Raw genomic sequence first — 53,750 nt, 5'->3', positions numbered from 1 at the left:
TCTATCATCACCGGTGAGCCGCTTACTTCCGCGGCGCACGCTGTGAGGAGTACACCGGCATGGAAGCGATCCGCAACGTCCTGGTCACCGACGTCACCGGTGCCCCCAGCACCCGCCACCGTCTGGTGGCGTCGACGGATTGGGACGAGGTGCAGCACTGGTGCAAGCAGGTCTACATGCCGTATGACGCGGCGCCGGTCGGGCTCGTGCGGCAGCCCGACTCGGTGCTCGACGCCATCCGCATCGGGCACTTCACGCTCAGCCGCTTCAGCTACGGCGTGCCAGTGCACCTGACCGGTTTTGCCGCGGAGGCCGGCACCGGCCTGGTCCTCACGACCCTGCGTGGCGCCATTCGGCACTGGTCGAGCGGGCGGGAGTATGCGGACACGGGGGTTGGCGAAGCCTTCCTCGTGGACAACTCGCGCACCCACTACTGGCTCGATGCCGATCCGCATCATCTGCAGGTCAACCTGACCTTCCAGCATGATGCGATGGCCGCGCTCCACGAACGCTGGTTCGGCGCGCCGGCTGATGAGCGGATGTGGGCCCGCAAGTTCCGCTTCGGCGGTGCGCAGTCCAGCTGGATCAGCCTGTTGTCCTACGTGTGCCGCTGCATCACCGAGATGCCGGACGCGGTGGAGCAGGGTCCGCTGGGGCGACACCTGGAGGAGATGATCGGGCTGCACCTGTTGACGTTGTGGCGACAGCAGCTGGAGAGCCCTCAGGAGCCGACTGTGCACCGACTGGTGCCTCGCCATGTGCTGCTGGCCGAACAGCACATGCGAGACCATGCTCAGCACGCGCCCACCTTGAGCGAACTGGCGCGGAGTGCCGGCGTCAGCGTGCGCACCCTCAATGCCGCGTTTCGGGAGTTCAGGGGCTGCACGCCGATGCAGTGCCTGCGCGACATCCGCCTGAACGGCGTGCGCGCAGAGCTGCTGGTGGCCTCTCCACAGACCAAGGTTCGAGACGTGGCCGAAGCCTGGGGCTACGCCAACCTCGGCATGTTTGCCGCCAGCTACCGCAACCGGTTCGGCGAATCGCCCTCGACGACGCTTTCTCGGCGCTGAACGCATTCGGGGCGATGTCTGTGAGACGGAGCAGTTCGGCGGTAGAAGGTCGACGAGCCGACGGCAGGTCCCCGGGCAGGTAACTGCCGAGTGGCCGTTGTTCGGCAACCAGCCGGCCGTCCGCTCGTGGCCGAGCGCGGTCTTGCGGCGTGAGTGACTGACCGGCCGCTCCCGCTGCCCAACAGCCCTTCAGGCAATTCCGTCATAGGGCGCATGTCCTGAGTGTCGGGGGCCTCAAACCCTCACCCCATCCCCAGCACCTTGCGCTGCTCCGCCCAGTCCAGCGGCAAGGGCAGGGCCTGCATCAACCGGGTGGCCGTCACATCGACGGGATGATCACCCGCCGCGATGGCCTGCGTGATGTCGGGCGCCAGCAGGGCCAGGTGCATCAGTCGAGTCACATACCCCGGGCTGACGTTCTCGCTCTTGGCGATGTCGCCGATGCCGTGGCCCAGCCTGGTCAGACGCTCCAGCCAGTCGCGTGCCTTGTTGATCAACTGGATCATGGTCTGATCGGGCTCTGGTGGCCGGTTGGCATTGGCGCCACCGATGACCAGTCGCACCGCCATGCCGCAGCGTTTTCTCTCTGCTTCGATTTCAATCTGAGCAGTCTCGGGACCAACCCCTGCCTTGACCATATCAGCGCCCACCAGGTCGATGGTGATCCGAACTGCCGTCGGTCCGACCTCCACTGACTCCACAGAGCGCCCCAGCGTTTCCCGGGCGTGCTGTTCCTGCTCGCTCTTGGCCAGTGCCTGTGCCAGCTTCTGCCCGGCCGAGATAGCGTCTTCCGCCGCCTTGGCATCGCTCCAGCCCACCGCGTCCACCACCCGCTGGGCATCCGCCGCCCAGTTCCTCAGTGCCTGGACCACCAGTTGCTCGATCTCGTTGGCAGGTAGCCGGACGGGATCACCGGGATCGTCCGCCGGTGTCACGTAGTAGCGGTAGCGCTTGTTGCCCTTGCGCGCATGCGAAGGAATCAGGCGCCGCCCTTTCTCGTCAAACAGCTTGCCGCTGAGCAGACTGGGGTGGGCCGCATGGGCCTGGCTCTTGTGCCCACTGCGCTGGGCTTCGAGCTTCGCCTGCACGGCATCCCACAGACTCTTCTCGATCAGCGGCGGATGCTGCCCAGGATGCATCTCTCCCTTGTGCACCATCTGACCGATGTAGACCGGGTTGCTCAGGATCCGGTACAGGTGCCCGCGGCTGAACGGCTTGTTGCCGCCGAAGCCCGGCCGCTTGTGCTCCCGCTCTGGCGTGAGCCAGCCGCGCTTCTGCAGCTCCTCACCCAGCTCGGTCACGCTGCCGAGCTTCAAGTACAGCTCGTAGATCTCCCGCACCCGGGGTGCCTGTTCCACATCGGCCTCCAGCGTCCGGCCCTTGGCCCGGTAGCCCACGGGTGGAATGCCCCCCATCCACAGCCCCTTGCGCTTGGACGCCGCGATCTTGTCCCGGATGCGTTCACCGGTCACCTCGCGCTCGAACTGCGCGAACGAGAGCAACACGTTCAGGGTCAGCCGGCCCATCGAGGTCGTGGTGTTGAACTGCTGGGTGACCGACACAAAGGACACGCCCTTGGCATCGAACAGGTCCACCAGCTTGGCGAAGTCGGCCAGGGACCGGGTCAGGCGGTCCACCTTGTAGACCACGATCACATTGACCTTGCCCGCTTCGATGTCCTGGATCAGGCGGCGCAGGGCCGGGCGCTCCACGTTGCCGCCCGAGAAACCACCGTCGTCGTAGGCCGTGGGGATCAGGTTCCAGCCCAGACCCTTCTGGCTGAGCACGAAGGCCTCGCAGGCTTCGCGCTGCGCGTGCAACGAATTGAAGTCCTGCTCCAGCCCTTCCTCGGAGGACTTGCGCGTGTAGATTGCACAAGCCAACGAGGGCAGGGCAGGCGCCCCAGACGATCCAACCGGTTTCGTAGCCATCAGCGCCGCACCCCGAAGAACACCGGCCCGGACCAGTGGGTGCCGGTGATGGCCTTGGCCACCGCACTCAGGCTCTTGTAGGTCTTGTCCTGGTGGGCAAAGCCCTGGGGCAGGACCAGCACCTCGTGGGTGACACCCTGCCACTCCCGCAGAAGACGGGTGCCCGGCGCCAGCACCGGTGCTGAGGCGGTGCTGCGCAGCACACGTTTGAGGCGCGCCGCACCCTTGGGTCCACACCAGTCGTTGTCCAGCATCTGGTCCTGCGCATGCCAGGACAGGACCCGGCGGATCAGGTTCACCTGCACATGGGCCGGGGGCTCCCGATCGAACAGGGACTGCCAGCGCTCGACCAGCGTGGCCCGGTCCGCCTGAAGAATCTGCTCCACCACGCTCATGCTTCCGCCGCCTCCACGATCCGGTACGCATGCTGCAGCGTTGCGCCTGGCTCCAACGTCATGTGGCGCAAGGATTGCTCCCAAACGAGTTGGTTCCTTTGCAACGCAGTGCAGGTTTTGTGCTCCGCGTAGTCGCGCAGCCTAGGCCATGGCGGACCAGAGGTATCGGTGCGCCGCAATGCCAATGCCGACACCTCTTTCACGCAACCATCGTGCAGTATTTGGATCTCCGCACCTTGCTTCGCCACATGCCGCTCAAGGCGGCGCAGTTGGTTACGTTGCAGGCGCAACTCTTCACAACGACTCTGCAGGATGTTGTGCTGCACTTGCAAATCTTTGCGCTCCGCCTCGGCCATGGCCTCGATGCTCAGGTGCGTGCGGTACATGTTGCGCAGCCGCCCTAAGGGGCTGGTGCTGGTGCGCAATTGCGCATGCAACTGTGCACGCAGTTGCGCCATGAGCGGTTGCAAACGGGCATACAGGGCCGGTTGATGCTCCGCCATGCTGGCCCAACTCTTGCCAATTTCCAAAGGAAAGTACCAGTCTGGGTTTTGTGCTGCGGGCGACAAGCCCCCAAAACTGGCAATTTGCCCAATCAGGCGGGTACGCAGATGGTGGGCGGCCAAGTCAGGGGTGTTGCGAATGAGTTCCTGCACGCTGTTATCACTGGTGGCAAAGGTGGTCATCCTCTGGTGGCGCCTCATCGGATGAGATGTCTTCTTCCTCCCGGAGCACCACCTCGATCAGCCCTTGGTCGAGCTGCTGGCGGCGCCACTGCCAGCTGACCAGAAAGCGTTGCCACAGATGGGGTGGGCCCTCATCGCCAACCTCCTTCTTCTGGCGCACCACCCGCGCTTGCGGGAAAAACGACTGGTCGATGGACAGCAGCTGGCCTTGGCTGAGCGAGAAGTACGCCAGGTGGGGCCATTGGCCGGTGCGCTGACGGACGATCTCGCCATAGAGCACCAGCTGCAGGTGCCGGTTGTTCGCGAGCTTGTCGGCGTACGTGGTACTGCCCCATTTCATGTCGATGATCGCTTGCTGACCATCCTCGCGCGTGACCAGCAGGTCGCTCGATCCCCCGATGGCCCCGCCGGTGAAGTGACCTTCGAGCTTTTCCTCGGAGGTGATGTACACGACCTTGGCTGCGCGCCATTGCTGGCGCAACTGCTGCAAGGCGACCTTGAGCCTGCGCCTGAATGAGGCCAGCTCCTCCTGGCGCCCGGGCATCAGCAGCACCGCACCTTCCTGAGCGACGAGGGCGTCGAACTCGGGGTCAAACCACTGCCCGAAATCTGGATCGGAGAGTGTGAGCGCGTCCGGCCGCTGCACATAGCGCTCCACGAGGTGGTGGGACAGGTTGCCATACAGAAGCACCCCATCACTGACATCCAGGATACTGCTGGGGCTGAGCTTGGCCGGGTACTTCAGCACCCAGAGGAAAGGGTTGAACAAGAAGGACTCGAGGCTGGAGAACGACTCTTTTTCGCGCCTGGGAACAGAAACCTCGGCCGGCAAGGTCCACCAACGCCGCCGGCCAGGCAAAGGCTGGTGAGCCACCGGCTGCAGCGTGTGGTCGGTCAGCGCCGCTTCCATCGACTGGATGCTCGACCCGTGCCCCTTCTCGAACAGGGATTCGAGCCGCAGCCAGACCGGGTGGACTTCCTCGCCCTGCGGCGGAAGGACCAGCACAAGGCGCTGGCGGGCCGCCAGGATGGGGCTCAACCAGTGCCGCGCTTCACGCGCCAGCAGATCGCTCGTCTCGGGCAGATGCACCCCGGCCTGGCGCAAGTCGCCCAACTCGGTTCGAGACCAGGGATGGGCGCGGACCAGGCTGGGGGCCTTCATCTGCCACCACAGCACCTGATCGACCGCCTCGGTGGCCGCCCCTGGGTGGGTGACGGTGCGGCACGAGCCGACCTGGGCAACCAGCAGCGGGTTGGTGCCGCCTTGCGCCGTGGCCTGGGACAGCAGCGTTTGCAGCGACTGGGCACCGATGTGAGTCTCGCCTTGCAACGCCAGCGCCTGCAGGGCACGCTGCAGGGTGAGTGTCTGGGACAGCCCGCTGTTGAATGCCATCTGGCGGGCGGGGTCTGGGTCCCTCAGCCGTCCCTGCAGATACTGCGAGAGGGCATGCAGCCGGTCTGTCAGCAACCGAAGGGGCGCTCCCTGCACCGGGTCGTGGCGCTCATGTTCCACCCAGATGCGGATGCGCTCCCGCACATTGGCCCAGTCAAGCCCGTCCTTCTCGCAGTCGGCTTCGATCTGCTTCATTGTCCTGTCCCATGCCGGCCCCTGGCCGATGCCAGGGGACTGCGCCAGCATCTCCGAGAGCCGGATGCGAGCCACCCGGGGCACCGGGCAGATGGGATGGGTGAGGAATTGCAGCAAGCCGTAGAGGTCCAGTGGTGCCCACATCTGGCCAAGCACTAGCGGCAACACTTGCAGCGCCGGACGCAAGGCGCTGGGTTCCTTGAAACCCTGACGGGGCAAGTGGGCCGCCACAAGCATCTCGTCCAGCACCCCCACGTCCGTGGTGCACATCAGGGTCTCTTGAGGATCAAGGGTCAAGGCGGCGGCCAGGCTTTGCGCAGCCAGCCATCCGGTCTCCGCTTGGAGCACCTGTACCGTTCCGTCGTCGCGCCAGCGCAGCGGCGATACCGATCCGTTGGCCGCATTCGTGGCTGTGTCTTCGCGCAGCAAGGCTCGTTGCAGTTCACCCAGCAAGGTGTCTGATGCTGCGGCACCAGTTGCTTTGGGGGGCTCAATCGGTGACAGGTGGCGAAGAACCCTTTGCCAGGCAAGCGGCCACCACGAAAGCGGTTCGTGCAAGCTCAGTCGCGTGACGCGGGCCGGTAGTCGGGTGAGAGCGGCGTCCACCAGGGCCAGCCGCTCGCCAATGCCGGGTGCCAGCTTGCCGCAGGTCTGCGCCTCCACATCGGCCATATCGCGCAGGCGCCGGGAGGCTGAGCGAGCCAGCCCTGCAACGTCGTTGGGCATCCAGCCATGCAGATGCCATTGGTCACGCCATTCCAGCAAGGTGGAGGTCGTCCCCAGCTCGTCGACGGCAAAGCTCTGGTGGTAGAAGCGCTCGGGGTGATCGAGCTTCTTGAGCAGCTCTCGATACTGCAGGACCCGGTCGGCGCCGCTGGGTTCCTGGCGCAACAAACCCAGATGAGTCTCCAGGACGTTCAGCAGGCCTAGCGGGCCGGTGGTAAGTGCGTCGAGTTCGTTGACGTGGGCATGGCCCCGCTGGCCATCCAGAAGCAATCCGACCTGAAGATGCATGTCCCTGCCTGTGAAGTCTGTTCTTATTCCTTGGTGCACACGGCCCCAAGACCTTGTTTTTCACCCTACCGTGCAAGCGTTGGTGACAACAGTATCAATCTGAATCGGACCACTGGCACTCTACCTCGTGTGGGATCGTCTCGCTGTCGTATGAAATACGCACGCTGCGGCCAAAAACCGGAGCGAAAGAGAAGTGAACATTCAGCGTGGGACACAAGATGCGGTCACCTGACTGGGCCAAGGCCTGCGCCTTGGCCTCGAAATAGCGGTTAATCGCTGCAAGCTGCTCGGCGCTGAGCTGGAAGTCTTGGTGGGTGAGGGGCATGGTGGCTGAGGACGACGGTCGGGCCATCCCGTTGGGGTTCTTGCGGTTGTCAGGTCGCCGCACAGGGGCAGGCCCGGCGGGTCAGCAGCGTGCGCAGTTCCTGAGTCCTGCAGTGCAGGGCAGAGTGAGGCGGGATCGGTGCACTCAAAGGCGCTGGTGATGCGTGCAAATGGAATGCATGGGCCATGTCAGGCATCCTTTTCCTGGACGACGGCGTTCAGCGATGCGAGAAGGGCCGTCAGGCTGGATTGACGTTGCTCCTCCAGCAGACATCCTTCCCAGAACCAGTGATCAAAGGTCCTCATGAGCGCATCGCGAAGCGGCACCCCTTCAGACAAGTGATGCGCGATGTCTTGCGCTTGGCTCAGGTATTCGTCCTCCATGCCTTCGTTGGCGTTGCAGCAGGTGTTCATGGGGTCGTTCTGGTAGAGCTGCTGCGAGATGCGATGAATCAACTGTTGGTCGGCAGATGAGGGCATGACGTTTCTCCTTGGCGGGGTGATGGATGGCATTCCTTTTTGGCGTGTAGTCCCTGGATTCAACGCGGTGTGACAGCACCCAAGAAGGAAGTATGAGCATTGCTGCGACGAAATGTGTCGCGGTCAAATCCTATACTGCGGCAGACAGATCGTTGAACACATGCCTGCCCAGACCACCCGCCGAACCCTTTCCCGCCAGTGGGAGTTGTTGAAGCTGTTGCCTTCCCGCGGTGTGGGCAAGACGGCTGCCGAGCTCACACAGGCGCTCAACGCACAGGGTTTCGCGGTGAGCAAGCGGCAGATCGAGCGTGACCTGTGGGACCTGTACGAGGTCTTCCATCTGGAATGCAATGGCGCCAGTGCACCGTATGGATGGAAGTGGCCGCGAGGCGCCAGCGTGGACCTGCCGACCATGGGAGTGGCTGAGGCCTTGTCGTTGTGCCTGATGCAGGACGCCATCAGCCCCATGGTGCCGGCAGCGATGCTGGAGGTTCTGCAACCCAGGTTCTCTCTGGCCCGGCAGAAGATGACAGCGCTGGCTGCTGACCAGCATGTGGCCAGCTGGCTGCAAAAGGTCCGTAATGTGTTGCCCACGCAGCCCATGCTGCCAGCCACCATACGGGGCGAGGTCCAGGAGGCCGTTCATGAGGCGCTGCTGATGGACCGGCAGGTCAGGGTCAGCTACGTCTCCATAGAGGGGCGAGAGCCAATGGACATGCGCTTGCACCCTCTGGGCTTGGTCAACCGGGGCCACGTGTCCTACCTGATTGCCACCGCCTGGGACTATGAAGACGTCCGTCTCTATGCCCTGCATCGAATAGCACAGGCTGAAGCCATGGACGAGCCAGTTCACCGGCCAGAGGGCTTTGACATTGATGCGTTCATCTCGCGCGGCGCGCTGCACTTCGGGGGGGAGCAGACGATCGATTTGCGCCTTCACATCAACGACTACCTGGTTCGGGTGCTCTCAGAGACGCCCCTGGCACCGCATCAGCACATCGATGGCCATGTGCTGACCGCCACGGTGCAGGACACCTGGCAGCTGCGGTGGTGGATCCTCAGTCAGGGCGACGGTGTGGAAGTGCTGGAGCCGCAAGAGCTGCGACTGGAAGTGGCTCAAACACTGCGGCGGGCAAGCGCCAGATATGACGCTCAGTCAAATACAGGAGAGAAAGGAGCTCACCATGTCCAACCACCTTCAAAGTGACGATGCATCTAGCGATGGAGTCAAACCTTCGGCGTCAATCAGTGCGGAGTTTTCGAGTGATGTCATCGAGCGCGCCGACGAGATGCTCGCTTTTGATGAGGCCTACCCGATCTCGTTGCTTCAAAGAAAGCTGCGAATTGGCTACAACACAGCCCAACGCCTACTGAATCTGGTGAAGGAACAGAGATCTCTCCTGTCTCAAGACCTTCCCAGGGTGCTCAAAAAGGCTTGGCACCACGCCATGGACCGCTACTCGGCGGGCAAGGTCAACTCGGAGAGAACCTTGCACGCGATCTTGTACTCGCAGCTGGTGGCGGCCTTGCCGGACTGCACCGTGTTGTGCGAGCCGCAGCTGTCCATCGATCAACATGGGGTGTTTGTTCCTGATGTGGTGGTCATCAACGACCAGAACCAGATCGTGGTGGTCCTTGAAATCAAGTTCGTGCCGCACGCGTATCCAGTGTTCGAGGCCGACATCGCCAAACTTCGTGCCATAGCCCTTGATGGTGAAAGATCTTCCTTCGATTTGTTGCTGCAGCCTAAGACAGGGAAGTTCATGGACGTGAAGACAACGATCAGTCCTGAATGTCTGTTTGTTTTTGCGGTGGTGGGGCGCTGGGATGCGAAGGCCGTGGACGTCGAAATAGTGACTAAAGCCTTCTACGGTGGCGATCAGGATGCACTGGTCGGGAGGTTCCTTGGGCTTGCGCGTCCGACAGGATCAACTGCCTGAGGTTGGGGCCAGATATTTGGGTTTTGAGGAGCGTCTGCAGGGAGGAGGGCAAGTGTCGCTCGGTAAACAGGTGCAAGAATCAAACTTGTAGGGTCTGGTGCATCAGCAGCTTTTCCACCCGGTCGCTCAGCACGATCTCAAGGTGCAAAGTGGCCCGGGTCATGCCCACAAAAAGCATGCGGCGGTGCAGGTCGGTCCATGTCTCTTCATCGATTTCGGTCAGCACGATGGCTGGTGCTGACTGGCCCTTGAAGCGGCGCAATGTCTCCAGACGCAGGTCACCCTCGGTGTAGATCGGGCGCTGATGCTGGTCGTATTGACCAGTGAACCGTGTCACCTTCCACTTGCCTAGCTGGTCCGATTTCAGCAGTTGAGAGCGCTCCAGTCCGCGCCAGGTCAGGACGGCGATCTGGTTGATCGAGAAGCCTTTGTCGAGGCAGGATTGGATGGCATCGGCAGTCCTGGTGTTCATCGCGTCCGGTGAGTCGAACTTCCAAGTCCGAAACGAAGGCAGTTCACCTTCCTGTGGAGAGCGCGAAGCAATGGGAGGCTGAACCAGTTTCAGGTGGTTGATGACGTCCACCAGGCGCCTGGGGCTCCGGTGGTTGTCGCGGCAGGTCACCACCACCGCGTCGGAAATGTCCAGTTCGGCTCGGTCGAGGTATAGGCATTGGTCGGGGTCATCGAGAAGATAGAGGCCTTCGGGGCCTTGGCCTTGTGTGCCACTGTTTTCTGGGGACTCCAGCGCGCGAACCCGTCGGACCAGGATTTGAAGCCAGTCTTCCGTGAAATCCTGCAACTCGTCGACGATCAGCAGGTCCAGATCAGCCGTCGCTGATTCCATGTGATCCCGATACTGGTCGATGGCACGCTGCAGATCGGCGGCCGAGACCTCTGATCTCCTGTCTTCAGTTGAGGAAGTGGAGCGATGCTCTGAACTGTGTTGCCAGCTCAGCTGGTGAAACGTCAGTACCTCGCAGCGCGCGGGAGCAATGTCACGCATGGCCATGATCGGGGCATGGTCTGAGAAGTTGTTTTCTCGGTTCCGCGAGGCCATCGAGTTCACGGCCCTACAGCGAGGCGTAGAGCGGTGGTCGGCAAATGGAACTGCGGTCGTCACTTTGGAGTCGCCTGTTGAGGTATGAGCTCACACGGGTATGTTGAGCGCTCCACTCGATGAGAAGCTGGGGGCGATCGGTGCAGCTGAATCCCGGACAGTCATCGTTTGCCATCCTGTCGATGTCGGAGATCCACCTTCAAGCGTTCGGTGGCAAGGCGGTGATGAAAGACTACAACCGCAGCGGACCTGACCACCCCACTGCAACAAGGTCCAGCGCCCCTTACCTACTGAGGACTCAGAAGATCAAATGGAAGCATGCCGACCACCGGCCTGCGCTGATTGAATTGACCTGAAGCTTTGTCAAAAGCCTCACTGCCAAAAAGCGGCGTTAGAGAATGGCCCGCGGCAAAGGCCAGAAAAGCGGCAGCAAGAGAAACCACAGAGAAACAGCCACCGCCCGCAACCCCGCGAAAACACTGGGTCCAGAAAGACAAAAGGCCCCCACTTGCGTGGGAGCCTTGTCTTACTGGCGGTGGACGCAGTCCGCAGCGAACCTGTATCGCCCCTGCAGTCGTGTCAGCCGCTCTTTCTCTTGCTCAGAAATTTGGTGTGTGAGCGCTGGGCCTTGCTGGCCAACACCCCATTAAAGAATAAATACGCGCGCGCGAAAAAGGGATTCCGCCTTCGGACCCTGCAAGCCCCCCACCCTCCTGCCCGACCTGCCCGACCCGCCCGGCCCTGCCTCCGTCGGCTTGGAGCTCATGGCCGCCGGCCGCCCACCAACTCCCGGGCCTTCCGAAGCTGCGCGTTCTCCATGGCAGCTTCAAGTGTTGCGATGTCGGTGTTCGTCATGCGCACCGGATACTGCTCGGCCTTCGCCTTCCACCGGCTGATGACCTCGACCATCCTCTTGAGGAGCGTGCGCGCCTCGTCATGGGGTAGCTCGAAGGCCGCCGAACGTCTGAGCAGCTGATCCACATCCCATCGCAGGCCCGGCTCCAGGCTGGTGGACGGGGCCGATTGGTTTTCGGGCTCCATGATGGCAGCGCGCACGCACCGCTGGCGTGCTGACCATCAACTCCTATCATGCGCAAGATGGGTTGGCCGGACGCATACGTTGGAACTCGCTTTTCGAGACGATATTCGAAATGCCATTGCGCATGCCGACTACATCCTTGACCCTGAAGGGCTGCGACTGAGGCGCAGAAATGGAGGGCCAGTGGCGCTTGTGTCCAACGCCGAGATCACCGGCGCACTTCAGATTGCAATGTGCTTCTTTGAGCTGCTGCAGGTCTTTCAGAAGTCAATTGCAGAATCTTTTCGCCCCGCTCGAACCGTTGTGGGAAGGTTTAGCAACAACCCGCCAATGCCTTGGACCATCCAGTGGGCTGACGATGGTAGGTTCACTCTATCCTGCAACTCGCCCGGTCCTCAGACCGATGCCGCTTATCAACGGCAGGCGCTCATCAATGATCGATTGGGTGGGAGGATGGTGACTGCATATGTGGGGCCTGGAAAGAATGCGGCCCCGACACTTCTGAAGGAGATTTCCGAAACAGGTTTTGAGGTGTCGATAGTCGACCTTGCGACAGAGGACCAGTTCGCCCCTCTGCTTTCGGAAATTGGGGAACACGGTCTCTGGGCCACAGAGCCCAGCGCGGAAAGCGCCAGAAGCGGGTTGCTCATGGTGACTCCCTTTGGCTTTCGCAGTATTTCAAGCGGTGACGATTTCAAGGCTTGGCTGCCAAGGGTTGACGAAGTCGACTTCGACTGACCCTTCTAAGTGATCCACCATGTGTTTGTGAGTGCTACAGGTTTCGCATCGCAGCCGTCTTGTTGCCTTCGAGGCAAGATAGATCGCAAGACGCTGACCGCTTTTGTGCCTATTGCTATCGCGTTAGATTGGTATCGAAAAACGCTCCCAGCAGGACGAGTAGTCGATTCCGGTGCAAGTATCTGGGGGGCCGTACGGATAGCCCGCCCCACCATCCGCCCCATGTTCAACAACCCACCGAGGTTTCACATGGTCAGCGGTTCCCGTTCTCCCCTCATCGTGATGCGCGACACCCGCGCCTGGCAGCTCCAGGTCTGGGTCTCGTTCGGGCTGGCAGTCTTTCTCTGCGCCACCGGCCTGGCCTACCTGCCGGGCCAGGCGCTGGACCGGGCGTTCATGGTGATGGGCTATGTGTTCTGCCTGTCGACTGTGTTCGTGCTGGCCAAGGCCGTGCGCGACCAGCAGAAGGCCCAGCGGACCGGTGAGGCCGAGACGCCGATGTGGCGCTTCGTGGTCTGGGGCGGTTTTGCCGTGGCGATGGGGCTGACGCTCTGGGGCCTGCTGCGCATGCAGATCGACGAGACCTACAAGGCCTACCTGGGCGTGAGCTGGCTCTACCTGGTGACCTCGGCGTTCACGCTGGCCAAGACGCTGCGCGACCGCCACGAGGCCGACCTGATCGAAACCCGCCGTGTCACGGCCGCTGCCGAGGAGCAATGAGATGAGCCGCGTTTTCTTCAAACAGTTGCTGCTGGCCGCCAGCCTGAGCGCGGCCCTGGTGAGCGCCCCGGCGCGGGCGCAGAGCGAGGCCTCGCTGGTGCTGTCGGCCCTGCCGGTGGCGTCGGTGGTGGGTGCCGGGGCGGCGGTCGCGGGCAGTGCGGTGGCCGGTGCGGCGGCGGTGAGTGCCGTGCCGGCGGCGCTGGCCGTCAGTGGCGCGGTGCTGGTGGTGAAGGCGGTCGAGGTGTCGGCGCGCGGCACGGTGATCGTGCTGGAGCGGGCGTCCGATGGCGCTCGGGCCAGTGTGGAGTTGAGCGGGCGCGCGGCCTCGGGCGTGGTGGCCGGCGTGGGCACCGCGGTGGCGGTGAGCGTGATCGGCGCCGGCGTGGTGCTGTCGGCGGCGGGCGAGGTGCTGTGCTTCATACCGAACGAGCTGGGGCGCGCGCTGCTGCACAACGAGCGGCTCACGTACTGAGGGGCGACCATGAAAAAGACACGGAATGTCGCTCCCCGCGCGCTGACCCTTGCCGTCCTGCTGCTCGGCGCTACCGCCGCCCATGCCGGCCGCTCCTGCGAGCAGCGCCCGCTGACGCCGCAGACGCTGACCCAGGGCCTGGAACTGGCGCAGCGCACGGCGCAGGCGCTGGACGCGGAGTTCGCGCGCAGCGGGGCGCGGGTGGTGGTGCTGGGCCGGGCGGGACAGGACCTCTCGAAGTACCAGCTGCGCTATTCGCACTTGGGCTGGGCTTACAAGACGGCCGAGGGCCCGTGGCGCGTGCTGCACAAGCTCAACCAGTGTGGCACGGCCAACGGCTCGATCTACCGCCAGGGCCTGGGCGAGTTCTTCCTGGACGACCTCTGGCGCCACGAGGCGGTGTGGTCGGTGCCGGCACCGCACCTGCAGGCACCGCTGTACGCGCTGTTGAACGACCGCGGCCGCAGCCTGCGTCTGCACGAGCGCGACTACAACATGGTGGCCTACGCCTGGGGCACGCGCTACCAGCAGTCCAACCAGTGGGCGATTGAGACGATGGCCATCGCCGCCGAGCCCGGCGTCACGACCCGCGCGCAGGCGCAGGCCTGGCTGGGTTTCAAGGGCTACCAGCCGAGCACGCTGCGCCTGGGGCCGCTGACGCGGTTGGGTGCGAGTGCCGGCTCGGCCCACATCCGCTTCGACGACCACCCGAACGACAAGCGCTTCTCCGACCGCATCGAGACCGTCACGGTCGACTCCGTGCTCGACTGGCTGGCGCGCAGCGGCCTGGGCTCGGCCCCGCAGCGGATCGCGCTGTGAGCGGGTTCACAATCGCCGTCAACACAAAACCATCGAGGGAAACACCATGAGCAAATCCTTGCGCCTGTCCGAGAAATGGTTCCGCCGCGGCCTCTGGCTGGTGGCTTTCCTGTTCGCCTGGTTCCTCACCGGCCTGGGCAGCACCATCGTCGGCGATCTGCCGCAGGTGGAGCAGACGCGCTCGCTGGAAGACTTCATGGACCCGCAGCGCACGCCTGTGCTCAAGGAGTCCATCAAGACCGCCGAGAAGGCCGCCGAAGAGGCGCAGGCCGCGCTGGAGCAGGCGCAGCTGAAGCTGCAGACCGCGCGCGCCGACAACCGCGCCGCGCGCGAGACCTTCGACAACTGGCTGGCCACGCGCAGCGTGACGCAGCGCGCCGAGCAGGACGAGGAGGTGCTGCAGCGCACGCGCGAGCTCGATGGCCTGCGCAAGATCGAACGCGACGCGCTGGCGGCGGTGGAGAAACAGCAGCAGGTGGCGCTGGACGCGCGCCAGGCGCAGCAGCGCGCGCAGGCCGAACTGAGCAGCCTGGAAGACGCGGCGCGGGACACCTACATGGAGGAACAGCGCGCGCAGGAGCTGCGCGTGTTCGGCTACCGGCTGGCGCTCACGCTGCCGCTGCTCGTGGTGGCCGGCTGGCTGTTCAAGAAGCACCGCAAGGGATCGTCCTGGCCGTTTGTCTGGGGCTTCATCTTCTTCGCGCTGTTCGCGTTCTTCGTCGAGCTGGTGCCCTACCTGCCGAGCTACGGCGGCTATGTGCGCTACATCGTGGGCATCCTGCTCACGGTGATCGGCGGGCGCTACGCCATCGCTGCGCTGCAGCGCTACCTGGAGCGGCAGAAGGCGGTCGAGGCGCTGCCGGACACGCAGCGCCGCAAGGAGATGGACTACGACCTGGCGCAGGCGCGGCTGGCCAAGAACGTCTGCCCGGGTTGTGAGCGCGCGGTCGACCTCAAGGACGGCAAGACCGACTTCTGCCCGCACTGCGGCCTGTGCCTGTTCGACCGCTGCGGCCACTGCAGCACGCGCAAGAGCGCCTTCGCGCGCTACTGCTTTGCCTGCGGCACCGAGGCCCGCCGGGGCGACGCGCCGGATGCCGGTCTCACGCCCGCTCCCGCAGCAGCGGCCGCAGCGCCCACAGGCCCAGCGCCGGACCCAGCGCCAGCCCTGTCAGCAGCCAGCCCAGCGGCACCGTCCGCGTGACTTCGACGAACAGCAGGATGCTGGCGATGCTGATGGCAAAACCGATGCTGTTGGTCAGCGTCAGCACGCTGCCCACCGCCTGCGGCGGCGCGTTGCGCGCGGTCAGTGTGGAGAACTGCGGCGAGTCGCCCGAGACGGTGATGCCCCAGACCAGCAGCCAGCCGTAGAACAGCGCATCGGGCGCTCCGATCAGCACCGGCGCGAGCACGCAGCACAGACCGCTGATGGCGAGCTGCACGCCTGCCACGCGGGCGCTGCCGAAGCGCGGAGCCAGCCAGCCGCCACCCACGCAGCCCAGCACGCCGGCGCCCAGCATGGCGAAGGCGGTCCACGACAGCGCGGTGCCTTGCAGCCGCGTTGCGAGGATCAGCGGCATCAGCACCCACAGCGTGTACAGCTCCCACATGTGGCCGAAATAGCCGAGCACCGAGCTGCGCACGCGGGCGTCGGTGACGATGGTGGCGAGCGCGCGCCACTGCAGTGTGGTCACGCGCGCCACCGCGCCGGGCGGATCGGGCAGCAGCGTGTAGAGCGACACCCCACCCGCGGCCGCCAGCGTCGCCACGCCCAGCATCAGCGTGGGCCAGGGCAGCGTGTCGCCGATGGCGCGCAGCGCGTGGGCGCTGGCCGAGCCGAGCACCAGCGCGCCGATCAGCAGGCCCAGCGCCGGTCCGAGGCCGCGCGTGTACCACTGCGCGGCGATCTTCATGCCCACCGGGTAGATGCCTGCGAGGAAGAAGCCGGTGGCAAAGCGCCAGGCCAGCAGCGCGCCGAAGTCCGAGACCATGGCCCACGCGCCGACGGTGCAGCCCGCGCCGGCCAGCGCGCAGACCAGGAACACGCGGCGCGGCGGAAAGCGGTCGGCAATCGCCAGCAGCGCGAACACCAGGGTGCCGGCGATGAAGCCGGCCTGCAGCGCCGATGTCAGGGTGCCGACGGCGGTGGCGGGCCAGCCGAAGGCGCGCTGCAGGTCGGGCATGACCGCATTGACCGCGAACCAGAGCGAGGTGCCGGCGAATTGCGCCAGCACCAGCACGGGCAGGACGTGACGGGGAACGAAGGACTGGGTATTCATGGGTGATGCCGCCGGTGCCGGTTCACGGTTCTTCACCGGAAGACAGTGGTTTCTTGACAGTGGTCACGGAGGATCGCCGCACAAGCATGTGCTTGGGCCTGAAGGATCCACATGGATATCTCCTCTGTTGTTCGTTCGTTGCGCCGCCCGGCCGGTTGGCTGGGCGCCGTTGCCGCCGTGTCCACACTCGCCGCCTGCTACGTGATGCCCATTGATCCGCGCACCGGGCAAGCGGTGCCGCCACCCCAGGCGGCCGCCGCGGTGGCGTCCGCGTTGCCCCTTAGCTTCCAGGCCCGACTCTATCCGGCCAACGAGCTGGCCAGCGGTCACGGGGTCATCAGCGCGACCGTCACCAACGATCTGCAGGGCCGTGGCACCTTTTCCACGGTGATCGGCGGTGAGTCGTTCTCGGGCGAGGCCACCCGCAAGGCTGGCTCCAGCCGCGAAGGGCTGGCGAACGGTGCCGGTAACCGTGGCGGCTACATCACCTGCGCCTACACCATGAACTCGGCCACGCTGGGCTCAGGCACCTGCCGCCTGTCCAGCGGCGCACTCTTCAGCATGCATATTGGTTCGTGAGCCCCCACGCTCCACCGCTTCGCGGGTCGCTGCCCCCCGAGGGGGCTGATCCGCCTTGGGGCGGCCCGGCGGCGGCTCGCCACTGACCGCCTGGAGGCGCTCAGTCGGCCAGGCCGACGGCCATCTCATCGGACGGCATGGGCGCTGTCTTGAGGTGGCCGACGTATTGCAGCGCCTGCTCGGTGCGCACCGAGGGCACGTCGCCCTCGCGCATGTGCAGCAGGTCGGCCGGGCTGATCAGGCGCGGGTCGGCGGTGGTCAGCGGCAGCCTGGCGTGGCGGTAGGCTTCGAGCACGAACTGCGAGCAGAAGAAGCGGTCGTTCTTGACGGCGCCGAGCTGGATCGCCGCCAGCCCGCGGATGCAGTAATCGCGCACCAGGCCGGGAATCAGCGGCAGTTCGCAGTACTGCCGTCCGATGCTGAAGGGCGCCTGCAGCACGATGCCGGCGGTGTTGTACTTCTTGCCGGCGTGCTGCCGGGCGAAGGCGTTGAGCGCCGCGATGTGCTCGTCCCCGACGCCCGGATGGCGCAAGGCGACGATGGTCGACTCGCCGTCCATGTACTCCTGGGTGCTGCGCAGGCGCACGCCCGCGCCGACCGCCTCGACGAACTGGCCATCGCCCAGATAGAGGGCGGCGTGGCTGACCGGCGCCACGGTGATCAGGCGCACGCCCATCGAGACGATGCTGTGGGTCGAGCTGAGCACGATGTCGCCCGCGCGCAGGTCGTCGGGCGTGATCTGCAGGCCGCCGTTGCTGGGTGTGAGCGCCAGCCGCTGCTGCACGCGCAGCGCGGGCTGGCCTTCGTCGGGCGCCAGGTCGACGTGGGTGGCGCAGCCGGCCAGGACCAGGGCCAGCGCAGTGGAGAGGACCCGAAGCAGAAGGTGCGTCATGGATGGCGACGGGTCAGACGCCGCGCGCGCGGTCGGACTTGAACTGCTGGCGGAAGGCCTCGAAGCGGCCGGCGTCCAGCGAGGCGCGCACCTCCTGCATCAGGTTCAGGTAGTAGTGCAGGTTGTGGATGGTGGAGAGCATGGGGCCCAGCATCTCGCCGCAGCGGTCGAGGTGGTGCAGGTAGGCGCGGCTGAAGCCGTCGCGCCCGCCGTCGGCCCAGCTCACGCCGGCCTTGCCGGCGCAGGCGTAGCAGGTGCAGGTCGCGTCCAGCGGCTGGTGGTCGGTCTTGTGGCGCGCGTTGCGGATCTTCAGGTCGCCATGCCGCGTGAACAGCGTGCCGTTGCGCGCGTTGCGCGTGGGCATGACGCAGTCGAACATGTCGACGCCGCAGGCCACGCCTTCGACCAGGTCCTCCGGCGTGCCCACGCCCATCAGGTAGCGCGGCTTGTTCGCCGGCAGGCGGTGCGGCGTGTGCGCCATGATCTGCAGCATCTGCTCCTTGGGCTCGCCCACGCTGACGCCACCGATGGCGTAGCCGGGGAAGTCCATCTCCACCAGCGCCTCCAGCGACTCCTGGCGCAGGTGCTCGAACATGCCGCCCTGCACGATGCCGAACAGCGCGTTGGGGTTCTCCAGCCGCGCGAATTCGTCTTTGGAGCGCACGGCCCAGCGGCGGCTCATCTCCATGCTCTTGCGGGCTTCGGCCTCGGTGGTCAGGTGGCCGTTGGTCTCATACGGCGTGCATTCGTCCAGCTGCATGACGATGTCGCTGTTGAGCCCGGTCTGGATCTGCATGCTGACCTCGGGCGACATGAACAGCTTGTCGCCGTTCACGGGCGAGGCGAAGTGCACGCCTTCTTCGGTGATCTTGCGCATGGCGCCCAGCGACCAGACCTGGAAGCCGCCCGAGTCGGTGAGGATGGGCTTGTGCCACTTCTCGAAGGCGTGCAGGCCGCCGAAGCTCTTCATCACCTCCTGGCCCGGGCGCATCCAGAGATGGAAGGTGTTGCCCAGGATGATCTGGGCGCCCATGTCTTCCAGGCTCGCGGGCGTGACACCCTTGACGGTGCCGTAGGTGCCCACGGGCATGAAGATGGGGGTCTCGACCACGCCGTGGTTGAGGGTGAGGCGGCCACGGCGCGCGTGGCCCTCGGTCTTGAGAACGTCGAACTGGAGCATCCGCCGATTGTCGCCGAGCGCTCCGGGCGACCTGCCGCCGGGCCGCCCAAGGCAGGTCAGCCCCCTTGGGGGGGCAGCGACCCGCGCAGCGGCGGAGCGTGGGGGCTGCTTTTTACTTCTTCACGTCAAGGGCCAGGATCCAGGACACCAGCTGGGCCGCGTCGACTTCCGAGATCGCCACCTTGTTGGGCGGCATCGACAGGCCGGACACCTTGTCCTTCCAGTGGCTCTCGTAGGGGCTGGAGCCGGCCATCACGGTGGCGGTCAGCTGCTGCTGGGCGCCTTTGACGCTCTTGTACTTGGCGGCGACATCGCGCCAGGCCGGGCCGATGGGCGCCATGCCGTTCGGGCCCTTGGCTCCGGGCTCGATGTTGTGGCAGGTCATGCAGCCGGCGCCGGTGGCGAGCTTGAGGGCGGCCTGGTCTTCGGCCGGGCCGGCCCAGGCGGTGGCGGCCAGCAGGGTGGCCGAGAGGGCGATCAGGGTGCGTTTCATGGGAGGACTCCGTGGGTTTCTGGGGGGAACGTCCTCAGGCTATCAGCGCTCCCGGGCCGCGGATTGATCCTTGTCAAGGCGCCGGGGCTCCGTCTCAGGATGAGACGGGCGGTGGCTGCGGCGCCACAGGTGTTGCTGTCTCAGGAACCGCCGCTGCTTCGCGTCTCGGGCGCCACCACCAGCACGGTGCGGTTGCGGTCCTCGACGATCCACAGCCAGCCCCGGTGATCGACCGTGGCACCGGCCGGGTTGCCCTGCGGGCGGATGCCGGGCATGACCCGCCAGCCGGAGACGATGTTCTCGCGCGCGCCGGTCGGGCGGCCGTCGGGGCCGAGGCGCCAGGCCACGATGCGGTGGCCCTGGGCGCGGTAGCCGTGCCAGACCGCCAGCAGCCGTCCGCTCCACGGGTGTTCGGGCTGGCCGGCGGCCGCGGGTGGCACGGCCAGCAGCTGCAGCGGCGCCACATGGGCCGGCCAGGCCTGGAACGGTGGGCGGTGGGCCTGTCGGCGGGCGCACTGCGCGCGCTGCTCGTAGCCGCGCGCCACCACGCTGCGGCCCTGCGCATCGCTGACGCAGTAGGGCCAGCCGTGGTGCGCGCCGCGTTCGAGTTCGTTGAGCTCCTCGGCCGGGGCTTTGGCGTCGCTGTAGTCGACCGAGTTCTCTGCCTGCCAGATGCGTTCGGTCCTGCCCGCCGCGTCCTGGGTGAGCGCCAGGCCCAGCGAGTTGCGCAGGCCGGTGGCAAAGGGCTTCGGTGTCTGCGGTTTCAGGTCCGGGCCGACCAGGGTGGTTTCGTACACCGCGGCCCGGGGAAGGGGTCCCGCGGTTTCCGGGCAGGGCAGGGGCTGCTGCTGGTGCTCGTCCCGGCAGGCGTCGCTGGCCGACCCCATATTGATATAGAGGCGCCCCTTGCGGCCGAAGGCCAGCTCCTTGAGCGGGTGCGCGCCGTCGGCGGGCAGGTCCTTGAGCAGGTCTTCGCGGGCGAACACGGCGGTGGGCGTGCGCCAGACCGTGCCGGCCTCGCCCACATAGACCTTGCCATCGGGGCCGCGCGCGAGCCCGTGCGGGCGGTCCAGCCCTCGGGCCAGCACCGTCACCCGGTCCGCGTCGCCCGGCTGTCCGTCCACCCGCAGCTCCAGCAGGCGCCCGCGGCGGGGCTCCCAGTTGCCCATGTCGGTGATCCAGAAGCGGCCGGGGGACACCTCGACCAGGCGGCGCGGCATCTGCAGGCCGTCGCGCGCGTCGGCCACCAGGCCCACGCACCAGCCCTTGGGTGCGGTCAGTGCAATGCGGGGATAGCCGGCGCAGCGGCCCTGGGTGGCGTAGCGGGAGGCCTCGGGCTCCGCCCGTCCCGCGACGGGCAGGGCGATGAGGCCAGCCAGCGCCAGCGGGAGGCAGCGACGTCGTGTCATCGGGCCATTGTGAACCGCGTGGCGGCTCGCCCAGCCCACGCCCAGGTCAGTGAGCCGGTGTGGAGGATTCGGCCGAGGGCTCGACTGTGACCGCCGCCGACTCGGTGCGTTCGTCCGAACTGGACCAGCCCCAGGCCAGCAGCAGGGCCAGGCTCACGGACAGCAGCAGGGCGATACCCAGGCGGAACAGCATTTCGATCACGGACAGACTTTCGGCGGCGGGAAGGTGGGCGGTATTGTGCCCGTGCGACCGGGTCCTGCAGTCGGGCGTGTTCACGGCTGCTGCACAAAAGTCACATCCGAAGGCCGGGCTGTAGCACTTTTGTAGCGAAGCCTGTGACCACTGGATACCTTGTCGCCGCTTCAGGGGCTGTCCACGGCCCCGGCGGCGGTGCCGAAGTGCTGCGCCACCAGGCCGCGCAGCCACTGGTGGCCAGCGTCGCGGTGCAGGTGGGCGTGCCAGAGCTGGGCGATGGTGCTGGCCGGCAGGCGCAGCGTCAGCGGCCGGGCCACCAGCGCGTGCGGGCCGGCCAGGCGCTCGGCCAGCCGCTCGGGCACGGTGGCCACCAGGTCGGTGCTGCCCAGCACCTGGCCCAGCGCCACGTAGTGCGGCACGGTCAGCTGCACTTGGCGCGCCACGCCCAGGCGCTGCAGGGCCTCGTCGACCTGGCCGTGGCCGGTGCCGGCCGAGACCACGCGCACGTGGGCGGCCTGCCGGTATTGGGTGGCGTTCAGCGGCGCGTCGCCCGCCGCCAGCGGGTGGCCGGCGCGCATCAGCGCCACGTAGCGCTGGCGGAACAGCGCCTGCTGGAAAAAGCCGGCCTGCAGCTGCGGCAGCGAACCCAGCGCCAGATCGACCCGGCCGGCCGCCATGTCCTCGCGCAGCGCCGCGTCCGCCACCGGCACGCAGCGCAGCGTCACGCCCGGCGCCTCGCGCGCCAGCGCGTCCATCAGCACCGGCAGGAAATAGATCTCGCCCACGTCGGTCATGGCCAGGGTGAAGCAGCGTTCGCTGGTGGCCGGGTCGAAGCTGGCGCGCACGTTCAGCGCGCCCTGCAGCCCCCGCAGCGCCTGTGCCACCGGTTCGGCCAGCTGCAGCGCGTAGGGCGTGGGCGCCATGCCGCTGGGCGTGCGCAGGAACAGCTCGTCGTCCAGCAGGTCGCGCAGCCGCCGCAGCGCGTTGCTCACCGCCGGCTGGCTCAGGCCCAGCGACTCGGCCACGCGGGAGACCCGGCCGTCCTGCACTAGGCGGTCGAACACCACAAGCAGGTTGAGGTCGATGTCGGTGAGCTTCATGGGTCTGAATATTCAGGTTGTGAATACAGCGTATCACGCCGATTCCCTTGCCGGATGGCGGGGCGGCGGCCATCATGGGCGCCACAAGAACACCCGTGGAGACAAGCCATGTCCGTTTCCCCCGACGCCCTGCACTGGGAAGCCGGCGGCACCAGCCGCATTCCCTTCGCTGTCTACACCGACGAGCAGCGCCACCAGCGCGAGTTGGAACGCCTCTTCTACCAAGGCCACTGGTGCTACGTGGGCCTCGAAGCCGAGATCCCGAACCCCGGTGATTTCAAGCGCACCGTGGTCGGCGAGCGCTCGGTGATCATGACCCGCGCGGCCGACGGCCAGATCCACGTGGTGGAGAACGTCTGCGCGCACCGCGGCATGCGCTTCTGCCGCAAGCGCCACGGCAACGCCACCGAGTTCGTCTGCCCCTACCACCAGTGGAGCTACCAGCCCGACGGCACGCTGCAGGGCGTGCCGTTCCGCCGCGGCGTGCGGCAGGACGGCAAGGTCAACGGCGGCATGCCGGCCGACTTCAACCCCAAGGACCACGCGCTGACCAAGCTCAAGGTGGCGGTGCGCGGCGGCGTGGTGTTTGCGTCGTTCGACCACGGCGTCGAGTCGCTCGAGGACTACATGGGGCCGACCATCCTGCGCTACTTCGACCGGCTGTTCAACGGTCGAAAACTCACCATCCTGGGCTACAACCGACAGCGCATCCCCGGCAACTGGAAGCTGATGCAGGAGAACATCAAAGACCCGTACCACCCGGGTCTGCTGCACACCTGGTTCGTCACCTTCGGCCTCTGGCGCGCCGACAACAGGAGCGAGCTGCGCATGGACGCACACCACCGCCATGCGGCCATGGTGTCCACCCGCGGCAGCATGGGCCAGGCCAGCGGCCAGGCGGCACAGGTGACCCAGGTGTCGAGCTTCAAGGAGAGCATGCAGCTGGAAGATCCGCGCTTCCTGGACATCGTGCCCGAGCCCTGGTGGCAGATGGGCGACCAGATGCCGACCGCGGTGATGACGACACTCTTTCCGAGCGTCATCTTCCAGCAGCAAGTCAACAGCGTGAGCACGCGCCACATCCAGCCCGACGGCCACGGCGCCTTCGACTTCGTGTGGACGCATTTCGGCTTCGAGGACGACACGCCCGAGATGACGCAACGCCGCCTGCGGCAGGCCAACCTGTTCGGCCCGGCGGGCTTCGTGAGCGCCGACGACGGCGAGGTGATCGAGTTCTCGCAGCAGGCCTTCGAGAGCAAGCCGCAGCACCGGGCGCTGGCCGAGCTGGGCGGGCGCGAGGTGGGGGAGACCGACCACATGGTGACCGAGACGCTGATCCGCGGCATGTACGAATATTGGCGCAAGGTCATGGAAGCACCGGAGAAGAACAAGGGAGGTACCGCATGAGCGCGCTCGACTTCGAGACCTTCCAGGCCCTGCAGGCGCTCTACAGCGACTACGCCTCGGCCGTCGACAGCGGCGACTGGGACCTCTGGCCGACCTTCTTCACGACGGACTGCGTCTACAAGCTGCAGCCGCGCGAGAACCACGAGCGCGGCGTTCCGCTGTCCACACTGGCCTTCGACAGCCAGGCCATGTTGCGCGACCGCGTCTACGGCATCAAGGAAACCCTGTTCCACGATCCGTACTACCAGCGCCACGTGGTGGGCGCACCCGTCGTCCGTCAGATCGACGAGCAGGGCCGGCTGCACTGCGAGGCCAACTACGCGGTCTTCCGCACCAAGCTCGACGGCCCCAGCACGGTGTTCAACGTCGGGCGCTACCTGGACATCGTGGCGAAGACGCCCGACGGACTGAAGTTCGCGCAACGTCTCTGCGTCTACGACAGCGAGATGATCCCGAACTCGATCATCTACCCGATATAGGCCCACCCCTGCGCCGCCTGCGGCGTCACCCCCTCAAGGGGGCGATGCGAGTGGCCCGGCAGAGCCGGTTCCACCGCATCCCCGAACAGGCATTTCGCGCTGGACATGACTTTGACAATGCAGGAGCACTTCATGAGCAACTGGACCGACGTGGCCGCCGAGGCCGATCTGTTCGAAGGCGCGGGCATCCCGGTGGCGCCGGGCGGGCGCGACATCGCGCTGTTCTCGGTGGAGGGCGAGGTGTTCGCCACCGACAACCTCTGCACCCACGGCAACGCCAAGCTGTGCGACGGCTTCGTGGAGGGGCACGAGATCGAGTGCCCGTTTCACCAGGGCCGCTTCGACCTGCGCACGGGCGAGGCGACGCTGCCGCCCTGCACCCAGCCGATCAAGGTCTGGCCGGCGAAGGTCGAGGGCGGACGGGTCTTCTTGAATCTCGGCGCCTGATCTTCAGGCGGCCGTTGAGCGAGCCAGCAGCATCGCATCCCCGTAGCTGAAGAAGCGGTAGCCCTGCGCCACCGCGTGGCGGTACAGCGCCATCACGTGTTCGTACCCCGCGAAGGCGCTGACCAGCATCATCAGCGTGCTCTTGGGCAGGTGGAAGTTGGTCACCAGCACATCGACCACGCGGAAGTCGAAACCCGGCGTGATGAAGATGTTGGTGTCGCCCTGCAGCTCGCCGGTCTTGGCCCAGCTCTCCAGCGTGCGCACCGTGGTCGTTCCCACGGCGACCACGCGGCCGCCGCGCGCTCGGCAGTCCTCAATCGCCTGCACCGTGGCGGGCGGGATGGCGTAGCGCTCGTGGTGCATCACATGCTCCTCGATGCGCTCGGTCTTCATGGGCGCGAAGGTGCCGGCGCCCACGTGCAGGGTCACGTTGGCGCGCCGCACGCCGCGGGCCTCCAGCCCGGACAACACGCCCTCGTCAAAGTGCAGCGCGGCGGTCGGCGCGGCCACGGCGCCGGGCACGCGCGCGAACACGGTCTGGTAGCGGCGCTCGTCTTCGGCGTCGTCGCCGTGCGTGATGTAGGGCGGCAGCGGCACATGGCCGTGGCGCGCCATCAGCGTGTACGGGTCTTCGCCCGCCGGGCCCTCGAGCCGCAGGCGGAACAGCTGGCCCTGCTCGTCGGGCCAGCGGCCGATGAACACCGCGTCGAAGCCGCCGCCTTTCAAACCGCCGGCCAGGTGCAGGCGCCCGCCGGGCAGGGGCTTCTTGCTCACGCGCAGGTGGCCGACGACCTCGTTGGGCGAGCCGTCCAGCGCCTCGTGCGGCAGCAGCACCCGTTCGATCAGCAGCTCCAGCTTGCCGCCGCTGGCCTTCTCGCCGAACAGGCGCGCCTTGACCACCTGGGTGTCGTTGAAAACCAGCAGGTCGCCCGGCTGCAGCAGGCCGGGCAGCTCGCGGAAGATGCGGTCCACCGGCTCAGACCCGGTGCCGTCGAGCAGGCGCGAGGCGCTGCGCTCGGCGGCCGGGTGCTGGGCGATCAGGTGTTCGGGGAGGGTGAAATCGAAGTCGGCGACGGTGAAGGCGCGTGCCGAAGAAACCGGAGAGGTGCTCATGCTGCTTGAGGGCCGGACGAGGCCCGTTCCAAGTGAAGGTATGGATGGAAGTACAGGCAGAATTGTCCCATGCCCGAAGCCCCGCCCACCGCCCCGCGCAAGGAACTCTCTGCCCCGCAGAAGGCCATGCACAAGCTCGGCCTGGTGCGCGACATCGACCTGGCGCTGCACCTGCCGCTGCGCTACGAGGACGAAACCCGCATCGTCGCCCTGCACGACGCGCGCGATGGCGAGGTGGTGCAGGTCGAGGGCACGGTGACGAAGCAGGACATCCAGTACCGGCCGCGCCGCCAGCTGCTGGTCACGCTGGACGACGGCAGCGACACCTGCACCCTGCGCTTTTTCAGCTTCTATCCCTCGCACCAGAAGACGCTGGCGGTCGGCGCTCGGGTGCGCGTGCGCGGCGAGGTGCGCGGCGGTTTCATGGGCAAGACCATGATGCACCCCGCCTTCCACGCGGCCGGCGGCGAACTGCCCGAGGCGCTGACCCCCGTCTACCCCACCAGCGCCCAGCTGCCGCAGGCCTACCTGCGCAAGGCCGTGGTGTCGGGCCTCAAGCGCGCCGACCTCAGCGAAACCCTGCCGCAGCCGGTGTTGAGCTCGCTGCAGGACACCTTGCAGGGCCTGCGCGCGCCGCTGATGTCGCTGCGCCAGGCGCTGGAATACCTGCACCACCCGGGCCCGGACGTGGCCATGGGCGCGCTGGAAGACCGCAGCCACCCCGCCTGGCAGCGCCTGAAGGCCGAAGAGCTGCTGGCGCAGCAGCTCTCGCAGCTGCAGGCCAAGCGCGAGCGCGACGCCTTGCGCGCGCCGGGTCTGTCGGCCAAGGTGGGTGGTCTGCACGAGCAGTTGCTGACCGTGCTGCCGTTCGCGCTGACGGCCGCGCAGCGCCGCGTCGGCGAAGAGATCGCGCGCGACCTGCAGCGCCAGGTGCCCATGCACCGGCTGCTGCAGGGCGACGTGGGCTCGGGCAAGACCGTGGTGGCCGCGCTGGCCGCCGCCATCGCCATCGACAGCGGCTGGCAGTGCGCGCTGATGGCGCCGACCGAGATCCTGGCCGAGCAGCATTTCGCCAAGCTCATCGGCTGGCTGGAACTGCTGCTCGAACCCCTGGGCAAACGCGTGGCCTGGCTCACCGGCAGCCAGAAGAAAAAGCAGCGCACGGAGATGCTCGAACTCATCGCCAGCGGCGAGGCCGCGCTGGTGGTCGGCACGCACGCGGTGATCCAGGACCAGGTGCAGTTCAAAAACCTCGCCCTGGCCATCATCGACGAACAGCACCGGTTTGGCGTGGCGCAGCGGCTGGCGCTGCGATCCAAGATGGGGGGGGCTGAGCTGGGTGCGGGCGAACCGCACCTTCTGATGATGTCGGCCACGCCGATTCCCAGAACCCTGGCGATGAGCTACTACGCCGACCTCGATGTCTCGACCATCGACGAGCTGCCGCCTGGCCGCACGCCCATCGTCACCAAGGTCGTATCCGACAGTCGCCGCCACGAGGTCATCGAGCGCATCCGCGCCCAGGTGGCCGAGGGCCGGCAGGTCTACTGGGTCTGCCCGCTGATCGAGGAGAGCGAGGCGATCGACCTTTCGAACGCGACCGCGACCCATGCCGAACTCAGTCAATTGCTCCCCGGCGTGCTGGTCGGCCTGCTGCACTCGCGCATGCCGGTGGCCGAGAAGAAGGCGGTGATGTCGCTGTTCAGCGGCGGCCACATGGGCGTTCTGGTCTCGACCACGGTGATCGAGGTGGGCGTGGACGTGCCCAATGCCTCGCTGATGGTGATCGAACACGCCGAGCGTTTCGGCCTCTCGCAGCTGCACCAGCTGCGCGGCCGGGTGGGGCGCGGCGCGGCGGCCTCGGCCTGCGTGCTGCTCTACACGCCCAACGAAGGCGGACGCCTGGGCGAGACCGCGCGCGAACGGCTCAGGGCCATGGCCGAGACCAACGACGGCTTCGAGATCGCGCGCCGAGACCTGGAGATCCGCGGCCCCGGCGAGTTCCTCGGCGCCCGCCAGTCGGGCGCGCCGCTGCTGCGTTTTGCCGACCTGGCCACCGACACCCACCTGCTCGAATGGGCCCGCGAGGCGGCGGCGCAGATGCTGCTCAGGTTCCCCGAAGCCGCCGAGCGGCATGTGGGCCGCTGGCTCGGCACCAAGGCCGAGTACCTAAAGGCCTGACGCCGCCGGGCGGGGCGTGCGGCCCACGAACATGGACAGCACGAGCAGTCCGGCCGCGGCCCCGAACGTGACCTGGACGCCGTGCAGCAGGGTCGCGGGTGCGGCGGCGGCGGGCTCCGTGGTGACCCAGGCAAACACCCAGCCCATGACCGAGGCCCCGGCCATCAGGCCCAGGTTGCGCGCCAGGTTGAGCAAGCCGGAGACCTCGCCCCGGCGCGCCGCGGGCAGCCGGGTCAGGGTGGCCGTGTTGTTGGCGGCCTGGAACAGCTGGTAGCCCGGGGTCAGGACCGAGATGGCGAGCAGGTAGCCCGCCAGACCCCACGGACCGGGCAGCACCGCCAGCCCCAGCGCGCCGGCCAGCATGACCAGCAGGCCGATGCGCAGCGTGTGCGCCGCGCCCCAGCGGTCCACCAGTTTCCCGGCCACGAAGCCGAACACCATGGACATCATCGGTCCGGCCGACATCGCGGCCCCAACCCAGACTGTCTCCAGCCCCAGGCCACCGGACAGGAAGAACGGGCCGATCACCAGTGTGGCCATCATGACCGTGGCCACCAGCGCGTTCATGACCAGGCTGGCACCCAGCGCGGTCCCTTGCCAGAGCGCCGCGCCCCCCGCCGGCGTGCCGCTTCGGGACGCAGACACCGGGGCGGGCGCCGGCAGGTGCCGGTGGACCAGCCAGAGGGTCAGCAGGCTCAGGGGCAGCGTGGACAGGAACATGGCGCGCCAGCCCAGCCAGGCGATCAGCAGGCCGCCGACCGACGGCCCGAGCGCGGTGCCCACCGCCGACATGCTGGCCAGCCAGCCCATGGCGCTGCCAGTGCGCTCCTTGCCAACGGTCTCGCCCGTCATGGCCATGGCGAGCGTCATCATCGTCGCGGCCCCCAGGCCCTGGAGGGCGCGGGCCGCCACCAGGGCTTCCAGGGACGGTGCCTGTGCACAGAGGAGCGAGGCCAGGGTGAACAGCAGCAGACCCGCCATGAGCAGGCGGCGCCGGCCCAGGCGGTCGCCCAGTCGCCCGGCCACGACGACCAGCGCCGTCATGGCCAGCAGGTAGGACAGCACCACCCACTGCACCTGCTGGAACGATGCGCCGAACGCCTGCGTCAGGCTGGGCAGGCTCACATTGGCCATGCTGGTGCCCAGCGACGACAGCAGCACCGACAGCGAAAGACCGGCCAGGGCGCCTGTGGGGCCGGGCCGGTGGGAAAGAAATTGGGACATGGTGGCGTTTCCTCAAAAGTCCTGCACAGCAGGCGTGAGGGCACTGTATTTTTTTGCATGACATGGCGGAAGACGCATGGGTTGCATTGATATGTTGCGTCTGACGCCATGTATGACGGGTTTGCGCTATGGTGCGGCCATGCCCACGCCCGATCTCAACCTGCTGTTCACGCTGGATGTCCTGCTGCAGGAAGGCAGCGTGGCGGGGGCGGCCCGCCGGCTGCGCCTGAGCGCCTCGGCCATGAGCCGGGCGCTGGCGCGGTTGCGGGCCACCACGGGAGATCCGCTGCTGGTCCGGGCCGGGCGCAGCCTGGTGCCCACGCCCCGTGCCCTGGCGCTGCGGGAGCAGGTCCGCCAACTGGTGCAGGACAGCGTGGAGGTGCTGCAACCCGCGGATGTGCTGGACCTTCAGCAGCTGCAGCGGACCTTCACCCTGCGCAACCGCGAGGGCTTTGTCGAGAACTTCGGCGCCGCGCTGGTCGAGCGTGTGGCCGCGCAGGCGCCGGGCGTGCGCCTGTGCTTCGAGCAGAAGACCGAGCGGGACAGCGCGGCCTTGCGGGAAGGTCTGGCCGATCTGGAAACTGCGGTGGTGGGGCCGGCGCTGGCGCCGGAGTTGCGGGCCCAGGCGCTGTTCAGCGACCGGTTTGTCTCGGTGGTGCGCCAGGGGCACCCGCTGGCCGGCCGGCTGCACGAACTGCAGCCCTACGTCGCTGGCCGGCACATCGGCGTGGCCCATCGCATGGGTGGGCAGGAGGGCGTTGACCTGGCGCTGGAACGTCTGGGCCTGCGGCGCCAGCTGGACCTGAGCGTGGGCAGCTTTTCCGCGGCGCTGGCGCTGGCCCGCGCCACCGACTACATCGCCAACGTGCCCGAGCGCCACACCCACAGCCTTCGCGACGGCATGTTCAGCGCCCCGCTGCCGGTGCAGGTGCCGGCGTTCTCCGTGTCCCTGATATGGCACCCGCGGTACAGCGCCGACCCGGCGCACCGATGGCTGAGGCACTGCGTGCGCGAGGTGGTGCTGGACCGCCTGGCGGACATGCCGGTGCTGGACGGGGGCCTCCCGGGCCTGTCCGGGTTGGACGACATGCCCATGGGCGCAGGCGGCGCGGCGTCCGAGAGCAAAATACAGCCATGACCCTGACGGAACTGAAATACATCGTGGCCGTGGCGCGCGAGAAGCACTTCGGCAAGGCCGCCGAGGCCTGTTTCGTGTCGCAGCCTACTCTGTCCGTGGCGATCAAGAAGCTAGAAGAAGAGCTGGAGCTCAAGATCTTCGAGCGCAACGCCAGCGAGATCGCCGTCACGCCGCTGGGCGAGCAGATCGTGCGCCAGGCGCAGACCGTGCTGGAGCAGGCCGCCGCGATCAAGGAGATCGCCAAGCGCGGCAAGGACCCACTGGCCGGCCCGCTCAAGCTGGGCGTGATCTACACCATCGGCCCCTACCTGCTGCCCAACCTGGTGCGCCAGGTCATCGAGCGCACGCCGCAGATGCCGCTGATGCTGCAGGAGAACTTCACCGTCAAGCTGCTGGAGCAGCTGCGCCTGGGCGAGATCGACTGCGCCATCCTGGCCGAGCCGTTCCCGGACACCAACCTCGCCATCGCGCCGCTGTACGACGAGCCCTTCATGGCCGCCGTGCCGGCCAGCCACCCGCTGGCCAAGCGCAAGGCCATCACCACCGACGAGATCAAGAACGAGACCATGCTGCTGCTGGGCACGGGGCACTGCTTCCGCGACCACGTGCTGGAGGTCTGCCCCGAGTTCGCGCGTTTCTCCAGCGACACCGAGGGCATCCGCAAGAGCTTCGAAGGCTCGTCGCTGGAGACCATCAAGCACATGGTGGCCGCCGGCATGGGCGTGACCCTGGTGCCGCGCCTGTCGGTGCCGCGCTCGGCGCTCGACGGCTCGGCCGACAACTCGCAGGACCTGGGCGACGCATCGTTCGTGCACTACCTGCCCTTCGACGGCGACCCGCCGACGCGGCGCGTGGTGCTGGCCTGGCGCCGCAGCTTCACGCGCTACGAAGCCATCGCCGAACTGCGCAACGCCGTTTATGCCTGCGAACTGCCGGGTGTGAAGAGACTGTCATGAGCTCCGCTGCATTGCCCGAACCGCGCCCGTCCAAGCTGGCGCTCTACCTCGACCTGATCCGCTGGAACCGGCCCGCCGGCTGGCTGCTGCTGCTCTGGCCTTCGCTCTCGGCGCTGTGGATTGCTGCGCAGGGCTTTCCGGGCTGGCACCTGCTGGTGGTGTTCGTGCTGGGCACCATCCTGATGCGCAGCGCCGGCTGCTGCGTCAACGACGTGGCCGACCGCGAGTTCGACAAACACGTCAAGCGCACCGCGCAGCGGCCCGTGACCAGCGGGCGCGTGGGCGTGAAGGAGGCGCTGGCGGTGGGTGGCGTGCTGGCCTTCGTGGCCTTCCTGCTGGTGCTGACCACCAACACCGCGACCATCGCCTGGTCGGTGCTGGGTCTGGTGCTGTCGCTGATCTATCCGTATGCCAAGCGCCATGTGTCCATGCCGCAGGCGGTGCTGGGCGTAGCCTTCAGCTTCGGCATCCCGATGGCCTTCGCCGCGGTGACCGAGGCGGTGCCCTGGCAGGCTTGGGCGCTGATGGCGGGCAACCTGTTCTGGGTGCTGGCCTACGACACCGAGTACGCCATGGTCGACCGCGACGACGACCTCAAGATCGGCATGAAGACCTCGGCCATCACCCTGGGCGACGCCGACGTGCCGGCCATCACCGCGTTCTACCTGGTGTTCCTCGGCATCTGGACCGCCGTGCTCTGGGGCCAGGTGAACCTCCTGGTCTGGGGCGCCATGCTGCTGGTGGCGCTGGCCCAGGTGGTCTGGCACTGGCGGCTGATCAAGGACCGCACGCGCGACGGCTGCTTCAAGGCCTTCCGTCTGAACCACTGGCTAGGGTTCACGGTGTTTGTGGGGGTTGTGCTCGGGTTGGTTTGATTCCTTTTGGGATTGATCGCGCGGTACCGTGGTAGACAGCGCTGGCACTGTGCAGCGGTGGTTATGTTTGTGTGCGACGAGGCCACACAAGCCGAGCAACCGCGACGATTGGCAGCGCCACAAGACAGACCGCGACGGCGGCTACCAGCCCAACAATGTCTCCTCCATCACTCATGAAGGTGGAGGCGCGGTCAAGTCTCTCTTTCGAGCTGGTTAGCGCAGTGGTTACCAAATACAAGCCCAGGGCTGCAAGCAGGACGAACAGCGAGTAGCCCAGCCACTCTATGGCAATCGTGGGCCGCCAGGAGAGCAACACGTATGCTCCAAAAGCGAGCATTGGGCCACCCCATAGGAGCATGCAGACCCGCACGAAGAGCGGGTCTGCAATCAGCGCTTTGAAGTACGCCACGGGGCTACTTCCCGAAGTCCCGTCCCAATTCGGCCGCACGGGTTTGAGCGGCGACCAAGGCCTTCTCGAACAGCGCCTTCATGTCCGACGCTTCCATCGAGGTGATGGCCGCGTAGGTCGTGCCGCCCTTGGACGTCACGCGTTCGCGCAGGGTCTGCAGCGGGTCGTCCGAGCGCTGGGCCAGGGTGGCGGCGCCGATGAAGGTGCCGATGGCGAGTTGCTGCGCCACCTCGGGCGCCAGGCCCATGCGGGCGCCCGCGTCGCGCATGGCTTCGAGGAAATAGAACACGTAGGCCGGGCCGGAACCCGAGAGCGCGGTCACGGCGTCCAGGTCGGCTTCCACATTCACCCACACCAGCTCGCCAGTGGTGCGCACCACACGCTCGACCAGGGCCTTGTCGTCAGCGCTCACGGCGGCGCGCGCCATCAGGCCGGTCATACCCAGGCCGACCAGGGCCGGGGTGTTGGGCATGGCGCGCACGATGCGTTCGGTGCCGAGCCAGGCGGCGATGCTGTCGCTGGTGATGCCAGCGGCCACGCTCAGATGCAGGGCGCCGTCCACGTGGGGACGGGCGGCCGCGGCGGCGTCCTTGAAGGTCTGCGGCTTGACGGCCCAGACCACGAGATCGGAAGGCTTCAGCTCCGCGCTGGCCACGGGCAGCACGGCCATGCCCGGGAACTGCTGCGCGAGCTTCGCGCGCTGCTCGTCCCAGGGCTCGACCACCTGCAGGGCGCTGGTCGGGTGGCCCTGGCGGACCAGGCCGCCGATGATGGCGCTGGCCATGTTGCCGCCGCCGATGAAGGTGATGAGGGGATGGGTGGAGGTGTTCATGCCGCCATTGTCCCCGAGGCGTTGAGCGCTCAGGGCGCTGTCGTCTGCCTGACCGCGTGCTCCCATTCCGCCATCTTCTCGGCCGCGCGTTCCCGTGAGAGCGTCGGGTGGAACACGCGCTCGGCGCGCCACTGTTTCGAGAGTTCGTCGAGCCCGGCGTACACGCCGCATTGCAGGCCCGCGAGGTAGGCGGCGCCCAGGGCGGTGGTCTCGATCACGGCCGGCCGCACCACCGGGATGCCCAGCAGGTCGGCCTGGATCTGCATCAGCAGATCGTTGACGCAGGCGCCGCCGTCCACGCGCAGCTCGGCCACCGGCACGCCGCCGCTGGCGACCGCGTCGCGGCTCATGGCGTCGAGCAGGGCGGCGCTCTGGAAGGCGATGCTTTCCAGAGCGGCGCGCGCGATGTGGGCGATGGTGCTGCCGCGCGTGAGGCCGACGATGGCGCCGCGGCTCTCGGGCTGCCAGTAGGGCGCGCCCAGGCCGGTGAAGGCCGGCACCATGATCACGCCACCGGCGTCGGGCACGCTCTCGGCCAGGGCCTGCACCTCGCTGCTGGACGGGATGGCGCGCAGGCCGTCGCGCAGCCACTGCACGACCGCGCCGCCGATGAAGACGCTGCCTTCGAACGCGTACTGCGGCTTCCCGGGTGGCTGCGCGGCGGCGGTGGTGATCAGGCCGTTCTGGCTGGTCTGGAAGCGTTCGCCGTTGTGCATCAGCATGAAGCAGCCGGTGCCGTAGGTGTTCTTGGCCATGCCGGCGGAGAAGCAGGCCTGGCCGAACAGCGCGCTCTGCTGGTCGCCCGCCACGCCGCCGATCACCAGCGGCCCGCCCAGCCACTCGGGGCGCACCTCGCCGAAGTGGGCGCTGGAGGGCAGGGCGGTGGGCATCATGGCCGCGGGAATGCTCATGGCCGCGAGCAGCTCCTCGTCCCAGCGCTGGGTGTGGATGTTGAACAGCATGGTGCGCGCGGCGTTGCTGTGGTCGGTCACATGGGCCGCGCCGCCGGTGAGCTGCCAGATCAGCCAGCTGTCGACGGTGCCAAAGGCCAGTTCGCCGGCCTCGGCCTGCGCGCGCGCGCCGGGCACGTGGTCCAGGATCCACTGCAGCTTGGTGCCCGAGAAGTAGGCGTCGATGCGCAGGCCGGTCTTCTGCAGCACGGGTTCGCTCAGGCCACGCTCGCGCAGCGCGGCGCAGGTGCTTTCCGCGCGGCGGTCCTGCCAGACGATGGCGTTGTAGACCGGCTCGCCGGTCTTGCGGTTCCACACGACCGTGGTCTCGCGCTGGTTGGTGATGCCCACGGCGCGGATGTCGCTCGCTTTCAGTCCGGCCTTGGCCAGCGCCTCGCGCGCCGTCTCCAGCTGCGTGGTCCAGAGGTCGCGCGGGTCGTGCTCGACCCAGCCCGGCTGCGGGTAGATCTGGCGGAACTCGCGCTGCGCCATCGCCACGACATGGCCGTCGCGGTCGAACACGATGCTGCGCGAACTGGAGGTGCCCTGGTCCAGGGCCAGCAGGTAACTCATGGGGTGTCTCGTCTCTTGTGGTCTCGAATGAGTCAGGCCGTGTCGCGGCCGGCCACCACGCACTCCACGTCGCCCTGGGTCAGCAGCGCGTCGAAGGGCGGCGGGGGCGGTTCGTCGGTGAACAGCACGTCCACCTCGTCCAGCCGCGCCAGCTCCACCATCGCCGGGCGGTTGAACTTGCTGTGGTCGGCCGCCAGCCAGACCTCGCGCGACTGGCCAATGATGGTGCGGGCGACCTTGACCTCGCGGTAGTCGAAGTCGCGCAGCGTGCCGTCGGCCTCGATGCCGCTGATGCCGATCAGGCCGATGTCGACCTTGAACTGGCGCATGAAATCCACCGTGGCCTCGCCGACGATGCCCTGGTCGGCGCCGCGCACCTGGCCGCCGGCCACGATCACCTCGCAGCTGGGGTTGGCGCTCAGCAGGGCGGCCACGTGCAGGTTGTTGGTGATGACGCGCAGGCCCTGGTGCTGCATCAGCTCGCGCGCCACCGCCTCGATGGTGGTGCCGATGTTGAGGATCAGCGAGCAGCCGTTGGGCACGCGCTGCGCGATGGCCCGGGCGATGCGGGTCTTGGCCTCGGACTCCATGGCCTGGCGCTGGCGGTAGGCGATGTTCTCGGTGGTGGAGCCGGGCAGCCGCACGCCGCCGTGGAAGCGCGAGAGCAGGCCGGCTTCGGCCAGGCGCTGCACGTCGCGGCGCACGGTCTGCAGGGTGACGCCAAAGCGCTCGGCCAGGGCTTCGATGGTCTGCGGGCCGTGGGTGCGCACCACGTCCAGCAGGTGGGTGTGTCGGGGGGCCAGGTTCATGGACATCGTGCGGTCGGGGATCGGGGTGCTCCGAACATAACGGAAAAGGATATTCGGCCGTTAAGGGTAAATACCGAATAAAGAAGAACAAAAACGAACAATAGAATCCGCCAAACGAAAATAAAACAACAGGCCCGCGGGCCTCCTTCTGGACATCGAATGCAGCTATCCCTGGAGCAGGTGGGCAAGACGGTCGGGCCTTCGGTCCACCTCCACCCCATGAGTCTGAATCCGGCGCCGGACGCCGTCACGGTGCTGCTGGGCGCCACGCAGGCGGGCAAGACCAGCCTGATGCGCCTCATGGCCGGCCTGGACGTGCCGACCAGCGGGCGCGTGCTGGTGGACGGGCGCGACGTCACCGGCACGCCGGTGCGCGAGCGCAACGTGGCCATGGTCTACCAGCAATTCATCAACTACCCGTCGATGACGGTGTTCGACAACATCGCCTCGCCGCTCAAGCTCGGCGGTCGGCCCCGGGCCGAGATCGAGCGCCGCGTGCGCGAACTGGCGGCGCGGCTGCACATCGAGGTGTTTCTCGAGCGCCTGCCGGCCGAGCTCTCGGGCGGGCAGCAGCAGCGCGTGGCCCTGGCGCGCGCGCTGGCCAAGAACGCCCCTCTGATGCTGCTGGACGAGCCGCTGGTGAACCTGGACTACAAGCTGCGCGAGGAGCTGCGCGAAGAGCTGACCCAGCTGTTCGCCGCTGGCGACTCCACCGTGGTCTACGCCACCACTGAACCGGGCGAGGCCCTGCTGCTGGGCGGCTACACCGCGGTGCTCGACCAGGGCGAGCTGCTGCAGTACGGCCCCACGGCCGAGGTGTTCCACCGCCCGAAGTCGCTGCGCGTGGCGCGTGCCTTCAGCGATCCGCCGATGAACCTGCTGGCGGCCGACGTGGCCGAGGGCGGTGCGCAGCTCAGGGGCGGTCCGCTGCTGGCGGTGGCGCTGCCGCAGCACGCCACCCGCGCGCTGACCCTGGGCATCCGCGCCAGCGCCGTGCGCGTGGCGCCGCGTCCGGGCGACGTGGCCCTGGCCGGTCGGGTCGAGCTGGCCGAAATCTCCGGCTCCGACACCTTCGTGCACGTGCACACGGCGGTCGGCGAGATCGTGGCGCAGCTCACCGGCGTGCACGACTTCGCCCTGGGCAGCGCGATCACGCTGCACGTGAACCCGGCGCAGGTGTACGCCTTCGACCAGACCGGCGACCTGCTGGTGGCGCCGCAACGCGCGAAGGGAGTCTGAGATGGCCCGCATCGATCTCGACCTCGCCCACTCCTACCGGCCGAACCCGAAGGAAGACAGCGACTACGCGCTGCTGCCGCTGAACATGAGCTTCGAGGACGGCGGCGCCTACGCGCTGCTCGGCCCCTCGGGCTGCGGCAAGACGACCATGCTCAACATCATGTCGGGCCTGCTGGTGCCGTCGCACGGCACAGTGAAGTTCGACGGCCAGGACATGACGCGCGCCACGCCGCAGCAGCGCAACATCGCCCAGGTGTTCCAGTTCCCGGTCATCTACGACACCATGACCGTGGCCGAGAACCTGGCCTTCCCGCTGAAGAACCGCCGGGTGCCGGCGCAGCAGATCAAGGCCCGGGTGGGCCAGATCGCCGAGATGCTGGAGATGAGCCACCAGCTGGACATGCGCGCTGCCGGACTCAGTGCCGACCAGAAGCAGAAGATCTCGCTGGGCCGCGGCCTGGTGCGGCCCGACGTGTCGGCCGTGCTGTTCGACGAGCCGCTGACGGTGATCGACCCGCACCTGAAGTGGCAGCTGCGGCGCAAGCTCAAGCAGATCCACCACGAACTGAAGCTCACGCTGATCTACGTGACGCACGACCAAGTCGAGGCGCTGACCTTCGCCGACCAGGTGGTGGTGATGACGCGTGGCAAGGTGGTGCAGCTGGGCACGCCCGACGCGCTGTTCGAGCGCCCCGCGCACACCTTCGTCGGCCACTTCATCGGCTCGCCGGGCATGAACTTCCTCGACGCGCAGTCCGCGGGCGGGCAGCTGCAGCTCGGCGGCCGACAGCTGGCGGCGCCGCAGGCGCTGCCCGAAGGCTCGCTGCGCCTGGGCATCCGCCCCGAGTACCTGGCGCTGGCACCCGCCGGGGCCGCGGCCACGCTGCCCGCGACGGTGCAGAAGGTGCAGGACATCGGCACCTACTTCCTGGTCACGCTGGACGCGGCCGGCCAGACCCTCAAGGCTCGCCTGGCGCCGGATGCGGCGCTGCCCGCGGTGGGCGACGAGGTCGGTGCGCAGGTGCTGGGTGAGCACACCTGTTTCTACAAGAACGAGGAGCTGGTGGCATGAGCGCGACCACAAAACCCGTGAACCAGAAGGCCTGGTTCCTGATCCTGCCCGTCTTCATCTGCGTGGCCTTCTCGGCCATCCTGCCGCTGATGACGGTGGTGAACTACTCGGTGCAGGACATCATCTCGCCCGAGCGCCGCGTCTTCGTGGGCACCGAATGGTTCGCCAGTGTGATGCGCGACGAGGACCTGCACGCCGCTCTGTGGAACCAGATGAAGTTCTCCATGGCGGTGCTGGCGGTCGAGATCCCGCTGGGCATCGCGCTCGCGCTGGCCATGCCGGCCCAGGGCTGGAAGGCCTCGGCCACGCTGGTGATCGTCGCCCTCTCGCTGCTGATTCCCTGGAACGTGGTCGGCACCATCTGGCAAATCTTCGGCCGCGCCGACATCGGGCTGATGGGCCACGCCCTGCAGAACCTGGGCATCGAATACAGCTACACCGGCGACGCCACCCACGCCTGGCTGACGGTGCTGCTGATGGACGTGTGGCACTGGACGCCGCTGGTGGCCCTGCTGGCCTACGCCGGCCTGCGCAGCATTCCCGACGCCTACTACCAGGCCGCCCGCATCGACGGCGCCAGCAAGTTCGCCGTGTTCCGCTACATCCAGCTGCCCAAGATGCGCGGCGTGCTGATGATCGCGGTGCTGCTGCGCTTCATGGACTCTTTCATGATCTACACCGAGCCCTTCGTGCTCACCGGTGGCGGCCCCGGCAACGCCACCACCTTCCTCAGCCAGTACCTGACGCAGAAGGCGGTCGGCCAGTTCGACCTCGGTCCCGCCGCTGCGTTCTCCCTGATCTATTTCCTCATCATCCTGCTGTTCTGCTTCGTGCTCTACAACTGGATGCAGAGCCTCGGCCAGGCCGAGAAAGAGGTGCAATCGTGAACGAGCGTCGATTCAAGAAGAGGACGCTGTTCCTCATCGCCTACCTGGTGTTCGCGCTGTTGCCCATCTACTGGATGGTCAACATGAGCTTCAAGACCAACCAGGAAATCCTCAGCAGCTTCAGCCTCTGGCCGCAGTCCTTCACCTGGGACAACTACAAGCTCATCTTCACCGACGAGAGCTGGTATTCGGGCTACATCAACAGCCTGATCTATGTGTGCATCAACACCGTGATCTCGCTGACCGTGGCGCTGCCGGCGGCCTACGCCTTCAGTCGCTACAGCTTCCTGGGCGACAAGCACGTCTTCTTCTGGCTGCTGACCAACCGCATGACGCCACCGGCGGTGTTCCTGCTGCCCTTCTTCCAGCTCTACACCACGGTGGGCCTGATGGACACGCACATCGCGGTGGCACTGGCGCACCTGCTGTTCAACGTGCCGCTGGCGGTGTGGATTCTCGAAGGCTTCATGTCGGGCATCCCGCGCGAGATCGACGAGACCGCCTACATCGACGGCTACAGCTTCCCGCGCTTCTTTATCACCATCTTCCTGCCGCTGATCAAGGCGGGTGTGGGCGTGGCGGCGTTCTTCTGCTTCATGTTCAGCTGGGTCGAGCTGCTGATGGCGCGCACGCTCACCAGCGTGAACGCCAAGCCCATCGTCGCCACCATGACGCGCACCGTCAGTGCCAGCGGCATGGACTGGGCCACGCTGGCCGCGGCGGGCGTGCTGACCATCGTGCCGGGGGCGATCGTGATCTGGTTCGTCCGGCACTACATCGCCAAAGGCTTTGCCATGGGGAGGGTGTGATGTTCGAGTGGATGGCATGGACCACGCCGGTGGCCGTCTTTTTTACCTGCATCGTGCTGATGCTGATCGGCATGACCGTGTGGGAGATCCGCTCTCCCACGACTTTGCGCAAGGGCTTCCTGCCGATGGCCACCACGCGCGGCGACCGGCTCTTCATCGGTCTGCTGCTGGCGGCCTACATCAACCTGGTGTTCGTCGGCGCGGCCGAGTGGATGGCCGAGCTGATGTCGCTGGAGGAGGAGCCCAGTGTGTGGATCAGCTTCGTGCTGTCCATGCTGGCCCTGGCGCTGGTGATGCGCAAGGGCTGAACCGTTTCGAGGGAATACGGCCCGGCGCTGCCCCGGGGCCGTGGTCACCCAGCACCATGAGGGGCAGCGTTCACATCAACCCGAGAGAAGGAGACACGATGAAATTGCGATACAACGCGCTCGCGCTGGCCGCGCTCTGCGCCCTGGGCAGCCATGCGGCCTGGGCCGACGAGGCCGCCGCCAAGAAGTGGATCGACAGCGAGTTCCAGCCTTCCACGCTGAGCAAGGACCAGCAGCTGGCCGAGATGAAATGGTTCATCGACGCCGCCAAGAAGCTGCAGGCCAAGGGCGTGAAGGAGATCTCGGTGGTGTCCGAAACCATCACCACCCACGAGTACGAATCGAAGACGCTGGCCAAGGCCTTCGAGGAGATCACCGGCATCAAGGTCAAGCACGACCTGATCCAGGAAGGCGACGTGGTCGAGAAGCTGCAGACCTCGATGCAGTCGGGCAAGTCCATCTACGACGGCTGGATTTCGGACTCGGACCTCATCGGTACCCACTACCGCTACGGCAAGATGATGAACCTGACCGATTACATGGCCGGAGCGGGCAAGGAGTGGACCAACCCCGGTCTCGACATCAAGGATTTCATCGGCACCAAGTTCACCACCGCGCCCGACGGCAAGCTGTACCAGCTGCCCGACCAGCAGTTCGCCAACCTGTACTGGTTCCGCGCCGACCTCTTCGAGCGCAAGGACCTCAAGGACAAGTTCAAGGCCAAGTACGGCTACGACCTGGGTGTGCCGCTGAACTGGTCCGCCTACGAGGACATCGCCGAGTTCTTCACCAACGACGTCAAGACCATCGACGGCAAGCCGATCTACGGCCACATGGACTACGGCAAGAAGGACCCGTCGCTGGGCTGGCGCTTCACCGACGCCTGGCTGTCCATGGCCGGCACCGCCGACATCGGCGCGCCCAACGGCCTGCCGATCGACGAATGGGGCATCCGCGTGGCGGCCGACAAGTGCACGCCGGTGGGCGCTTCGGTCGAGCGCGGTGGTGCCACCAACTCGCCCGCGGCCGTCTACGCGCTGACCAAGTACGTCGACTGGATGAAGAAGTACGCGCCCAAGGAAGCCACCGGCATGACCTTCGGCGAAGCCGGTCCCGTGCCGGCTCAGGGCCAGATCGCGCAGCAGATCTTCTGGTACACCGCCTTCACGGCGGACATGGTCAAGCCCGGCCTGCCCGTGGTGAACGCCGATGGCACGCCCAAGTGGCGCATGGCGCCAGGCCCGAACGGCCCCTACTGGAAGCAGGGCATGCAGAACGGCTACCAGGACGTGGGTTCGTGGTCGTTCTTCAAGGGACATGACGCCAACAAGACGGCCGCTGCCTGGCTCTACGCCCAGTTCGTGACCGCCAAGACCACCTCGCTCAAGAAGACCATCGTCGGCCTGACCCCGATCCGCGAGTCCGACATCCAGAGCAAGGCCATGACCGACATGGCGCCCAAGCTGGGTGGCCTGGTCGAGTTCTACCGCAGCCCGGCCCGCGTGGCCTGGTCGCCCACCGGCACCAACGTGCCCGACTACCCCAAGCTGGCCCAGCTGTGGTGGAAGAACGTGGCGCAGGCTGTCACGGGTGAGAAGACCCCGCAGGGTGCGATGGACAATCTGGCCAAGGAGATGGACGAGGTGCTCGCGCGCCTGGAGCGCGCCGGCATGGCGCAGTGCCCGCCCAAGCTGAACAAGAAGGAAAGCGCCGACAAGTGGCTTTCCGACAAGTCGGCGCCGTGGAAGAAGCTGGCCAACGAGAAGCCGAAGGGCGAGACCATCGCCTACCAGACCCTGCTGGACGCCTGGAAGGCCGGCAAGGCGCGTTGACCGGATGCTGTCTTCCGGTCTGATGTAAAACCTCCGCACGCACCCCTGGTGGGTGTGTGCGGTCACCCTCTGATTCATGAATCCCGCAGAACGCCTTCAGTCCCTGACCCGCCAACCCCGGTTTGATCTGGTGGTGGTCGGCGGGGGCGCCACCGGCCTGGGTGTGGCGCTGGACGCGGCGCTGCGTGGGTTCTCCGTCGCCCTGTTCGAGTCGCACGACTTCGCGGGCGGCACCTCGTCGCGCTCCACCAAGCTGCTGCACGGCGGCGTGCGCTACCTCGCGCAAGGCAATGTGGCGCTGGTGCGTGAGGCGCTGGCGGAACGGGCCACCGTGCTGCGCATCGCGCCGCACCTGGCGCAGCCGCTGCCGTTCGTCATGCCTTCCTACGCCTGGTGGCAGACGCCGTTCTACGGCGCCGGGCTCAAGCTGTACGACCTGATGGCGGGGCGCGCCGGCCTGGGGCGCACGGAGTTCCTCAGCCGGGCGCAGACCCTGCAGGCCCTGCCCGGCGTCAATCCCGAAGGGCTCAAGGGCGGTGTGCAGTACTGGGACGGCCAGTTCGACGACGCCCGGCTGGCGCTGGCGCTGGCCCGAACGGCCCAGAACGCCGGGGCGCAACTGTTCAACTACGCCGAGGTGGAGGCGCTGGAGCGGACGGGGCAGAGCTTCTCCGTGACCGTCCGTGACCGCCTGTCCGGGCATTTCAGTCGGGTCGAGGCCGGGTGCGTGATCAATGCCACCGGGGTCTGGGTCGACACGCTGCGGGCCCGCGCCGGAGTGCCGGGGGACACAGGTCCTGATCGCATGGTCAGCCCCAGCCAGGGCGTGCATGTGGTGGTGGACCGCGACTTCATGGGCGGGCACCATGCCCTGCTGGTGCCCAAGACGCGCGACGGCCGCGTCCTGTTTGCCGTGCCCTGGCTGGGCAAGCTGGTGCTGGGCACCACCGACACCCCGCGCCAGGACCTGCCGCGCGAGCCGCAACCCTTTGCCGAAGAGCTGGACTTCATCCTGGGTGAAGCGGCCCACGTGCTGCGCCGCCCCGTGCAACGCCAGGACATCCGCAGCGTATGGGTCGGGCTGCGCCCTCTGGTGGCGCCGCCCAAGGACGACGGAGGAAGCACCAAGGTGCTGTCGCGTGAACACACCATCGTGGTGGAGTCCAGCGGGCTGCTGACGGTCACCGGCGGCAAGTGGACCACCTACCGGGCCATGGCGGACGATGTCATGGAGCGCTGTTTTTCCGCAGGCCTGCTGCCCCGCAAGCCGGGCGGGCAGACCGAGTGTCATGCGTTGGACGGCGCGCCCGTCGCGGGGCGGGCGTTGGTGCCGCTGCATGCTGGCCCCGGTCTGCACCTGTACGGACAGCACGCCGAGGAGGTGCGAGCCTGCTCTGGCGCGGACCAGACCTTGGGGCTGGGGCTCACCGAGGCCATGGTGCGGTATGCCGTCAGGAGTGAGTATGCGCACACTGTTGAGGATGTGCTGGCCCGGCGCTGGCGCGCCTTGTTCCTGGATGCCCGCGCCGCCGCCGCCATGGCGCCCCGTGTGGCGGAGATCCTGGATGAGGAGGGCTGTGGCAGGCCCTCGCTGGCCGAGTTCGAATCGCTGTGCGCCAGCTACTTGCCACAGACCGCAGCGGTCTGAGCCCGGGTATCACCGAAGAGCAGTTGACAGGCTGATCTGATGGTGCAATAATCTGCGGCTTCGCTGTAAAAGGCGAAGCTTTCTGCCCAGCGACGCGGGCCATCCTCTTGGGGTGGTTGGCTACGACGGGCCCAAGACTGATCACTTCCAGCCGTGGTGGCCGGAAGGATTCAAGTTGGGACTTAAATCAAATGATCCAAACGCAATCTCGACTCGATGTTGCTGACAACACGGGTGCCAAGTCCGTGATGTGCATCAAGGTGCTCGGTGGCTCCAAGCGCCGTTACGCCAGTGTGGGCGATGTCATCAAAGTCAGCATCAAGGAAGCAGCGCCCCGTGGCCGCGTCAAAAAAGGCGAGGTTTACAACGCTGTGGTGGTTCGCACCGCCAAGGGCATCCGTCGCCAGGATGGCGCCCTGATCAAATTCGACGGCAACGCCGCCGTGCTGCTCAACGCCAAGCTGGAGCCGATTGGCACCCGCATCTTCGGCCCGGTCACGCGTGAACTGCGTACCGAGAAGTTCATGAAGATCGTGTCCCTGGCCCCCGAGGTTCTCTGAGGATTCATCATGAACAAGATTCGTAAGGGCGACGAGGTCATCGTTATTGCCGGGCGCGACAAAGGCAAGCGCGGCAAGGTGCTTGAGCGCGCTTCTGAGGACCGTGTGGTCGTCGAAGGCGTCAATATTGTCAAGAAGCATGCCAAGCCCAACCCCATGAAGGGTGTGACCGGCGGCATCGTCGAAAAGACCATGTCCATCCACCAGTCCAACGTGGCCATCTTCAATGGCGCCACGGGCAAGGCTGACCGTGTGGGCATCAAGCAGCTGGCCGACGGCAACAAGGTGCGCGTCTACAAGTCCAGCGGCGAAGAAATCAAGGTGGCATAACCATGACACGCTTTCAAGAAATCTACCGCGACAAGGTTGCGCCGGAGCTGACCCAGAAGTTCGGCTACAAGTCCCCGATGCAGGTGCCCCGCATCACCAAGATCACCCTGAACATGGGTGTGAGCGAGGCGGTCGCCGACAAGAAGATCATGGACAACGCCGTCGGCGACCTGACCAAGATCGCCGGCCAGAAGCCCGTGGTGACCAAGGCCAAGAAGGCCATTGCCGGTTTCAAGATCCGCGAACAACAACCCATCGGCTGCATGGTGACCCTGCGCGGTGCCCGCATGTACGAATTCCTGGACCGTTTTGTCACCGTGGCCCTGCCGCGCGTGCGCGACTTCCGCGGTATTTCGGGCAAGGCATTTGACGGTCGTGGCAACTACAACATCGGCGTTAAAGAGCAGATCATCTTCCCCGAGATCGAGTACGACAAGGTCGATGCCCTGCGCGGCCTGAACATCAGCATCACGACAACCGCCAAGACTGACGAAGAGTGCAAGGCACTGCTGGCAGGTTTCCGTTTCCCGTTCAAGAACTGAGGTGGCGCGTGGCTAAACAAGCACTACTCCAACGTGAACTCAAGCGCGAGAAGCTCGCCGCCAAGTTCGCCAAGAAATACGCCGAACTGAAGGCGACCGCCAACGACGCCAAGCAAAGCGACGAAGCGCGCGATGCGGCCCGTCTGGCGCTGCAGAAGCTGCCCCGCAACGCCAATCCGACCCGTCAGCGCAACCGCTGCGAGATCACCGGTCGTCCGCGTGGCACGTTTGCCTACTTCGGCCTGGCCCGTGCCAAGGTCCGCGAGATGGCCTTTGCCGGCGAGATCCCCGGCATCACCAAAGCCAGCTGGTAAGCCCTAGGAGAACCACAAATGAGCATGAGTGATCCTATCGCTGACATGTTGACCCGCATCCGCAACGCGCAGATGGTCGAAAAGACCACCGTGTCGATGCCGGCGTCCAAAGTCAAGGCGGCCATTGCCCAGGTCCTTAAGGACGAGGGTTACATCGACGGCTTCCAGGTGAAGACCGAAGGCGGCAAGAGCGAACTCGAAATCGCCCTGAAGTACTACGCCGGCCGTCCTGTGATCGAGCGCATCGAGCGCGTGAGCAAGCCTGGCCTGCGCATCTACCGCGGCCGTGACGCGCTGCCCCAAGTGCAGAACGGCCTGGGCGTCGCCATCGTCACCACTCCCAAGGGCGTGATGACCGATCGCAAGGCCCGCGCCACCGGTGTCGGTGGTGAAGTCCTGTGTTACGTCGCCTGATGCGGGCATTGAGGAGCAACTGAAATGTCGCGTATTGGTAAGCAGCCAGTCTCCGTCCCCGCAGGGGTCGAAGTGGCCATCAAGGACGACCTGATCAACGTCAAAGGCACGCTCGGTGCCCTGGCTCTGGCGCAAAACGCGCTGGTCAAGGTCGAGAACAACGCTGGCTCGCTGTCGTTCATCCCTACGAACGATTCGCGGGAAGCCAATGCCATGTCCGGCACCATGCGTCAGCTGGTGAACAACATGGTGGTCGGTGTGAGCAAGGGCTTCGAAAAGAAGCTGTCCCTGATCGGTGTGGGTTACAAGGCCCAAGCCCAGGGTGCCAAGCTCAACCTGAGCGTCGGTTATTCGCATCCGGTTGAGATCGAAATGCCTGCCGGCATCAAGGTTGAAACCCCGACGCCGACCGAAGTCGTCATCAAAGGCGCTGACCGTCAGCGCGTGGGCCAGATCGCTTCCGAAGTGCGCGCCGTGCGCCCGCCCGAGCCCTACAAGGGCAAGGGCATCCGCTATGCGGATGAGAAGGTCGTGATCAAGGAAACCAAGAAGAAATAAGGACCAGGATCATGTTGACCAAAAAAGAGCAACGTCTCCGTCGGGCCCGTCAGACGCGCATCCGCATTGCGCAGCAAGGCGCTGTTCGCCTGACCGTGAACCGCACCAACCTGCACATCTACGCCAACGTCATCTCCGGCGATGGTGCCAAGGTGCTGGCTTCCGCTTCGACCGCCGAGGCCGAAGTGCGCGCCCAGCTGGGCGCCGCCGGCAAAGGCGGCAATGCCGCCGCTGCGGCCCTGATCGGCAAGCGCATTGCCGAAAAGGCCAAGGCCGCTGGTATCGAGAAGGTGGCGTTCGATCGTTCCGGTTTTGCCTACCACGGCCGTGTCAAGGCCCTCGCCGATGCGGCTCGTGAAGCCGGTCTGCAGTTCTGATCAGACGGGATACACAAAATGGCTAAATTTCAGGCAAACGTAAAGAACGAAGGCAACGACGACGGTCTGCGCGAAAAGATGATCGCGATCAACCGCGTGACCAAGGTGGTCAAGGGTGGTCGTATTCTCGGTTTTGCTGCGCTGACCGTGGTTGGTGATGGCGACGGCCGTGTCGGTATGGGCAAGGGCAAGGCTCGCGAAGTGCCTGTGGCCGTCCAGAAGGCCATGGAGCAGGCTCGCCGCAACATGATCAAGGTGTCGCTCAAGAGCGGTTCCCTGCACCATGCGGTGCATGGCGAGCACGGCGCCTCCAATGTCATGATGCTGCCCGCTGCCAAGGGTACCGGCATCATCGCCGGGGGTCCGATGCGTGCCGTATTCGAGGTGCTGGGTATCACTGACGTCGTGGCCAAGAGCCATGGTTCGAGCAACCCCTACAACTTGGTGCGTGCCACGCTGGACGCTCTGAAAAATTCCACGACTCCTGCCGACGTGGCCGCCAAGCGCGGCAAGTCGGTTGAAGAGATCCTGGGCTGATGGGAACGATCATGACCACTCAAAACACCGTCAAGGTTCAACTGGTGCGCAGCCCGATTGGCACCAAGCAGTCGCACCGCGACACCGTTCGTGGCCTGGGTCTGCGCAAGCTCAACAGCGTCAGCGAGCTGCAGGACACGCCCGCCGTGCGCGGCATGATCAACAAGATCGCCTACCTGGTGAAGGTGCTCTGAGCACCCGACCGAAGAGGACTCATTCGTCATGGAACTCAACACCATTCAACCCGCAGCGGGTGCCAAGCACGCCAAGCGTCGCGTCGGCCGTGGCATTGGCTCCGGCCTGGGCAAGACGGCCGGTCGCGGCCACAAAGGTCAGAAATCGCGTTCTGGTGGCTATCACAAGGTCGGTTTCGAAGGCGGCCAGATGCCGCTGCAGCGTCGCCTGCCCAAGCGTGGTTTCAAGTCTGCGCAACTCCAGTTCAATGCCGAAGTGACCCTGGCAGACCTGAACACGGTGGATGCCGCCGAGATCGATCTTCTGGTGCTCAAGCAGGCTGGCCTGGTGGCTCAGCTGGCCAAGCGCGTCAAGGTCATCAAGACCGGTGAAATCAACCGCGCGGTCAAGCTCAAGGATATCGGCGCAACCGCCGGTGCCAAGGCTGCCATCGAGGCCGCTGGCGGCTCGCTGGCCTGATTCAGATCGCAAGCAAAAGGCAATCTGTGGCTACTGGCTCCACGACCCTGGCCAAGACAGGCAAGTTCGGCGACCTGCGTCGCCGGCTGGTGTTCCTGTTGCTGGCCTTGGTGGTTTACCGGATCGGCGCACACATCCCTGTGCCCGGGATCGACCCTGCCCAACTGGAACAGCTGTTCAAGGGCCAGCAGGGCGGCATCCTCAGCCTGTTCAACATGTTTTCGGGTGGCGCTCTCTCGCGCTTCACAGTCTTCGCTCTGGGGATCATGCCGTACATCTCGGCGTCGATCATCATGCAGTTGATGACCTATGTGGTCCCGACATTCGAGCAGCTGAAAAAGGAGGGTGAGGCCGGTCGTCGCAAGATCACCGCGTACACCCGATACGGAACGCTGGGTCTGGCGATATTCCAGGCTATGGGCATTGCCCTGGCGCTGGAAGGACAGGCGGGGCTGGTGATCGATCCGGGCATGGCGTTCCGCCTGACGGCGGTGGTGAGTCTGGTGGCAGGGACCATGTTCCTGATGTGGCTGGGCGAGCAGATCACCGAGCGCGGATTGGGCAACGGCATTTCGATCCTCATCTTTGCAGGTATCGCGGCGGGGCTCCCCAATGCAATCGGTGGGCTTCTGGAGCTCGTGCGCACTGGCGCCATGAACATCCTGGTGTCGCTCTTCATCATCGCGCTGGTGATTCTGGTCACCTATTTCGTGGTGTTCGTCGAACGCGGCCAGCGGAAGATTCTGGTGAACTATGCACGGCGTCAGGTCGGCAACAAGGTATACGGTGGTCAGTCTTCGCACCTGCCCCTGAAGCTGAACATGGCCGGTGTAATTCCGCCCATCTTCGCGTCGTCCATCATCCTGCTGCCGACCACGGTGGTGAGCTGGATCAGCACAGGGGATTCCACGCGCTGGCTGCGTGACATCGCGTCTGCTCTATCGCCAGGACAACCGATCTATGTTGCCTTGTACGCCGCAGCGATCGTGTTTTTCTGCTTCTTCTACACGGCGCTCGTGTTCAACAGCCGCGAAACGGCCGACAACCTGAAGAAGAGTGGCGCGTTCATTCCCGGGATTCGTCCCGGTGACCAGACAGCCCGCTACATCGACAAGATTCTGCTTCGTTTGACACTGGCTGGCGCTATCTACATCACTGCAGTCTGCTTGCTGCCGGAATTCCTGATCCTGAAGTACAACGTGCCGTTCTACTTCGGTGGTACTTCATTGCTGATCATCGTGGTGGTCACCATGGACTTCATGGCCCAGGTGCAGAACTACATGATGTCCCAGCAGTACGAATCACTGTTGAAAAAGGCCAACTTCAAATCCTGATGTCGGCGCTGTCGTATGGCCAAAGACGATGTGATTGAAATGCAGGGGGAGGTGGTTGAAAACCTCCCGAACGCAACCTTCCGGGTCAAACTGGAAAACGGACATGTGGTGCTCGGGCACATCTCCGGCAAGATGCGGATGCACTACATCCGGATCCTCCCCGGCGACAAGGTCAAGGTGGAGTTGACTCCCTATGACCTGACCAGAGCACGAATCGTGTTCCGGGCGAAGTGACCAGTCGACATTGAATGTTTTGGAATATCTAGGAGAAGACTATGCGAGTTTCGGCTTCGGTCAAGAAAATGTGCCGCAACTGTAAGATCATCAAGCGCAAAGGTGTCGTGCGAGTCATCTGCACCGACCCGCGCCACAAGCAGCGTCAAGGCTGATTCGGAAGTTCAGAGGAACCAACATGGCTCGTATTGCAGGCATCAACATCCCGCCGCACAAACACGCCGAGATCGGCCTGACGGCAATCTTCGGTATCGGTCGCACCCGCGCTCGCAAGATCTGCGAAGCCTGTGGCATCGACTACAGCAAGAAGATCAAGGACCTGACCGACGCGGAACTCGAGAAGGTGCGCGATCAGGTCGGCACCTTCACCATTGAAGGTGACCTGCGTCGCGAGACCACGATGAACATCAAGCGTCTGATGGACATCGGTTGCTACCGTGGCTTCCGGCACCGCCGCGGTCTGCCGGTTCGTGGTCAACGCACCAAGACCAACGCCCGCACGCGCAAGGGTCCCCGCAAGGCCGCCCAGTCGCTCAAGAAATAATCGGTTGAAAGAGAAACATGGCTAAAGCTCCCAACAGTTCGGCAGCCGCCCGCGTCCGCAAGAAAGTCCGCAAGAACGTGGCGGACGGCATCGCGCACGTGCACGCGTCCTTCAACAACACCATCATCACCATCACCGACCGTCAGGGCAATGCACTGTCGTGGGCTTCGTCGGGTGGTCAGGGCTTCAAGGGCTCGCGCAAGTCCACCCCGTTCGCTGCTCAGGTGGCCTCGGAAGTGGCTGGTCGCGCCGCCATTGAACAAGGCATCAAGAACCTGGACGTCGAGATCAAGGGCCCGGGTCCTGGCCGTGAATCGTCTGTGCGCGCCTTGGGTGCCTTGGGCATCCGCATCAATTCGATTTCCGATGTGACGCCCGTGCCGCACAACGGTTGCCGCCCTCAGAAGCGCCGCCGCATCTGATGGGTCGCTTCCTGCCTCTGTGACGGAGGATAGGAAAGCGCTACAATCAAAAGCTTTTTTGAGCGCCACCGCAGTCGCCTGCGGTGGCATTTTTGCTAAGCCCACCGCTTCTCCCACCAGGGAAGAGCTCCCGCAATGACACCGGCTGGTGTGGGTTGCGGCAGACTATCAACAAGGAACCCAACGTGGCACGTTACCTCGGCCCCAAGGCCAAACTTTCTCGCCGTGAAGGCGCCGACCTGTTGCTCAAGAGCGCACGCCGTTCCATCAGCGACAAGGCAAAGTTCGACTCCAAGCCCGGCCAGCACGGCCGTACCTCTGGCCAGCGCACCTCCGACTTCGGTCTGCAGCTGCGTGAAAAGCAGAAGGTCAAGCGCACCTACGGCGTGCTGGAGCGCCAGTTCCGCCGCTACTTTGCCGAGGCGGACCGCCGTCGTGGCAACACTGGCGCCAACCTGCTGTTCCTGCTGGAATCGCGCCTGGACAACGTGGTGTTCCGCATGGGTTTTGCATCGACCCGTGCCGAAGCACGCCAGATCGTGTCGCACAAGGCCATCACCGTCAATGGCAGCCCGGTGAACATTCCTTCCTACTCGGTCAAGCCCGGTGATGTGATCGCCGTGCGCGAGAAGTCGAAGAAGCAGGCCCGCGTGATCGAAGCCCTGGAGCTGGCCAAGCAGATTGGCTTCCCCGCATGGGTGGAAGTCTCGGCCGACAAGGTCGAAGGTGTCTTCAAGAAGACGCCGGACCGTGACGAGTTCGGTGCTGAGATCAACGAATCGCTGATCGTCGAACTGTACTCGCGTTAATTTCGTTCCCGGTCGTCGTCGTTTCTGGCGAGGCCGGGCCATGCTCCGTCTGCCTTATCGGTGTAACGAGCCGAGGGAACTGAAGGAAGTTTGAATGCTGAACAATCTGCTCAAGCCCAAGACCATCAATGTCGAGCAAGTCTCGACCAACCGCGCCAAGGTGACGCTGGAGCCTTTCGAGCGCGGCTACGGCCACACCTTGGGCAACGCCCTGCGCCGTGTGCTGTTGTCGTCGATGGTGGGCCACGCGCCGACCGAAGTGACGATCGCTGGTGTGGTGCACGAGTACTCCTCCATCGATGGCGTCCAGGAAGACGTCGTCAACATGCTCCTGAACCTCAAGGGTGTGGTCTTCAAGCTGCACAACCGCGACGAAGTCACCCTGAGCCTGCGCAAGGACGGTGAAGGTGTGGTCACCGCCGCCGACATCCAGACCCCGCACGACGTCGAAATCGTCAACCCCGGCCATGTCATCGCGACGTTGTCGGCGGGAGCCAAGCTGGACATGCAGATCAAGGTCGAAAAGGGCCGCGGCTACGTGCCTGGCAGCCTGCGCCGCAACGACGACGCATCGCGTTCGCTGGGTCGTATCGTCCTCGACGCCTCGTTCTCCCCGGTCAAGCGTGTGAGCTACACCGTCGAGAGCGCCCGCGTTGAACAGCGCACCGACCTGGACAAACTGGTTCTGGAGATCGAGACCAATGGCTCCATCGGTCCCGAGGAAGCTGTGCGCGCATCGGCCAAGATTCTGGTCGAGCAGCTGGCGGTGTTTGCCCAGCTGGAAGGCGTGGAGTTGTCGGCGTTCGATCAGCCTGCACAACGCAGCTCGCAGCAGTTCGACCCCATCCTGTTGCGTCCTGTGGACGAACTCGAACTCACTGTTCGTTCGGCCAACTGCCTCAAGGCGGAGAACATCTACTACATCGGTGACCTGATCCAGCGCACCGAGAACGAGCTGCTCAAGACCCCCAACCTGGGCCGCAAGTCGCTCAACGAAATCAAGGAAGTGCTCGCTTCGCGCGGCCTGACCTTGGGCATGAAGCTCGAGAACTGGCCGCCGGCTGGTCTCGACAAGCACTGAACCGTCATCAACGTCTGACGAACCCCCAGTACCTGATCCGGCTGGGGGCAAAACACTGAAAGGAAATCACCATGCGTCACGGACACGGACTTCGCAAACTCAACCGCACCAGCGAGCACCGCCAGGCGATGCTGCGCAACATGATGAACTCGCTGCTCACGCACGAAGTCATCAAGACCACCCTGCCCAAGGCCAAGGAACTGCGCCGCGTGGTCGAGCCCATGATCACTCTGGCCAAGGAAGCCACCGTGGCCAACCGCCGCCTGGCCTTCAACCGCCTGCGCGACCGCGATGTGGTCGTCAAGCTGTTCGACGAACTGGGCCCGCGCTTCAAGGCCCGTCCTGGTGGCTACACCCGCATCCTGAAGATGGGCTTCCGCGTGGGCGACAACGCTCCCATGGCCTTGGTCGAACTGGTGGATCGTGCAGAAGATGCTGCACCTGCCGCCGACGACGCAAAAGCGTGATAGAATACAAGGCTTGTCGCGGAGTGGAGCAGCCTGGTAGCTCGTTGGGCTCATAACCCAAAGGTCGCAAGTTCAAATCTTGCCTCCGCAACCAATCCGGAACTAACCAGAGTTCCTCAAAAAGCCCGCAGTTGCGGGCTTTTTTGTTCGTGGCTCTTTTGCGGTTCCTGGTTTAGTCCGGCACCACCGCAGTGACCTCGATCTCGACCCTGGCACGCGCTTCCACCAGCCGACTGACCTCCACGCAGGTCATGGCCGGGAAGCACTTGCCCATCACTTCGCGGTATGCGGTCCCCAACTCGCGCAGGCGGCTGTTGTACTCGTCGCGGTCGGTGATGTACCAGGTCATACGAACCATGTGCTCGGGGCCGGCCCCTGCACAGGACAGTACCGCGTGAACGTTCTGCAGGGCCTGCCTGGTCTGGTCGATGAAGTCGTCGCTTTCGAACTGCTGTTCACCGTTCCAGCCGATCTGGCCTCCAACGAAGACGAGGGTGCCTCGGGTGGCCACGCCGTTCGCGTAGCCCTTGGGGATGGCCCAGCCGGGCGGTTGCAGGAATTGCATGGGGACGGGTCTTTCTTGAAGTTCAGGTCACGGCCTCGGAGGCCATCTTGCGCAGCGCGAAGCGCTGCAGCTTGCCGGTTTCGGTGCGAGGCAACGAACTGACGAAGCGCACCTCGCGCGGGTATTTGTAGGGCGCCAGCGTGTGCTTGACGTGATCCTGCAGGGTCTTCACCTGGTCGGCGTCGGCCGCCTGACCGGGCTTGAGCACCACGTAGGCGAGGATGATCATGCCGCGCTCATCGTCGGCCTTGCCGACCACGCCGCATTCGGCCACCGCCGGGTGCTGCAGCAGCGCGGCCTCCACCTCGGGCCCAGCCACGTTGTAGCCGGCGGTGATGATCATGTCGTCGGTGCGCGCCTGGTAGATGAAATACCCATCTACGTCCTGCAGGAAGGCGTCGCCGGGGAAATTCCAGCCG

At 65.8% G+C, this 53,750-nt stretch carries 64 protein-coding genes and 1 tRNA gene (2 of these 65 only partly in view); 43 read left to right on the top strand and 22 right to left on the bottom strand.

What is annotated here, in order from left to right; genetic code table 11:
* Positions 1-17, top strand: partial view of a serine hydrolase domain-containing protein gene (locus DD542_RS07865; protein ID WP_127804898.1) — the end only. The gene continues 1,171 nt to the left of window position 1, outside the view; only the last 17 of its 1,188 coding nucleotides appear in the window; its start codon lies beyond the left edge, outside the window; it ends in the stop codon at positions 15-17.
* Positions 18-59: 42 nt separating this feature from the next.
* The gene (locus DD542_RS07860) at positions 60-1,070 is read left to right on the top strand and encodes an AraC family transcriptional regulator (protein WP_087864358.1); all 1,011 of its coding nucleotides are present in this window, start codon (positions 60-62) and stop codon (positions 1,068-1,070) included.
* A gap of 242 nt (positions 1,071-1,312) precedes the next feature.
* Here the strand turns inward: DD542_RS07860 and DD542_RS07855 are convergent, their stop codons facing one another.
* From DD542_RS07855 to DD542_RS07830, 6 genes are all read right to left on the bottom strand, one after another.
* Positions 1,313-3,001, bottom strand: coding sequence for a recombinase family protein (locus DD542_RS07855; RefSeq protein WP_127804896.1), 1,689 nt, complete (start codon positions 2,999-3,001; stop codon positions 1,313-1,315).
* Positions 3,001-3,396: a DUF2924 domain-containing protein gene (locus DD542_RS07850; protein WP_127804893.1), complete on the bottom strand. Its 396-nt coding sequence runs from the start codon at positions 3,394-3,396 to the stop codon at positions 3,001-3,003. The genes DD542_RS07855 and DD542_RS07850 overlap by 1 nt, the downstream gene beginning before the upstream one ends.
* On the bottom strand, positions 3,393-4,082 hold the full coding sequence (locus tag DD542_RS07845; protein ID WP_127804890.1) for a hypothetical protein: 690 nt from the start codon (positions 4,080-4,082) through the stop codon (positions 3,393-3,395). The genes DD542_RS07850 and DD542_RS07845 overlap by 4 nt, the downstream gene beginning before the upstream one ends.
* The gene (locus tag DD542_RS07840; RefSeq protein ID WP_127804888.1) at positions 4,060-6,684 is read right to left on the bottom strand and encodes a PD-(D/E)XK nuclease family protein; all 2,625 of its coding nucleotides are present in this window, start codon (positions 6,682-6,684) and stop codon (positions 4,060-4,062) included. Before DD542_RS07840 ends, DD542_RS07845 begins: the two co-directional genes overlap by 23 nt.
* Positions 6,685-6,778: 94 nt before the next feature.
* Complete coding sequence (locus DD542_RS07835) at positions 6,779-7,009, bottom strand: hypothetical protein (RefSeq protein WP_127804886.1); 231 nt, start codon at positions 7,007-7,009, stop codon at positions 6,779-6,781.
* Positions 7,010-7,197: 188 nt separating this feature from the next.
* Positions 7,198-7,488 carry a hypothetical protein gene (locus tag DD542_RS07830; protein ID WP_127804884.1) on the bottom strand — a complete coding sequence of 97 codons (291 nt, stop codon included), beginning with the start codon at positions 7,486-7,488 and terminating at the stop codon, positions 7,198-7,200.
* Between the two features lie 160 nt (positions 7,489-7,648).
* On the opposite strand from DD542_RS07830, the gene DD542_RS07825 reads away from it, so the two are divergent.
* Both DD542_RS07825 and DD542_RS07820 read left to right on the top strand, forming a co-directional pair.
* Entirely contained in the window at positions 7,649-8,695 is a 1,047-nt protein-coding gene (locus DD542_RS07825; protein WP_164868364.1) for a WYL domain-containing protein, read from the top strand.
* Positions 8,673-9,428, top strand: coding sequence for a hypothetical protein (locus DD542_RS07820; RefSeq protein ID WP_164868363.1), 756 nt, complete (start codon positions 8,673-8,675; stop codon positions 9,426-9,428). Before DD542_RS07825 ends, DD542_RS07820 begins: the two co-directional genes overlap by 23 nt.
* Before the next feature lie 79 nt (positions 9,429-9,507).
* On the opposite strand, the gene DD542_RS07815 is transcribed toward DD542_RS07820, so the two are convergent.
* Both DD542_RS07815 and DD542_RS07810 read right to left on the bottom strand, forming a co-directional pair.
* The gene (locus tag DD542_RS07815) at positions 9,508-10,437 is read right to left on the bottom strand and encodes an ATP-binding domain-containing protein (RefSeq protein WP_164868362.1); all 930 of its coding nucleotides are present in this window, start codon (positions 10,435-10,437) and stop codon (positions 9,508-9,510) included.
* Between the two features lie 810 nt (positions 10,438-11,247).
* On the bottom strand, positions 11,248-11,541 hold the full coding sequence (locus DD542_RS07810; RefSeq protein ID WP_127804876.1) for a hypothetical protein: 294 nt from the start codon (positions 11,539-11,541) through the stop codon (positions 11,248-11,250).
* A gap of 64 nt (positions 11,542-11,605) precedes the next feature.
* On the opposite strand from DD542_RS07810, the gene DD542_RS07805 reads away from it, so the two are divergent.
* The 5 genes from DD542_RS07805 (at position 11,606) to DD542_RS07785 (ending at position 15,477) form a co-directional block, all read left to right on the top strand.
* The gene (locus tag DD542_RS07805; RefSeq protein WP_127804874.1) at positions 11,606-12,262 is read left to right on the top strand and encodes a hypothetical protein; all 657 of its coding nucleotides are present in this window, start codon (positions 11,606-11,608) and stop codon (positions 12,260-12,262) included.
* 249 nt (positions 12,263-12,511) lie between these two features.
* On the top strand, positions 12,512-12,982 hold the full coding sequence (locus DD542_RS07800; protein WP_066157314.1) for a YiaA/YiaB family inner membrane protein: 471 nt from the start codon (positions 12,512-12,514) through the stop codon (positions 12,980-12,982).
* 1 nt (position 12,983) lies between these two features.
* Complete coding sequence (locus DD542_RS07795; protein WP_127804872.1) at positions 12,984-13,454, top strand: hypothetical protein; 471 nt, start codon at positions 12,984-12,986, stop codon at positions 13,452-13,454.
* Between the two features lie 9 nt (positions 13,455-13,463).
* Entirely contained in the window at positions 13,464-14,273 is an 810-nt protein-coding gene (locus tag DD542_RS07790) for a DUF2145 domain-containing protein (protein WP_127804870.1), read from the top strand.
* A 46-nt stretch (positions 14,274-14,319) separates the two neighbouring features.
* Complete coding sequence (locus DD542_RS07785; RefSeq protein ID WP_241559719.1) at positions 14,320-15,477, top strand: zinc ribbon domain-containing protein; 1,158 nt, start codon at positions 14,320-14,322, stop codon at positions 15,475-15,477.
* Here the strand turns inward: DD542_RS07785 and DD542_RS07780 are convergent.
* On the bottom strand, positions 15,377-16,552 hold the full coding sequence (locus tag DD542_RS07780; protein ID WP_079364300.1) for an MFS transporter: 1,176 nt from the start codon (positions 16,550-16,552) through the stop codon (positions 15,377-15,379). The genes DD542_RS07785 and DD542_RS07780 overlap by 101 nt on opposite strands.
* A gap of 111 nt (positions 16,553-16,663) precedes the next feature.
* Between DD542_RS07780 and DD542_RS07775 the strand changes: the two genes are divergently transcribed.
* Positions 16,664-17,131: a hypothetical protein gene (locus DD542_RS07775; RefSeq protein ID WP_241559718.1), complete on the top strand. Its 468-nt coding sequence runs from the start codon at positions 16,664-16,666 to the stop codon at positions 17,129-17,131.
* Between the two features lie 100 nt (positions 17,132-17,231).
* Here DD542_RS07775 and DD542_RS07770 read toward each other — a convergent pair whose 3' ends face one another.
* The 6 genes from DD542_RS07770 to DD542_RS07750 form a co-directional block, all read right to left on the bottom strand.
* Positions 17,232-18,023: a YiiX/YebB-like N1pC/P60 family cysteine hydrolase gene (locus tag DD542_RS07770; protein WP_127804868.1), complete on the bottom strand. Its 792-nt coding sequence runs from the start codon at positions 18,021-18,023 to the stop codon at positions 17,232-17,234.
* Between the two features lie 13 nt (positions 18,024-18,036).
* A complete protein-coding gene (gene tgt / locus DD542_RS07765; protein ID WP_127804866.1) occupies positions 18,037-19,203 on the bottom strand; it encodes a tRNA guanosine(34) transglycosylase Tgt in 1,167 nt (388 codons plus the stop codon).
* 112 nt (positions 19,204-19,315) lie between these two features.
* A complete protein-coding gene (locus DD542_RS07760) occupies positions 19,316-19,696 on the bottom strand; it encodes a c-type cytochrome (protein WP_127804864.1) in 381 nt (126 codons plus the stop codon).
* 140 nt (positions 19,697-19,836) lie between these two features.
* Positions 19,837-21,105: a PQQ-dependent sugar dehydrogenase gene (locus DD542_RS07755; protein WP_127804861.1), complete on the bottom strand. Its 1,269-nt coding sequence runs from the start codon at positions 21,103-21,105 to the stop codon at positions 19,837-19,839.
* Between the two features lie 46 nt (positions 21,106-21,151).
* A complete protein-coding gene (locus DD542_RS23555) occupies positions 21,152-21,307 on the bottom strand; it encodes a hypothetical protein (RefSeq protein WP_157576319.1) in 156 nt (51 codons plus the stop codon).
* Between the two features lie 161 nt (positions 21,308-21,468).
* A complete protein-coding gene (locus tag DD542_RS07750) occupies positions 21,469-22,401 on the bottom strand; it encodes a LysR family transcriptional regulator (protein ID WP_066157286.1) in 933 nt (310 codons plus the stop codon).
* 108 nt (positions 22,402-22,509) lie between these two features.
* On the opposite strand from DD542_RS07750, the gene DD542_RS07745 reads away from it, so the two are divergent.
* The 3 genes from DD542_RS07745 (at position 22,510) to DD542_RS07735 (ending at position 24,734) form a co-directional block, all read left to right on the top strand.
* Complete coding sequence (locus DD542_RS07745; protein ID WP_127804859.1) at positions 22,510-23,808, top strand: aromatic ring-hydroxylating dioxygenase subunit alpha; 1,299 nt, start codon at positions 22,510-22,512, stop codon at positions 23,806-23,808.
* A complete protein-coding gene (locus tag DD542_RS07740) occupies positions 23,805-24,287 on the top strand; it encodes an aromatic-ring-hydroxylating dioxygenase subunit beta (protein WP_127804857.1) in 483 nt (160 codons plus the stop codon). The genes DD542_RS07745 and DD542_RS07740 overlap by 4 nt, the downstream gene beginning before the upstream one ends.
* A 132-nt stretch (positions 24,288-24,419) precedes the next feature.
* On the top strand, positions 24,420-24,734 hold the full coding sequence (locus DD542_RS07735) for a non-heme iron oxygenase ferredoxin subunit (RefSeq protein ID WP_127804855.1): 315 nt from the start codon (positions 24,420-24,422) through the stop codon (positions 24,732-24,734).
* A gap of 3 nt (positions 24,735-24,737) precedes the next feature.
* Here the strand turns inward: DD542_RS07735 and queA are convergent, their stop codons facing one another.
* Positions 24,738-25,847, bottom strand: coding sequence for a tRNA preQ1(34) S-adenosylmethionine ribosyltransferase-isomerase QueA (queA, locus tag DD542_RS07730; protein ID WP_127804853.1), 1,110 nt, complete (start codon positions 25,845-25,847; stop codon positions 24,738-24,740).
* 69 nt (positions 25,848-25,916) lie between these two features.
* Between queA and recG the strand changes: the two genes are divergently transcribed.
* Positions 25,917-28,028, top strand: coding sequence for an ATP-dependent DNA helicase RecG (gene recG, locus DD542_RS07725; RefSeq protein WP_127804851.1), 2,112 nt, complete (start codon positions 25,917-25,919; stop codon positions 28,026-28,028).
* Here recG and DD542_RS07720 read toward each other — a convergent pair.
* A complete protein-coding gene (locus DD542_RS07720; RefSeq protein ID WP_127804849.1) occupies positions 28,017-29,252 on the bottom strand; it encodes an MFS transporter in 1,236 nt (411 codons plus the stop codon). The two genes, recG and DD542_RS07720, sit on opposite strands and share 12 nt — an antisense overlap.
* 139 nt (positions 29,253-29,391) lie before the next feature.
* On the opposite strand from DD542_RS07720, the gene DD542_RS07715 reads away from it, so the two are divergent.
* Genes DD542_RS07715 through ubiA form a run of 3 tightly spaced genes read left to right on the top strand, consistent with a single transcriptional unit; the run spans position 29,392 to position 32,221 of the window.
* Positions 29,392-30,390, top strand: a complete 999-nt coding sequence (locus DD542_RS07715; RefSeq protein WP_127804847.1) for a LysR family transcriptional regulator — start codon at positions 29,392-29,394, stop codon at positions 30,388-30,390.
* Positions 30,387-31,346, top strand: coding sequence for a hydrogen peroxide-inducible genes activator (locus DD542_RS07710; RefSeq protein WP_066157265.1), 960 nt, complete (start codon positions 30,387-30,389; stop codon positions 31,344-31,346). The genes DD542_RS07715 and DD542_RS07710 overlap by 4 nt, the downstream gene beginning before the upstream one ends.
* On the top strand, positions 31,343-32,221 hold the full coding sequence (gene ubiA, locus DD542_RS07705; protein ID WP_127804845.1) for a 4-hydroxybenzoate octaprenyltransferase: 879 nt from the start codon (positions 31,343-31,345) through the stop codon (positions 32,219-32,221). The genes DD542_RS07710 and ubiA overlap by 4 nt, the downstream gene beginning before the upstream one ends.
* A 413-nt stretch (positions 32,222-32,634) precedes the next feature.
* On the opposite strand, the gene proC is transcribed toward ubiA, so the two are convergent.
* The 3 genes from proC to DD542_RS07690 are packed head-to-tail and all read right to left on the bottom strand — an operon-like array spanning position 32,635 to position 35,794.
* The gene (proC, locus tag DD542_RS07700; protein ID WP_127804843.1) at positions 32,635-33,462 is read right to left on the bottom strand and encodes a pyrroline-5-carboxylate reductase; all 828 of its coding nucleotides are present in this window, start codon (positions 33,460-33,462) and stop codon (positions 32,635-32,637) included.
* Between the two features lie 29 nt (positions 33,463-33,491).
* On the bottom strand, positions 33,492-34,985 hold the full coding sequence (gene glpK, locus DD542_RS07695) for a glycerol kinase GlpK (RefSeq protein WP_127804841.1): 1,494 nt from the start codon (positions 34,983-34,985) through the stop codon (positions 33,492-33,494).
* Positions 34,986-35,017: 32 nt separating this feature from the next.
* On the bottom strand, positions 35,018-35,794 hold the full coding sequence (locus DD542_RS07690) for a DeoR/GlpR family DNA-binding transcription regulator (protein ID WP_127804839.1): 777 nt from the start codon (positions 35,792-35,794) through the stop codon (positions 35,018-35,020).
* A gap of 159 nt (positions 35,795-35,953) precedes the next feature.
* Here DD542_RS07690 and DD542_RS07685 point away from each other — a divergent pair, with 159 nt between their 5' ends.
* The 26 genes from DD542_RS07685 (at position 35,954) to DD542_RS07560 (ending at position 52,860) form a co-directional block, all read left to right on the top strand.
* Positions 35,954-37,033: an ABC transporter ATP-binding protein gene (locus DD542_RS07685; protein ID WP_127804837.1), complete on the top strand. Its 1,080-nt coding sequence runs from the start codon at positions 35,954-35,956 to the stop codon at positions 37,031-37,033.
* A gap of 1 nt (position 37,034) precedes the next feature.
* The gene (locus DD542_RS07680) at positions 37,035-38,105 is read left to right on the top strand and encodes an ABC transporter ATP-binding protein (protein WP_127804835.1); all 1,071 of its coding nucleotides are present in this window, start codon (positions 37,035-37,037) and stop codon (positions 38,103-38,105) included.
* Positions 38,102-38,992, top strand: coding sequence for a sugar ABC transporter permease (locus tag DD542_RS07675; protein ID WP_079364318.1), 891 nt, complete (start codon positions 38,102-38,104; stop codon positions 38,990-38,992). The genes DD542_RS07680 and DD542_RS07675 overlap by 4 nt, the downstream gene beginning before the upstream one ends.
* Positions 38,989-39,801: a carbohydrate ABC transporter permease gene (locus DD542_RS07670; RefSeq protein WP_127804833.1), complete on the top strand. Its 813-nt coding sequence runs from the start codon at positions 38,989-38,991 to the stop codon at positions 39,799-39,801. Before DD542_RS07675 ends, DD542_RS07670 begins: the two co-directional genes overlap by 4 nt.
* A complete protein-coding gene (locus DD542_RS07665; protein WP_066157242.1) occupies positions 39,801-40,109 on the top strand; it encodes a DUF2160 domain-containing protein in 309 nt (102 codons plus the stop codon). The genes DD542_RS07670 and DD542_RS07665 overlap by 1 nt, the downstream gene beginning before the upstream one ends.
* 98 nt (positions 40,110-40,207) lie before the next feature.
* A complete protein-coding gene (locus DD542_RS07660; RefSeq protein ID WP_066157238.1) occupies positions 40,208-41,941 on the top strand; it encodes an ABC transporter substrate-binding protein in 1,734 nt (577 codons plus the stop codon).
* A gap of 76 nt (positions 41,942-42,017) precedes the next feature.
* The gene (locus tag DD542_RS07655; protein ID WP_127804831.1) at positions 42,018-43,589 is read left to right on the top strand and encodes a glycerol-3-phosphate dehydrogenase/oxidase; all 1,572 of its coding nucleotides are present in this window, start codon (positions 42,018-42,020) and stop codon (positions 43,587-43,589) included.
* A gap of 191 nt (positions 43,590-43,780) precedes the next feature.
* Positions 43,781-44,149, top strand: coding sequence for a 50S ribosomal protein L14 (gene rplN, locus DD542_RS07650; protein WP_009514936.1), 369 nt, complete (start codon positions 43,781-43,783; stop codon positions 44,147-44,149).
* 9 nt (positions 44,150-44,158) lie between these two features.
* Positions 44,159-44,479, top strand: a complete 321-nt coding sequence (rplX, locus tag DD542_RS07645; protein ID WP_127804829.1) for a 50S ribosomal protein L24 — start codon at positions 44,159-44,161, stop codon at positions 44,477-44,479.
* Positions 44,480-44,481: 2 nt separating this feature from the next.
* Positions 44,482-45,021, top strand: coding sequence for a 50S ribosomal protein L5 (gene rplE, locus DD542_RS07640; protein WP_066157723.1), 540 nt, complete (start codon positions 44,482-44,484; stop codon positions 45,019-45,021).
* An 8-nt stretch (positions 45,022-45,029) separates the two neighbouring features.
* The gene (rpsN, locus tag DD542_RS07635; protein WP_066157231.1) at positions 45,030-45,335 is read left to right on the top strand and encodes a 30S ribosomal protein S14; all 306 of its coding nucleotides are present in this window, start codon (positions 45,030-45,032) and stop codon (positions 45,333-45,335) included.
* A gap of 18 nt (positions 45,336-45,353) precedes the next feature.
* Positions 45,354-45,749 carry a 30S ribosomal protein S8 gene (gene rpsH / locus DD542_RS07630; protein ID WP_066157229.1) on the top strand — a complete coding sequence of 132 codons (396 nt, stop codon included), beginning with the start codon at positions 45,354-45,356 and terminating at the stop codon, positions 45,747-45,749.
* Between the two features lie 24 nt (positions 45,750-45,773).
* Positions 45,774-46,307 carry a 50S ribosomal protein L6 gene (gene rplF / locus DD542_RS07625; RefSeq protein WP_066157226.1) on the top strand — a complete coding sequence of 178 codons (534 nt, stop codon included), beginning with the start codon at positions 45,774-45,776 and terminating at the stop codon, positions 46,305-46,307.
* 11 nt (positions 46,308-46,318) lie between these two features.
* Positions 46,319-46,684, top strand: a complete 366-nt coding sequence (gene rplR, locus DD542_RS07620) for a 50S ribosomal protein L18 (protein WP_066253441.1) — start codon at positions 46,319-46,321, stop codon at positions 46,682-46,684.
* Positions 46,685-46,702: 18 nt separating this feature from the next.
* The gene (gene rpsE, locus DD542_RS07615; protein WP_066157220.1) at positions 46,703-47,221 is read left to right on the top strand and encodes a 30S ribosomal protein S5; all 519 of its coding nucleotides are present in this window, start codon (positions 46,703-46,705) and stop codon (positions 47,219-47,221) included.
* Positions 47,222-47,232: 11 nt separating this feature from the next.
* Positions 47,233-47,415 carry a 50S ribosomal protein L30 gene (gene rpmD / locus DD542_RS07610; protein ID WP_066157720.1) on the top strand — a complete coding sequence of 61 codons (183 nt, stop codon included), beginning with the start codon at positions 47,233-47,235 and terminating at the stop codon, positions 47,413-47,415.
* 28 nt (positions 47,416-47,443) lie between these two features.
* A complete protein-coding gene (gene rplO / locus DD542_RS07605) occupies positions 47,444-47,875 on the top strand; it encodes a 50S ribosomal protein L15 (protein WP_066157216.1) in 432 nt (143 codons plus the stop codon).
* 26 nt (positions 47,876-47,901) lie between these two features.
* Positions 47,902-49,209: a preprotein translocase subunit SecY gene (secY, locus tag DD542_RS07600; RefSeq protein WP_066157213.1), complete on the top strand. Its 1,308-nt coding sequence runs from the start codon at positions 47,902-47,904 to the stop codon at positions 49,207-49,209.
* Positions 49,210-49,224: 15 nt separating this feature from the next.
* Positions 49,225-49,443, top strand: coding sequence for a translation initiation factor IF-1 (gene infA, locus DD542_RS07595; RefSeq protein ID WP_009514918.1), 219 nt, complete (start codon positions 49,225-49,227; stop codon positions 49,441-49,443).
* 41 nt (positions 49,444-49,484) lie between these two features.
* Complete coding sequence (gene rpmJ / locus DD542_RS07590; RefSeq protein ID WP_066157211.1) at positions 49,485-49,598, top strand: 50S ribosomal protein L36; 114 nt, start codon at positions 49,485-49,487, stop codon at positions 49,596-49,598.
* 23 nt (positions 49,599-49,621) lie between these two features.
* Complete coding sequence (gene rpsM, locus DD542_RS07585) at positions 49,622-49,987, top strand: 30S ribosomal protein S13 (RefSeq protein ID WP_066157205.1); 366 nt, start codon at positions 49,622-49,624, stop codon at positions 49,985-49,987.
* 17 nt (positions 49,988-50,004) lie between these two features.
* On the top strand, positions 50,005-50,409 hold the full coding sequence (gene rpsK, locus DD542_RS07580; RefSeq protein ID WP_079364320.1) for a 30S ribosomal protein S11: 405 nt from the start codon (positions 50,005-50,007) through the stop codon (positions 50,407-50,409).
* Positions 50,410-50,594: 185 nt separating this feature from the next.
* Entirely contained in the window at positions 50,595-51,218 is a 624-nt protein-coding gene (gene rpsD, locus DD542_RS07575; protein ID WP_066157718.1) for a 30S ribosomal protein S4, read from the top strand.
* 94 nt (positions 51,219-51,312) lie between these two features.
* The gene (gene rpoA, locus DD542_RS07570; RefSeq protein WP_066157201.1) at positions 51,313-52,299 is read left to right on the top strand and encodes a DNA-directed RNA polymerase subunit alpha; all 987 of its coding nucleotides are present in this window, start codon (positions 51,313-51,315) and stop codon (positions 52,297-52,299) included.
* Positions 52,300-52,370: 71 nt separating this feature from the next.
* Positions 52,371-52,766, top strand: a complete 396-nt coding sequence (gene rplQ, locus DD542_RS07565; protein WP_066157198.1) for a 50S ribosomal protein L17 — start codon at positions 52,371-52,373, stop codon at positions 52,764-52,766.
* 17 nt (positions 52,767-52,783) lie between these two features.
* A tRNA-Met gene (locus tag DD542_RS07560) sits at positions 52,784-52,860 on the top strand.
* Between the two features lie 78 nt (positions 52,861-52,938).
* Here DD542_RS07560 and DD542_RS07555 read toward each other — a convergent pair.
* Together DD542_RS07555 and DD542_RS07550 are read right to left on the bottom strand one after the other, a co-directional pair.
* Positions 52,939-53,331 (bottom strand): RidA family protein, encoded by a 393-nt coding sequence (locus DD542_RS07555; RefSeq protein WP_066153948.1) that lies wholly within the window; start codon positions 53,329-53,331, stop codon positions 52,939-52,941.
* 22 nt (positions 53,332-53,353) lie between these two features.
* Positions 53,354-53,750 carry the end of a benzoate-CoA ligase family protein gene (locus DD542_RS07550; RefSeq protein WP_127804827.1) on the bottom strand. It continues 1,262 nt past the right edge of the window, so only the last 397 of its 1,659 coding nucleotides appear in the window; its start codon lies beyond the right edge, outside the window — the gene reads right to left on this strand; the stop codon is at positions 53,354-53,356.

Origin of the sequence: Hydrogenophaga sp. NH-16, from assembly GCF_004006415.1 — a bacterium.
GTDB lineage: Bacteria > Pseudomonadota > Gammaproteobacteria > Burkholderiales > Burkholderiaceae_C > Hydrogenophaga > Hydrogenophaga pseudoflava.
Note: the sequence above shows the minus strand (reverse complement) of the source record. Positions and strands in the feature narration are given on the sequence as shown.

Bases quoted from the DNA above. Each gene is read 5' to 3' on its own strand.
- rplQ (WP_066157198.1), top strand. From the start codon at position 52,371: ATGCGTCACGGACACGGACTTCGCAAACTCAACCGCACCAGCGAGCAC.
- rpmJ (WP_066157211.1), top strand. From the start codon at position 49,485: ATGCGAGTTTCGGCTTCGGTCAAGAAAATGTGCCGCAACTGTAAGATC.
- DD542_RS07710 (WP_066157265.1), top strand. From the start codon at position 30,387: ATGACCCTGACGGAACTGAAATACATCGTGGCCGTGGCGCGCGAGAAG.
- DD542_RS07775 (WP_241559718.1), top strand. From the start codon at position 16,664: ATGGATATCTCCTCTGTTGTTCGTTCGTTGCGCCGCCCGGCCGGTTGG.
- DD542_RS07800 (WP_066157314.1), top strand. From the start codon at position 12,512: ATGGTCAGCGGTTCCCGTTCTCCCCTCATCGTGATGCGCGACACCCGC.
- DD542_RS07825 (WP_164868364.1), top strand. From the start codon at position 7,649: ATGCCTGCCCAGACCACCCGCCGAACCCTTTCCCGCCAGTGGGAGTTG.
- rpsK (WP_079364320.1), top strand. From the start codon at position 50,005: ATGGCTAAAGCTCCCAACAGTTCGGCAGCCGCCCGCGTCCGCAAGAAA.
- DD542_RS07750 (WP_066157286.1), bottom strand. From the start codon at position 22,401: ATGAAGCTCACCGACATCGACCTCAACCTGCTTGTGGTGTTCGACCGC.
- DD542_RS07675 (WP_079364318.1), top strand. From the start codon at position 38,102: ATGAGCGCGACCACAAAACCCGTGAACCAGAAGGCCTGGTTCCTGATC.
- rplE (WP_066157723.1), top strand. From the start codon at position 44,482: ATGACACGCTTTCAAGAAATCTACCGCGACAAGGTTGCGCCGGAGCTG.
- proC (WP_127804843.1), bottom strand. From the start codon at position 33,462: ATGAACACCTCCACCCATCCCCTCATCACCTTCATCGGCGGCGGCAAC.
- DD542_RS07840 (WP_127804888.1), bottom strand. From the start codon at position 6,684: ATGCATCTTCAGGTCGGATTGCTTCTGGATGGCCAGCGGGGCCATGCC.
- DD542_RS07555 (WP_066153948.1), bottom strand. From the start codon at position 53,331: ATGCAATTCCTGCAACCGCCCGGCTGGGCCATCCCCAAGGGCTACGCG.
- tgt (WP_127804866.1), bottom strand. From the start codon at position 19,203: ATGCTCCAGTTCGACGTTCTCAAGACCGAGGGCCACGCGCGCCGTGGC.
- DD542_RS07770 (WP_127804868.1), bottom strand. From the start codon at position 18,023: ATGACGCACCTTCTGCTTCGGGTCCTCTCCACTGCGCTGGCCCTGGTC.
- DD542_RS07755 (WP_127804861.1), bottom strand. From the start codon at position 21,105: ATGACACGACGTCGCTGCCTCCCGCTGGCGCTGGCTGGCCTCATCGCC.
- rpsM (WP_066157205.1), top strand. From the start codon at position 49,622: ATGGCTCGTATTGCAGGCATCAACATCCCGCCGCACAAACACGCCGAG.
- DD542_RS07745 (WP_127804859.1), top strand. From the start codon at position 22,510: ATGTCCGTTTCCCCCGACGCCCTGCACTGGGAAGCCGGCGGCACCAGC.
- DD542_RS07760 (WP_127804864.1), bottom strand. From the start codon at position 19,696: ATGAAACGCACCCTGATCGCCCTCTCGGCCACCCTGCTGGCCGCCACC.
- DD542_RS07790 (WP_127804870.1), top strand. From the start codon at position 13,464: ATGAAAAAGACACGGAATGTCGCTCCCCGCGCGCTGACCCTTGCCGTC.
- rpsH (WP_066157229.1), top strand. From the start codon at position 45,354: ATGAGCATGAGTGATCCTATCGCTGACATGTTGACCCGCATCCGCAAC.
- DD542_RS07720 (WP_127804849.1), bottom strand. From the start codon at position 29,252: ATGTCCCAATTTCTTTCCCACCGGCCCGGCCCCACAGGCGCCCTGGCC.
- DD542_RS07785 (WP_241559719.1), top strand. From the start codon at position 14,320: ATGAGCAAATCCTTGCGCCTGTCCGAGAAATGGTTCCGCCGCGGCCTC.
- rplF (WP_066157226.1), top strand. From the start codon at position 45,774: ATGTCGCGTATTGGTAAGCAGCCAGTCTCCGTCCCCGCAGGGGTCGAA.
- DD542_RS07690 (WP_127804839.1), bottom strand. From the start codon at position 35,794: ATGAACCTGGCCCCCCGACACACCCACCTGCTGGACGTGGTGCGCACC.
- DD542_RS07685 (WP_127804837.1), top strand. From the start codon at position 35,954: ATGCAGCTATCCCTGGAGCAGGTGGGCAAGACGGTCGGGCCTTCGGTC.
- DD542_RS07850 (WP_127804893.1), bottom strand. From the start codon at position 3,396: ATGAGCGTGGTGGAGCAGATTCTTCAGGCGGACCGGGCCACGCTGGTC.
- DD542_RS07780 (WP_079364300.1), bottom strand. From the start codon at position 16,552: ATGAATACCCAGTCCTTCGTTCCCCGTCACGTCCTGCCCGTGCTGGTG.
- DD542_RS07655 (WP_127804831.1), top strand. From the start codon at position 42,018: ATGAATCCCGCAGAACGCCTTCAGTCCCTGACCCGCCAACCCCGGTTT.
- DD542_RS07740 (WP_127804857.1), top strand. From the start codon at position 23,805: ATGAGCGCGCTCGACTTCGAGACCTTCCAGGCCCTGCAGGCGCTCTAC.
- rplR (WP_066253441.1), top strand. From the start codon at position 46,319: ATGTTGACCAAAAAAGAGCAACGTCTCCGTCGGGCCCGTCAGACGCGC.
- rpmD (WP_066157720.1), top strand. From the start codon at position 47,233: ATGACCACTCAAAACACCGTCAAGGTTCAACTGGTGCGCAGCCCGATT.
- glpK (WP_127804841.1), bottom strand. From the start codon at position 34,985: ATGAGTTACCTGCTGGCCCTGGACCAGGGCACCTCCAGTTCGCGCAGC.
- DD542_RS07815 (WP_164868362.1), bottom strand. From the start codon at position 10,437: ATGGCCATGCGTGACATTGCTCCCGCGCGCTGCGAGGTACTGACGTTT.
- DD542_RS07820 (WP_164868363.1), top strand. From the start codon at position 8,673: ATGTCCAACCACCTTCAAAGTGACGATGCATCTAGCGATGGAGTCAAA.
- rpsE (WP_066157220.1), top strand. From the start codon at position 46,703: ATGGCTAAATTTCAGGCAAACGTAAAGAACGAAGGCAACGACGACGGT.
- ubiA (WP_127804845.1), top strand. From the start codon at position 31,343: ATGAGCTCCGCTGCATTGCCCGAACCGCGCCCGTCCAAGCTGGCGCTC.
- DD542_RS07680 (WP_127804835.1), top strand. From the start codon at position 37,035: ATGGCCCGCATCGATCTCGACCTCGCCCACTCCTACCGGCCGAACCCG.
- queA (WP_127804853.1), bottom strand. From the start codon at position 25,847: ATGAGCACCTCTCCGGTTTCTTCGGCACGCGCCTTCACCGTCGCCGAC.
- DD542_RS07830 (WP_127804884.1), bottom strand. From the start codon at position 7,488: ATGCCCTCATCTGCCGACCAACAGTTGATTCATCGCATCTCGCAGCAG.
- rplO (WP_066157216.1), top strand. From the start codon at position 47,444: ATGGAACTCAACACCATTCAACCCGCAGCGGGTGCCAAGCACGCCAAG.
- DD542_RS07660 (WP_066157238.1), top strand. From the start codon at position 40,208: ATGAAATTGCGATACAACGCGCTCGCGCTGGCCGCGCTCTGCGCCCTG.
- rpoA (WP_066157201.1), top strand. From the start codon at position 51,313: ATGCTGAACAATCTGCTCAAGCCCAAGACCATCAATGTCGAGCAAGTC.
- DD542_RS07855 (WP_127804896.1), bottom strand. From the start codon at position 3,001: ATGGCTACGAAACCGGTTGGATCGTCTGGGGCGCCTGCCCTGCCCTCG.
- DD542_RS07795 (WP_127804872.1), top strand. From the start codon at position 12,984: ATGAGCCGCGTTTTCTTCAAACAGTTGCTGCTGGCCGCCAGCCTGAGC.
- rplN (WP_009514936.1), top strand. From the start codon at position 43,781: ATGATCCAAACGCAATCTCGACTCGATGTTGCTGACAACACGGGTGCC.
- DD542_RS07860 (WP_087864358.1), top strand. From the start codon at position 60: ATGGAAGCGATCCGCAACGTCCTGGTCACCGACGTCACCGGTGCCCCC.
- rplX (WP_127804829.1), top strand. From the start codon at position 44,159: ATGAACAAGATTCGTAAGGGCGACGAGGTCATCGTTATTGCCGGGCGC.
- DD542_RS07715 (WP_127804847.1), top strand. From the start codon at position 29,392: ATGCCCACGCCCGATCTCAACCTGCTGTTCACGCTGGATGTCCTGCTG.
- DD542_RS07845 (WP_127804890.1), bottom strand. From the start codon at position 4,082: ATGACCACCTTTGCCACCAGTGATAACAGCGTGCAGGAACTCATTCGC.
- recG (WP_127804851.1), top strand. From the start codon at position 25,917: ATGCCCGAAGCCCCGCCCACCGCCCCGCGCAAGGAACTCTCTGCCCCG.
- infA (WP_009514918.1), top strand. From the start codon at position 49,225: ATGGCCAAAGACGATGTGATTGAAATGCAGGGGGAGGTGGTTGAAAAC.
- DD542_RS07835 (WP_127804886.1), bottom strand. From the start codon at position 7,009: ATGCCCCTCACCCACCAAGACTTCCAGCTCAGCGCCGAGCAGCTTGCA.
- DD542_RS07665 (WP_066157242.1), top strand. From the start codon at position 39,801: ATGTTCGAGTGGATGGCATGGACCACGCCGGTGGCCGTCTTTTTTACC.
- DD542_RS07735 (WP_127804855.1), top strand. From the start codon at position 24,420: ATGAGCAACTGGACCGACGTGGCCGCCGAGGCCGATCTGTTCGAAGGC.